This is a genomic window from Cohnella massiliensis (genome assembly GCF_900169535.1).
GTDB classification, from domain to species: domain Bacteria; phylum Bacillota; class Bacilli; order Paenibacillales; family Paenibacillaceae; genus Cohnella; species Cohnella algarum.
Genome location: NZ_LT821259.1, coordinates 2,581,261 through 2,623,581, shown reverse-complemented (window position 1 = coordinate 2,623,581; position 42,321 = coordinate 2,581,261). Strand labels below are relative to the sequence as shown.

Genomic DNA, 42,321 nt, shown 5'->3' with positions numbered 1-42,321 from the left:
AAGTCCGGTGATAAAGTCCGCGTAAGCAGGCTTTTATCACGGTTTTGTCGAATTAATATCGTAACACGACTATCGAAAGAGTGATTAGGTATGAAAGCCCGCAAGTCATCGGCTATCCAGCCTCAGATGTTCCAATTCGTGGATATGGATGAACTCGTGCCGAAAAAGCACATCCTGCGCCAACTGAACGAAGCGCTTGATTTTTCCATCGTTCATGATTGGGTGGCGCCTCTATATACGGAACGTACCGGCCGCCCGGCGGCTGACCCGGAGCGGATGGTTCGACTGATGCTGCTTTCGTATTTGTTCAACCATTCCGAACGGGAATTGTATCAACTGTTGCCCATGCATGCGGGCTATTTGTGGTTTTGCGGACTGGATTTCGAATCCGTCGTGCGCCCGGACTCATCGCGGCCGTCCCTGCCGGATCGGACGACCTTGGTGAAGACCCGGAAATTGTGGCGAACGCACGGTGTTTTTGAGAAGCTGATGAAACATGTCGTCGATCAGTGCATCGCCGCGGGACTGGTCCAACCCGATGTGCATGTCGGCGTCGACGGCACCCAGGTACGGGCCAACGCATCCATTCACAGCTTGAAAGAAATCACCCTGGCCCCGGTGGAGTCGATTGAAGACTATTTGGCTCGCATGGCCCGGCAAGATGAAGAGACCGGTGGTGTCGCCCATGATTCCGATGATGACCGACAGCCGCCCGCACCGCCCGCGCAAAAAGAGCGGCTGCTGGAAGACGAAGCGACGCATGAAGATTTTCATGGCAAAACGTTCTCGAACAAGACCCACCGCAGCGTAACGGATCCGGATGCCCGCTTGTACAAAAAGAGCAACGGTCAGGAAGCGCATTTGCGGTATTTGGTGCATGATGTGACGGATATCAAATCCGGCGTCATTCTGTCTACGCAAGCGAGCATCGCGTCCGGAACGGCTGAGCGTGAAACGAGCTTGCGGCAGCTCTTCGCGATCCGTTTTGCCCATCCGCAAATCCGGATTCGGACGCTTTCTGCCGATAAAGCCTACGGTACGACAGATTATCTGCAAGCGTTGTTCGAGCAAGGGATTGTTCCCCTGGTTTCGCTTCGCAACCTGACACTGGAAGATGTACCTGCTTGGAAACGTCAAACGAACGATCCGGAGAAACAACGCAAACGGCTGGCCAAAATCCGGGAAATCCAAATTCGAAACAAAGCCAAACGAATTCAGCTTATGGGTTCTGACCGTCTTCTGCACAATTTGCGGACGGGGTGCGAGCATGTGTTTGCCGAAAGCAAAGTCGCGCATGGCCTGGGCCGCGCACGGAGCCGTGGATTGGACTGCATGCAAGAGCAGGCGGTGCTCACGGCCATCGTTCAAAATCTGAAAAGACTGTGCCGGTTTAAGAAAAAGCGACCACAAACCGGTGTTTTGGCATGTCCAAAACCGAAATCCGTGATGATGGAGGCAGTGTCGGACCTGCTCATTTCGGCGCTGGTTGGGTTGTTTTCCTCTTTTTTTATGCCGAAGAGACGGTTACAACTGACCTAAATCACCGGACTTNGGTTCTTACCGTCATCTGCAAAAGTTGCGGACGCGGTGCGAGCATGTGTTTGCCGAAAGCAAAGTCGCGCATGGCCTGGGCCGCGCACGGAGCCGTGGATTGGACTGCATGCAAGAGCAGGCGGTGCTCACGGCCATCGTTCAAAATCTGAAAAGACTGTGCCGGTTTAAGAAAAAGCGACCACAAACCGGTGTTTTGGCATGTCCAAAACCGAAATCCGTGATGATGGAGGCAGTGTCGGACCTGCTCATTTCGGCGCTGGTTGGGTTGTTTTCCTCTTTTTTTATGCCGAAGAGACGGTTACAACTGACCTAAATCACCGGACTTCTAAATTTTAAAAAAATTAGGGTTGAGATTTCGGGGTAGTGGGTCTTTTTTTTGCCTTCTTACGGCACTTCATTTTCGTATAAATAATTACTCATCTCGCCTATGGACGCACGCTTGAGTGCCGCAAATATTCGGGATCCCCGGCAGTTCCGCCATTCCGGGGATGCCGCCGGGTTTCGTGAACATGCGTTTTTGCCGGGCATGAGCGTTCGCATGTTCAAGGGAGCGGCGAAATGTGCTAAAGTAAGGTTACTCTGAATAATGAAATGGATGGGAAGCCTTGTGAGAACGGATTTGCGTGCCGCGCTGAAGGCCCGAACCCGGGTCGGCGACGGAGCGATGGGAACCTACCTGTATCAGTTGGGGGTTCCGATCGGCGTATCGTTTGAAGAATACAATTTGCTGAACCCGGAATTGATCGCGGACGTTCACCGCCGCTATATTTCGGCCGGCGCCGAAGTGATTGAGACGAACACGTTCTCCGCCCAGCGCTCGAAGCTGGCCCGATTCGGGCTGGAAAACAAGACGGAGGAAATCAACGCGGCGGGGGTGGCGATCGCCAGGCGCGCGGCGGGCGATCAAGCGTACGTGGTGGCGTCCGTCGGCTCCGTCAAAGCCGGCCAGCGCAGCGACGCGAGCGATGCCGAGGTGCGGCGCGACTTCGAGGAGCAGCTCGGCGCGCTGATCGCAGCGGGGGCCGACGGCGTCCTGCTCGAAACGTTTACGGATTTCGCGGAAATGTCGCTCGCCGTCTCGATCGTCCGCAAGCAAAGCGATCTGCCGGTCATCTGCCAATTCGCGGTCGGAGACGCGGCCCGGACGCACGACGGCGTTCCCCTTCCCGACGCGTTCGCGCGGCTTGCGGCCGGAGGAGCCGACGTCATCGGCTTCAACTGCCGCAGCGGGCCGGTCGGCATCCTGCGCGCGCTGGAGGAGCTGCCGGGCGGGCTCGGCATGCCGCTGTCGGCGTTCCCGAACGCGGGGCTGCCGGAATACGTGGACGGCAAAGTCGTCTATCCGGCGTCGCCCGACTACTTCGCGACGAACGCGCGGCGGTTCGCCGACGCGGGCGTGCGGCTGCTCGGCGGCTGCTGCGGCACGACGCCGGAGCATATCGCCGCGATCGCGGGCGCCTTGAAAGGCTACGAGCCCGACGCCGCTCCGGCGGCGGACGGCGCGGAGCCGCGCGAGCCGGAGCGGATCGAGGTCGCCGAGCCGGAACCGGTTCCGCCCTCGCCTCCGGCCCGGGAGCCTTCGATCGTCGATCTCGTCCGCGAGCGCCATACGGTCATCGTCGAGCTCGATCCGCCCCGCGATCTGGACATTTCCCGCTTCATGGCGGGCGCCGAAGCGCTGAAGGCGGCCGGCGCCGACGCGCTGACGATGGCCGACAACTCGCTGGCGGTGACGCGCATGAGCAACATGGCGCTCGGCGCGCTGCTCAAGGAACGGGTCGGCATCCGGCCGCTCGTTCACATCGCGTGCCGGGATCGCAATTCGATCGGCACGCAGTCGCATATGATGGGCTTCGATGCGCTCGGCATCGACCATGTGCTGGCGGTAACGGGCGACCCGGCGAAGTTCGGCGATTTGCCCGGCGCGAGCTCGGTTTACGACATGACCTCATTCGAAATCATTCGCATGATCAAGCAGCTCAACGCCGGCATCGCGTTTTCGGGCAGACCGCTCAAGCAGAAGGCGAACTTTGTCATCGGGGCGGCATTCAATCCGAACGTCAAGCATCTGGACAAAGCGGTGCAGCGGCTCGAGAAAAAGGTGGAGGCGGGCGCCGACTACATTATGACGCAGCCGGTGTACGATTCCGCCCAAATCGAAAAAATCGCCGAAGCGACGAAAGGCATCGGCATTCCGATTTTTCTCGGCATTTTTCCGCTGGCCAGCGGCCGCAATGCCGAATATTTGCACAACGAGGTGCCCGGGATTCAATTGTCCGACGAAGTCCGCCGCCGGATGCGGGGGCTCGAAGGGGCCGAGGGAAGGGCCGAAGGGATCGCGATCGCCAAGGAGCTTCTCGATACGGCCATGAAGCACTTTAACGGAATCTACTTGATGACGCCGTTTCTTTTTTACGAGATGACCGCGGAGCTGACCCGGTACGTCGCCGCGAGCCGATCCGCCGAAACGCGAAAATCGCGGTAGTTTGCTCTACCCCTTGTCCGGGCCGGAATTTTCAAGTAAAATTAATCAATATGACTTCCGGGGCCGTCCCCTTCCGAAGAGGACGGCCGCTTTTCCGGAAGCGGGCGCCAAGTACCGTCACACATGCGTACAGCGTCGATTGCGCAGGCTGATTGTATCGTTATCCTGCAGTATGCGAGGGACATCATCGGGCAACAATGGAAGAATGTCCGACGTCTCGCGAGAGCGCTGCGAGGACCGACCGGAGGGAAGAGTTGCATGGCGATCAAACTGATCAATATCGGTTTTGGCAACATCGTTTCGGCGAACAGGATCATATCCATTGTCAGTCCGGAATCGGCGCCGATCAAACGGATCATCCAGGAAGCGCGGGACAGGCATATGCTGATCGACGCGACGTATGGCCGCCGCACCCGCGCGGTCATCATTACCGACAGCGATCACGTCATTTTGTCGGCCGTTCAGCCGGAAACGGTTGCGCACCGGCTATCCACCAAAGATGACGAACATGACGAATGAAACGGGGAAGTCCATGAAAAAAGGTTTGCTCATCGTACTGTCAGGCCCGTCCGGAGTCGGCAAAGGCACCGTATGCGCTTCGCTGCGCCGCCGGATGCCGGAGCTCGTCTATTCGGTTTCGGCCACGACCCGTCCGCCCAGAGAGGGAGAGAAGGACGGCGTCAACTATTTTTTCAAGACGCGGGAACAGTTTCTCGATATGCTCGCCTCCGACGCCTTGCTCGAGAGCGCGGAGTACGTCGGGAACTTTTACGGCACGCCCCGCGAATTCGTCGAGCGCACGATCGCCGAAGGCAAAGATATCATTCTTGAAATCGAAGTTCAGGGAGCTCTCAAGGTAAAGGAGAAGTTTCCCGAAGGCGTGTTCGTGTTCCTGCTGCCCCCGTCGCTCGGCGAACTGAAGCAGCGGATCGTCGGACGCGGCACCGAATCGCAAGACAAGATCGACCATCGCTTGTCCGTCGCGGTCGAGGAGATGAATCTGCTTAACAAGTACGACTACGCGGTCGTGAACGACGAGATCGATCGCGCGTGCGAGCGGATCCAAGCGATCATAACGGCCGAGCATTGCAAGCGCGAGCGGTTCCAGCATGAGCTGATCGCGGAATTGCAGGACCTGACCACGGCCAAAAACGGATCGGAGAGATGAACCATGCTTTACCCTTCTATTGACGAACTGGTAAGGAAAGTCGACAGCAAATATACGCTCGTCGTCGCGGCGTCGAAGCGGGCCCGGAGCTTGCGCGAAGGCAAGCAATCCGAGCTGATCTCGCCCAAATCGCATAAATTCGTCGGCGTCGCGCTCGAGGAAATCTATCACGAGTTTATAAACGTAGAAACGATTCAACCGGAAGAAGCCGTGCAAGCCGAATCGGAGAACGAATGAGAAAACAACCCTCGCGGTTGTTTTTTTCATCGCGGCAACAAGTTTTCGCGCATTTTTCAGATTGACGGGGGAGGGAACGCCATGTCTGGACCGCTTGCAGGCAAGACAATCGTGCTCGGGATTACGGGGGGAATCGCCGCGTACAAGGCGGCGACGGTTTGCGGCCGTCTCGTGTCGCTCGGGGCCGAAGTCCGCGTCATCATGACGGACGGCGCGCAGCGTTTCATCGCGCCGCTTACGCTGCAGACGCTGTCCCGGCATCCGGTGGCGACGGATACGTTCGACGAAAGGGACGCGTCCAAAGTGCAGCACATCGACTGGGCCGACGCCGCCGACCTGGTCGTCGTCGCTCCGGCCACCGCGAATATCATCGGCAAAATGGCGGCCGGCATCGCCGACGACATGCTCAGCACGACGCTGCTCGCGACAACGGCGCCGGTGCTGATCGCCCCGGCGATGAACGTGCACATGCTGGAGCATCCGGCCGTCGTGCGCAATCTCCAGACGTTGGCCGAGCGGGGCGTCCGGTTCGTCGAGCCGGGAACGGGACAGCTCGCTTGCGGCTACGTCGGCAAGGGCCGGCTCGCCGAGCCCGATGACATTGCGGCGGCCGCCGCGCGGCTGCTGGCGACGGACAAGCCGCTGGCGGGCAGGCGGGTACTCGTCACCGCGGGCGGAACGATCGAGAGGATCGATCCGGTCCGCTACATTACGAACGATTCGTCGGGCAAAATGGGCTTCGCGCTCGCCGAGACGGCGCTGCTGCTGGGCGCGGACGTGACGCTCGTATGCGCCCGGACGGACGGCGCGCCGCCTGCGGGGACGAAGCTCGTGTCCGTTCGCTCCGCGGAGGAAATGCTCGAAGCCGTCATGGCGCGCGCGGGCGAAATGGACGCCATCGTTATGGCAGCCGCGGTCGCCGACTACCGGCCCAAAGCCCCGCTCGAACGGAAAATGAAAAAAGGGCCGGAGACGCTGACGCTGGAGCTGGTCCGCAATCCCGATATTTTGCAGAAGGTCGGAGAGTGGAAGGCGGATCGGATTCACTCCGGCAAAACGCCGTTCGTCATCGGCTTCGCGGCGGAAACGGACGAAGTGGAAAAGCATGCGACGGACAAGCTCAGGCGCAAGCGCTGCGATTTGATCGTCGCCAACGACGTTTCGCAGGAAGGCGCGGGCTTCGGCGCCGATACGAATATCGTGAGCGTCTACGGGCCGGAGGGTCTGGTGGAATCGCTGCCGCTCCAGTCCAAACGGGCGGCGGCGGAACGCATCTGGCGGATCGCGGCCGCGCGTCCGCCGTGGCGCGAAGCGGGAGAAGCCGCAAAGGCCGGGCAACCGGCAGCCGCGGCGGCGGACAGCCGGACCGTCCCGGCAAGCAGCGGCCGCCCGGCTGCGACCGGGGAGGCGGCCGACGCATGAAGGTTGCCCGCGTCATCGTCGACGTGCCCAGCCGGGACACGGACCGGCCGTTCGATTACCGCATCCCGGAGCATCTCGCCCGGTGGATCGACATCGGCAGCCGGGTTGCGGTCCCGTTCGGCGGCAGGCTGCTTCAAGGGATCGTCGTCGCCGTTCCGGACCGGGCGGAGGTCGATCCGGGCAGGCTCAAGCCGGTCGAGGACGTCCTCGATTCGCTGCCTCCGCTGTCAGCGGAACTGGTGGAGCTCGGGGAATGGATCAGCCGCCGCTGGCTTTGCCCGCTCACGGTCGCGCTGCAGGCGATGCTGCCCGCGGCGCTGAAAGGAAAGACGGAGAAGTACATAGCGCCGATGCCGGGAACTCGCTGGACGGAAGCCGACAGGGCCGCGGCGCCCGGCCTCGTCGAAGCGCTCGAGCGGCAGGCTCCGCTCAAGCTGACTGCGCTCGCGAAGCAATTTCCGGATGCGGCGGACGCGATCAAGCGATGGCTGAAACAGGGAAAATTGGGGGAACGGCAGAAGGTGGAAGACCGGCTGTCGGTCAAAACCGTGCTCACGGTCGTTCCTCCGGACGAGCGGCGGCTTCGCGAGGCGCTCGCGCACATTCCGGGTCGCGCCGCCAAGCAGCGGGAAGTCCTCGAATATTTGCTCGCCCATCCCGAGCCGATCGCCCAGCAGAAGCTTGCGGACGCGGCGGGGACGAACGTCTCCGTCATTCGGGCGCTGGCCGACAAAGGCTATGTCGCCGTCGAAGCCGTCGAGGCGAACCGGGATCCGTGCGCGGACCGGACGTTCGCGCCGTCCTCGCCGATGACGCTGACCGAAGCGCAGGCGGCGGCCTTCGAGCCGATCGCGCGGGCGATCGACGAGGAGCGAAGCGAAGTGTTTTTGCTGCATGGCGTCACGGGAAGCGGCAAGACGGAAATTTATTTGCAGGCGATTCAGCGCTGCCTGACGTTGAACAAGGAAGCGATCGTGCTCGTGCCGGAAATCGCGCTGACCCCGCAGATGGTCGAACGCTTCAAAAGCCGGTTCGGCGATCTGGTCGCGGTGCTTCACAGCCGGCTGTCGAACGGCGAACGCTATGACGAGTGGCGGAAAATCCGGGACGGAAGCGCCCGCGTGGCCGTCGGCGCCCGCTCCGCGATTTTCGCTCCGTTCGAAAACATCGGGCTGATCGTCATCGACGAAGAGCACGAATCTTCGTACAAGCAGGAAGAAAGCCCGAAATATCATGCGAGGGACGTGGCGGCGGAAAGGGCGAGAAAGCACGGCGCCGCCGTCGTGCTCGGCTCGGCGACGCCTTCGATGGAGTCTTACGGCGCTGCCAAATATCCGGGCAGCGGGGTGGAAGCCGATCTTCGCCCCGTTTACGTTGCCTTGCCCGAGCGCGTCGCCGCCCGCCCGCTTCCGCCCGTGTCGATCGTCGACATGCGCGAGGAGCTGCGCCTGGGCAACCGGGCGATGTTCAGCAACCTTTTGAAAGAGAAGCTGGAGGACCGCCTCGACAAAGGGGAGCAAACCGTTTTGCTGCTGAACAGGCGCGGCTACTCCACGTTCGTCATGTGCCGGTCCTGCGGATATACGGCGCAATGCCCGCATTGCGACATCGCGCTGACGTACCATAGGGGATCGCGCAACCTGCGCTGCCACTACTGCGGCTACGCGGAACGGGAGCCGGAGGAGTGCCCGTCGTGCCAAAGCCGGCATATCCGCTTTTTTGGCACCGGAACGCAAAAGGTCGAGGAAGCGCTCGCCCTCGCGTTCCCCGGCGTCCGCGTCATCCGGATGGACGTCGACACGACGTCGGAAAAAGGCTCGCACGAAAAGTGGCTGACCGCGTTTCGCGAGCGCAAGGCGGACGTCCTTCTGGGCACGCAAATGGTGGCGAAAGGGCTCGATTTTCCTTACGTCACGCTCGTCGGGGTGCTTGCCGCCGATTCCGCGCTGCGCCTTCCCGATTTCCGGGCCCCCGAACGAACGTTCCAACTGCTGACCCAAGTGGCGGGGCGGGCGGGAAGGCACGAGCTTCCGGGCGAGGTGGTCATTCAAACGTACGAGCCGGAGCACGCCTCGATCGCGGCCGCCCGCCGCCACGACTACGGCGGCTTCGCGCTCGAGGAGCTTCGCCATCGGCGAATGATGGCTTATCCGCCGTACGGGAGGCTGATCGCCGTCACGTTTTCGCACGAACAGGTTCCGCTGCTCATGTCTCTCGGAGAAACGTTCGCCTCCAAAATGCGGGCGAGGGCGGAATCGGCCGGGCTTGCCGGAGCCGCGGGCTTGCCCGCGTTCGAGGTTCTCGGTCCCGTCGCGTCGCCGATTCCTCGGCTGAAAGATCGCTACCGTTTTCAATGTATGGTAAAATATCGGGGAGCGGATGCGGACGCTCATGCCTGGACGGCGGAAACGCTCCGCGAAATCGCGGACCCCGCCAAAAAACACGGCGTGCAAATCAGCGTCGACGTCGATCCGCAAATGATGTTATAGCCGTTTGCAACGCCAGTCTGCTTGAAAAGGAATGATGAAACCATGTCGATTCGATTGATCGTCAAACACCCGGACGATGTGCTGAGGGAAAGGGCTCAGGAGGTTACCAAGTTCAACGCGAATCTCCACAAGCTGCTCGACGATATGGCGGATACGATGTACGACGCGGATGGGGTCGGTCTCGCGGCTCCGCAGGTCGGCATTTTGAAGCGCGTCATCGTCGTCGACGCGGACGAAGAGCAAGGGCTGATCGAGCTCGTCAACCCCGAGATCGTCTCGGCGGAAGGCGAGCAGCTCGGACCGGAAGGCTGCCTTAGCATTCCGGGGCTGCAGGGCGACGTGCGGAGGGCGAACAAAGTCGTCATCCGCGGACAGGACCGTCACGGCAACCCGGTGCAGTACGAAGGAACCGGATTGCTGGCGCGCGCTTTCCAGCATGAGGTGGATCATTTGAACGGCGTGCTTTTTATCGATATAGCGGAATCGGTATACGAGGCGCGCAAGGCGGAACAGGACGGGGAATAAAATGAACATACTGTTTATGGGAACGCCCGATTTCGCCGTTCCTTCGCTTCGGGCGCTCCTGGAGCGAGGCCTGAACGTCGTCGCGGTCGTCACGCAGCCGGATCGGCCGAAAGGCCGCAAGCGGGAACTCTCCCCGCCGCCGGTCAAGGCGTTCGCGCAGCAGCGGGGACTCCGCGTGCTGCAGCCGGAGAAGCTGCGATCGCCCGACGCGGTCGCGGCCGTAACGGAGCTGGCCCCGGATTTGATCGTGACGGCTGCGTACGGCCAAATTTTGCCCAAGGCGGTGCTGGATTTGCCGCGCTTCGGCTGCGTCAACGTGCACGGCTCGCTGCTGCCGCGTTACCGCGGCGGAGCTCCGATCCAGCGCTCCATCATGAACGGGGAGCCGGTAACCGGCGTAACGCTCATGTACATGGCGGAGGGGCTCGACACCGGGGACATGATCGCCAAAGTCGAGGTCCCGATCGGCGACGACGATACGGCGGGCTCGATTTTCGCCAAGCTGAGCGACGCGGGGGCCGAGCTTCTGATCGAATGGCTGCCTCGCCTGCTCGACGGAACCGCCCCGCGGATCGCGCAGGACGATGCAGAAGCGACCTATGCGCCGAACTTGACCCGGGAAGACGAGCGGATCGACTGGAATCGGACCGCCCGGGACATTTTCAACCAGGTCCGCGGCCTGCATCCGATGGCCGGGGCGTTTACGTTTTTGAACGGGGAAGTGTTCAAAGTATGGGGCTGCCGGGCGCCGGGGGAAACGGATGCCCGACTGGCGGCCGAATGGGCCGAAGCCAAGCCCGGCACGGTGCTCGAAGCGGGCGCGGACGGCATTCGCGTGCGGACGGGCGACGGCAGCGTCGTCCTGACGCAGGTGCAGCCGGCAGGCAAAAAAGCGCTGCCCGCGGCGGAGTATGCGAGAGGGGCGCGCATCGCCCCCGGAACGGCGCTCGGTTAATACGGGCGCCGTTTTTTCGCATCGCAGCGAATCGGGAACCCCAAAATACATCACCCGCCCGATCCGGCGCAAACTAGGTTTGCGCGGACCGGAACGGGGCATGCGGAAGGACGACGAAATCGAGGTGCGAACATATCGTGGACGGTCAACATCGAAACACGCCGGGACAAACCGGCGCTAAAAAAGCCGGGCCTGCCGGGGGAACCAGAACCCGCCGGGATCCCGGGGGAGCGGGAGAGCACGGCAGGAGAACGCCGGCCAAAAGGAAGCCCGAGGGAGCGCGCGAAACCGCGCTCAACGTGCTGGAGCGGGTCGACCGGGAAGGGGCGTACAGCGGGCTTGAGCTCAACCGGACGCTGAACGAAGCGGGCTTGTCGAGGCAGGACGCGGCGCTGGCGACCGAAATCGCGTACGGCACGATTCAGAGGCTGAATACGATCGATTACGTCCTCTCGGACCGGGTGAAAGGCTGGCCGCGCAAAATCGAGCCCTGGGTGCGCAGCCTGCTCAGGCTCAGTTATTACCAGTTGCGCTTCCTTGACCGGGTGCCGGCGCACGCGGTCGTCGCCGAGGCGGTGAACATCGCCAAGCGGCGCGGCCACGCCGGCATCGCGGGCCTCGTCAACGGCACGCTGCGCGGGCTGCTGCGGGACGGCGTCGCGCCGTCATTGCCGGACGGGCTGGACGAGGCGGAGCGGATCGCGCTCGTCCACAGCTATCCGCTCTGGCTCGTCCGGCGCTGGCTTGCGGCCTACGGCGCCGCAAGGACGGAATCGCTGTGCGCGGCCGGCAACGAGCCGCCGCGAGCGTCGGCCCGCGTCAACCGGCTGCGGGCGGACCGAGACCGGCTGCTGGCCGAAATGGCCGAAGCCGGCATTGCCGCGATGCCGTCGAAGCTGTCGCCCGACGGCATCGTCGCGGTGCGCTCCGGCAGCCTCGCCGCGACGCCCTGGTACAAGGACGGCCTGCTCACGGTGCAGGACGAAAGCTCGATGCTCGTCGCCGCCGTCGCCGATCCGCGCCCGGGCGATCGCGTGCTCGATTGCTGCGCCGCCCCGGGCGGCAAGACGACGCAGCTTGCGGAGCGGATGGGCGACGCCGGCGAAGTGACGGCGAACGACATTCACGCGCACAAGGAGGCGCTCATCCGGGAGCAGGCGGCTCGGCTCGGCCTCGGCTCGATCCGGACGATGACCGGCGACGCGCTCGATCTGGCCGACCGCCTGCCGCCGCTGTCGATGGACGTCGTGCTGCTGGACGCGCCTTGCTCCGGTCTCGGCGTCATCCGCCGCAAGCCGGAAATCAAATGGAATAAGCGGCCCGAAGACATCGCCGCGCTGGCCGGCTTGCAGCGCCGCCTGCTGGAGCGGGCAAGCGCGCTGGTCCGGCCGGGGGGGACGCTAGTGTACAGCACGTGCACGATCGCACCGGAGGAAAACGAGGAAACGATCCGGCATTTTCTCTCGTCCTTTCCCGAATTCGCGCTCGACCCCGGCTGGCCGGAGGAGGCGGCTCGGCCGCTTCGCGAGGCGGGCGTTCTGACCGACGCGTTCGAGGGAATGCTGCAGCTTTTGCCCGATCAGTTCGGCAGCGACGGTTTTTTTATCGCCAGGCTCCGCAGGAAGGAAGCTTAGCCTCTCGCGAATGGCCGGGTTCTTTCTGAGCCGGCGGTTTTTATGGTAAAATAGACAGAATGGTGGTGACAAAGTGGAAAAACAAACGACGGTCAAAGGATTGGCCGATAAGCTCAATTACAAAACCGAGAAACCTTTTATTTACGACTATACGCTCGAACAGCTTCAAGATTGGGTCAAGGAGCAGGGCCAGCCGGCTTTCCGCGCCGGCCAAATCTTCGACTGGCTTTACGTGAAGCGGGTCGACGATTTCGAGGGCATGTCCAATTTGCCCAAAGCGCTTCGGGAAAAGCTTGCCGAGACGTTCAATTTCGTCACGCTGAAGGAAATTACGAAGCTGCAATCGAAGGACGGAACGGTCAAGTTTTTGTTCGGGCTGCACGACGATCACGCGATCGAGACGGTCATCATGCGCCACAACTACGGCAACAGCGTCTGCGTGACGACGCAGGTCGGCTGCCGGATCGGCTGCACGTTTTGCGCTTCGACGCTCGGCGGTTTGAAACGGAATTTGACGCCCGGCGAAATCGTCGCCCAGGTCGTTCAGGCGCAAAAGCTGCTCGACCCGGAAAACGAGCGGGTTTCCAGCATCGTCATTATGGGTTCGGGAGAACCGTTCGAAAACTATGACGCGACAATGACGTTTCTCCGCTTGATGACGCACCCGAAGGGGCTCAACATCGGGCAGCGCCACATTACGGTTTCGACAAGCGGCATCGTGCCGAATATGATCAAATTTGCGGACGAGAACACGCAAATCAACCTGGCGATCTCGATTCACGCGCCGAACGACGAGCTGCGCTCGAAGCTGATGCCGGTCAATCGGAGGTTCCCGTTCAGCGAGGTCATCGACGCCTGCAAATATTACATCGAGAAGACGGGCCGGAGAATTACGTTCGAGTACGCGCTGATCGGCGGCGTCAACGACCGCCCCGAGCACGCGGAGGAGCTCGGCAAGGTGCTCAAGGACATGCTGTGCCATGTCAACCTGATTCCGGTAAACTACGTGCCCGAGCGCGACTACGTGCGAACGCCGCGGGACGATATTTTCGAGTTCCACCGCATCCTGGTTCGCAACCGGATCAACGCGACGATCCGCAGGGAGCAAGGGCACGATATCGCGGCCGCTTGCGGCCAGCTGCGGGCGAAGCATATGGAGTCACAGGCGAGGTGAACGATGTGAAGACGGCTTGGCGAAGCCATGTCGGAAGAGTCCGGCATTTGAACGAAGACAGGGCTTGGACGGGGCAGCTCCGGAACGGCATTGCGGCGGCGGTAGTCGCCGACGGAATGGGGGGCCACAAGGCGGGGGACGTGGCAAGCGGCCTTGCGATCGACAGTTTGACGCAGTCGCTGACCGAGTGGAACGAGGATCTCTCTTCGGAGGCGAGCGAGGATCGCCTTCGGGCAATCGTTCGCAAGGCGAACGCGGCGGTTTTCGAAATGGCTTCCGGCAACGAAGCTTATTCCAACATGGGGACGACGGTCGTCCTCGCCATGGCGGACAAGGAAGCCGCGATGATCGGCCATATCGGCGACAGCCGGGCCTATCGGATGCGCGAGGGCGAACTCCAGCAGCTGACGGAGGATCATACGCTGGTGAACGAACTCGCCAAATCGGGCCAACTGAGCCCGGAGGAGGCGGCGAACCACCCGCGGCGCAACGTGCTGACGCGGGCGCTGGGAACCGACCGGGAAGTCGCGGTCGACGTCAGGCGGATCGATCTGCGGCAAGGCGACCGGCTGCTGCTGTGCAGCGACGGGCTCAGCTCCCTGGTGGAAGACAAGCTCATTCTGGATACGCTGAAGGAACCGGACGCGAATATGGAACAGATCGCGGACCGGTTGATTACGCTTGCTCTCCTGGCCGGAGGGGACGACAACGTGACGGTGGCCATCATCGATTGCGCCGAGGATGATGCCGCGGAAGGGGGAGCGTCATGATCGGTCATACGTTGAGCGGCAGGTACGAGCTGCTCGAGCGGGTCGGCGGCGGCGGGATGGCCCTCGTTTACAAGGCGAAGGACAATCTGCTCAACCGATTCGTTGCCGTGAAGGTGCTTCGCCAGCAGTTTATGCACGACGACGAATTCGTCCGCCGCTTCCGCAGGGAAGCGCAAGCCGCGGCGTCGTTGTCGCATCCGAACATCGTGAGCATCTATGACGTCGGGCAGGAAGAAGATACTCATTATATCATTATGGAATTCGTGGACGGCCGCAATCTGAACGAAATTATTCGCGAGCGCGCGCCGCTGCAGGCGGAGGAAGCGGTGCGGATCGCGTCGCAAATCTGCGACGCGCTCGATCACGCACACCAGAACCAGATCATCCATCGCGATATCAAGCCTCATAACATCCTTATCGGAAACAACGGACGGGTGAAGGTTACCGATTTCGGCATCGCCCGCGCGGTCACCTCCTCGACGATTACGCAAACGGGCTCCGTCGTCGGCTCGGTCCATTATTTTTCGCCCGAGCATGCCAAGGGCGTGACGACCGGCGAGAAGTCGGATATTTATTCGCTGGGGATCGTTTTGTATCAAATGCTGACGGGCCGTCTTCCGTTTTTGGGCGAAAGCCCGATCAGCGTGGCGCTCAAGCACCTGCAGGAGCCGTTCGAGCAGCCGCGCCTGGTCAATCCGCACATCCCGCAAAGCGTCGAAAACATCATCCTTCGCGCGATGCGCAAAAATCCGCAGGAGCGGTACGCTTCGGCCAAGCGGATGCTCGACGATCTGGAGACGTGCCTGTCTCCGCAGCGACTGAACGAACCACCGGTTTCGTTCGAGAGCGACGACGACGAGGAGGAAGACCGGACGAGGGCGATCCCGGCGCTGAAGCCGGATATGCGGCTGTCGGGCGAAGAGACGATCGTTCGCGGCGAACCGGAGTCCGATGAAGAAGAGGAAGAAGAGGAGCCGAAGCGCCGGTGGGTGATGCCGACGGTGCTCAGCGTCATTGCCGTCATCCTGATCGGGATTTTGATCTGGGCGATCATGACGCTGCGGGGATCGCTCAGTCCGGACGACGTCGAAGTGCCGACCGTCATCGGCCACGATATCCAGGAAGCGATGCAAATGTTGGAAAACGTCGGCCTGGTAGGGGTCGAGGTCGCCTCCGAGCCGAGCTCCGAATACGAAGAAGACGTCGTCATCAAGCAGAACAAGCAGGATATGTCCGTCAAAAAAGGCGCCACGGTCGAACTTACGGTAAGCAGCGGACCGCTCATGATCGAACTTCCGCCGCTCGTCGGAGGGACGTACGAGGATGCCGTCGTCAAGCTGGTCGGTCTCGGCATCGACGAGGGCAGGATCGAGAAAACGGAAACCCATGACAAGAGCGAGCCGGGCACGGTTATCCACCAGTCGCCGGGCGAGGGAACGGAGTTCAATCCGGAAACGGACACGATCGAGCTGACCGTCAGCCTCGGCGAAGAGTCGTTCCCGATGCCGAACCTGATCGGGATGACGCTTAGCGAAGCCAAAGCCGCCATTTTGCAAAACGATCTGGTGCTGCCGAAGGAAAACATCCTTTACGAGCCAAGCTACGCGACGGAGAACAAAGTATTCAAGCAGTTCCCGGCCGAGCAGAACGAATCGGTGACAGCCGGATCCGAAGTGCAAATCTGGATCAGCAGCGGCTATCCGGCCGAGGCCAAGGAGCGGAAGTACAACGTGACGGTGCCCCCCGCGCAGGAAGGCGCGCAAAGCGTCATCCGAATCGAGTATTCCGACGCGCGCGGCGACAATATCGAATGGGGCACGAAAAAAATTACGACGACGGAGACGTTCCCGGTCACGCTCGTGCTGTCGCCGAGCAAGGAAGGCTTGATCCGGATTTACCGGGACGATCAAATATTGGACGAAATTCCGATCCCGTACGAGGACGTCCCGGCTTCGGAGACGCCTGCGGTAGAGCCGTCCGGGGAACCGTCGGACAATCCGGACGCTTCCGGCGAACAGACGGACGCCGAGCAGGGAACGTTTAACGAAGACGGGAACGGAGACGGAATCGAAGGCGAAGGAGAAGGCGGAGAACAGGAGAATCAAGGATGAGCAGAGGAGGCCATACATGCCCGAAGGCATGATTTTCAAGGCGCTCAGCGGCTATTATTACGTCAAACGGGACGACGGCGGAGAGCCGGTGCAATGCCGGGCGCGCGGCATCTTCAAAAAACGGGGCGTGTCGCCGCTCGTCGGAGACCGGGTAAAGTTCAGCGAAACGGAAAACGGGGAAGGCATGGTGGATGAAATCCTTCCCCGCTCGACGGAGCTGATCCGGCCGCCCGTCGCCAACGTCGATCTGGCCGTGCTCGTGTTTTCGGTCGTTCGTCCCGAAATGAACTTGCTGCTGCTTGACAAATTTCTCGTCCATACCGAGCATGCCGGGCTTGACGCGCTCATCGTGCTGACGAAGCTGGACGCCGTCCAAAACGACCCCGAGCATGAACGGATCGTGCGGGAAATGGAAGAAGCGAGAACGTTGTACCGCGCCATCGGGTACGATATGCTGGCGACAAGCTCGAAGCAGGGCGAAGGGATCGAAGAGCTGCGCAAGCGGCTAGCGGGCCGCGTCAGCGTGTTCGCCGGCCAATCGGGCGTAGGCAAATCGTCCCTTCTCAATGCGCTCGTGCCCGGTCTGACCCTCGAAACGAGCGAAATCAGCGAGCGGCTCGGGCGGGGACGCCACACGACGAGGCACGTGGAGCTGGTTCCGCTTGCGGGCGGCGGCTACGTCGCGGATACGCCCGGCTTCAGCCAACTGGACTTCGCGGAGCTCGGCATCGATCAGATCGGCTCCTGTTTCCGCGAACTCCGCGAGCTGGCGTCAAGCTGCAAGTTCCGCGGGTGCACCCATATGCACGAGCCGGGCTGCGCCGTTCTCGCCGCCAAGGAAAGCGGCGAGATCGCGGCGAGCCGCTATCAAAATTATGCCGAGTTTATGAACGAATGGAAACAGATTCGACGGAGGTATTAAGAGATGGCTATTATTGCGCCCTCTATTTTGTCGGCGGATTTCGCCAAGCTGGGAGAGGAAATCCGGGAAGTCGACCAAGGCGGCGCGGATTGGATTCATATCGATATTATGGACGGCCAATTCGTGCCGAATTTGACGTTCGGCCCTCCGGTCGTAGCGGCGGTTCGCCCGTACACGAAACTTCCTTTCGACGTTCACTTGATGGTGCATACGCCCGAGCGGCTGTTCGGCGATCTCGTCAAGGCCGGGGCGGATCGGATCACCGTGCACGCGGAGGCGTGCGTTCACCTTCACCGGACCGTGCATATGATCCGGGAGCTCGGTCTCAAGGCCGGGGTGGCGCTCAATCCCCATACGCCGCTGTCGGTGCTGGACTACGTGGTTGAAGACGTGGATCTCGTTTTGATCATGACGGTGAATCCGGGTTTCGGCGGACAAGCGTTCATTCCCGCCACGTTGGCGAAAATTCGCGCCCTGCGGGACGCGCTCGACGCCCGGGGCCTTTCCGGCGTTCATATCGAGGTCGACGGCGGCATCAACGCGGAGACGGCGAAGCTTGTTGCGGAGAGCGGGGCGAACGCGCTCGTCGCCGGAAACTCGATCTTTTCGCAGGCCGACCGGGCGGCCGCGATCCGGGCGCTGAGGCCGTAAGCTTGCCTTCGCGAAAACGGCTGTGCCTCTCCTTGCGGGGAGGGTTCAGCCGTATTTTGATAATATTCTCTGTCCCGGGGACGTCTATGTCGTTTTGCTTGTTTTTACTTGAAATATAAAGAAGGTTTTATTCTTTCGTCGCGAAGCCGACCGAGAAATCTTTCTGGACATTTGCGCGCCGTTCGGACAGCGGGAACATTTCCCCTTTGATGTTTTTTCCATCTGCGCCGCAAATCGGCTCGCCCTTCCGCGGATCCGATGGAGTCGTAGTTGCTCAACTTAACCGATTAAACGCATGTGACCGCACTCAGTTGGGTAAATATGACTCATTTCAACCGGATAGACGCATGTGACCGCACTCAGTTGGGTAAATATGACTCATTTCAACCGGATAGACGCATATGACCGCACTCAGTTGGGTAAATATGACTCATCTGAACCGGCTAGACACATAGGCCGGAGTCAATTGGGTAAATATGACCCGTCTCACAGGAGGCAGAGCTGTTTTGACCTGGCTGCCGGCCGCCCGCAAGATGGGCGCGCGATCTCTTCGATCGCCGTCATAGGACAAAGAGGCACATGCATACAATGGAATCAATAGCGTGCGCACTGCGGAACGACCGCCGCCGCGGACCTATGTCTGCTTTGCCGCGAAGGGACCGGAGGAGGGTGAAGGATGAAATTTTACACCATCAAACTGCCGAAATTTTTAGGCGGATTTGTCAAGGCAATCCTGAACACGTTCCAGAAAAACTGACGCCTCACCGGGACTACTTTCGTTCCGGGGGGCGCCGGCCTTGCCGGCACCCGGCCGCAAATCGCAACCTTTCCAACGACAACAAAAAGCACCTGGAGCCCAGGTGCTTTTGTCATGTCGCCGCAATGGCGGCCGATTATACGCGAGTCACTTTGCCGGATTTGAGAGCGCGGGTGCTCACATAAACCCGTTTCGGTTTACCGTTTACCAAAATACGCACTTTTTGTACGTTAACCCCCCACGAACGGCGGGTATGATTGTTGGCGTGAGACACATTGCAGCCGGACCCCGGACCTTTGCCGGTAACAAAACACTTGCGTGCCATTTAACTCCACCTCCCTGCCAAGACCATGCAAACACTCTACCTATCATAGCACAGCCTATGAGGGGTTGCAATCGATGTTCCGCGCTTCAAACCGAAACTTTTTTGTAGTAAAATGGGGATAATCCTTAGGTAAGGATTGAAGGAGGAGTTTCCATGTCCATGCAACTGACGACAGAAACCGGAAAAATCCACGTCTCGGACCAGGTTATAGCGATTATTGCCGGGTCGGCGGCGCTGGATTGCTTTGGATTGGTGGGAATGGCCTCCCGCAAGCAGCTGAAAGACGGATTCTCGGAAATGCTCGGACGGGAAAATCTTTCGCGCGGCGTTGAGATCAGGCGCGAAGGAGAACAGCTGCATCTGGATCTGTACGTCATCGTCGCATACGGAACCAAAATTTCCGAAGTTGCGCATAACATTCAATCGCAAGTCAAATATGTGCTGGATGAAGTGGTAGGGCTCAAGGTCGATCATGTCAACATTTTTGTTCAAGGCGTACGCGTTAGCCGCTAGGACACGACCGGGAAAGAGAACAACTTTATCGATGCCGATCGTATCTTTGGAAGGAGAATTTACATTTGAGCAGACGCAGCTTGAACGGAGCGGAATGGTCGGCCATGGTGCTCGCGGGTTCGGAACGGCTCGCGGAGCATGCCGAGCGAGTGAATGAATTGAACGTGTTTCCCGTGCCGGACGGCGATACGGGAACGAATATGAGCATGACGATGAAAGCGGGAGCGGCCGAGCTCGGGGCGAGGCCGCAGGCGGAAATCGGACGGGCGGCGGAGGTTCTGTCCAAGGGACTGCTGATGGGCGCAAGGGGCAACTCCGGCGTTATTTTGTCCCAGCTGTTCCGGGGGTTCGCCCGCGCGGTCGCAGGGCACCAGGAATTGACAGTGCCGCTGTTTGCGACCGCTTTGCAGCAGGGAGTTGACACCGCTTACAAATCCGTCGTCAAGCCGGTGGAGGGAACGATTCTGACCGTCGCGAAGGAAGCGGCGCGCCACGGCACGGCGATCTCCCGCCGAACGCCGGATATCGGCGAGTTCATGAAGGAAGTCCACCGCAAGGCGGCCGAAGCGCTGTCGCGCACGCCGGATTTGCTTCCGGTGCTGAAGCAGGTCGGCGTCGTCGATTCGGGCGGTCAGGGCCTAGTCTACGTTTACGAAGGCTTCGTCGACTATTTGTTCTCGGGCGCCGTCGAAGCCCCGGGCTTCGGGGCGCAGTCGGCCGGGCGTTCCGCCGCGGAACCGCCTTCGGCTTCGGCGCCGTCTTCGGCAGCCGTTTCGGGAATCGCGCCGACGAGCCGATCCGCCCAATCCCGAATCGCGACGGAATCGATTCGATTTCCGTACGACATGGAATTTTTTATCCGGAAATCGGCTTCCCCGGGCGGCCGGGCATTTTCGGAATCCGCCTTCCGAAGAGAGCTGGAGAAGGACGGGGACTCCATCATTTTGATCGACGACGGAGACGTCATCAAGGTGCACGTTCATTCCCGCCGGCCGGGCGACGTGCTGAACGCGGCGCTTGCCTACGGCGAACTGACCCAGCTGCATATTCTGAATATGCGCGACCAGCATCGCGATTTGCTTCGGCCGGAGACGGCGATGCTTCCGGGCGTCCGCCTCCCGGTGGAGGACGAAGCGCTCGGCATGGAAGCGGCGTCCGGCATTCCGGCGGTGCAGGATCCGTTCGGAGCGGACGTCCTGCAGCCCGGACAAGCGCCCCATCCTTACGTGCACGAAATGGCGGCTTTCGGCGTCGTTGCCGTCAGCGCGGGGGAAGGGAACGCGGAACTTCTGCGCAGTCTCGGCGTCGACATCGTCATTTCCGGCGGTCAGAGCATGAATCCGAGCACCGAGGATTTGCTGCAGGCGATCCGTTCGCTTTCGGTCGAGCACGTATTCGTGCTGCCGAACAACGGCAATATTTTGATGGCGGCCGAGCAGGCGTCCGAGCTGGCGGAGCGGCCGGTTACGGTCGTGCCTACGCGATCGGTGCCGCAAGGCTTTGCGGCCATGTTCGCGTTCCGCGAAGAGGAATCCGCCGCCGTCAACAAGGAGCGCATGCTGCAAGCCATCGAGCGCGTCGGAACGGGGCAGATCACCCGGGCGGTGCGCGATACGCGGATGGACGACATCGACATTCGCAGCGGGCAGTTTATCGGAATCCAGGACAAGACGATCGTGGCGGCGGCGGACGAGCTCGGCGATACCTGCCGGCAACTGCTGGCGCGGCTGATGAAGTCCGGCGACGAAATCGTGACGATTCTGACCGGCGAAGGCTCGGAAGAGGCGGTTACGGCCGATTTGCTGGCATGGCTCGAGGAACGGTACCCGGACGCGGAAGCCGAACGGCATGAGGGCGGACAGCCGCTGTATCCGTACTGGTTCATGGTGGAGTCGGATTGACGGGCGAGTCGAATCGATTAACTGAAACGGGAGGATTGCCCATGCAAGTCGCGATCGTAACGGACAGCACGGCGGATATTCCGCGGGAAGTGCGCGAGCGTCTAGGGATCGACATGATCCCGCTGCAGGTTCATTTCGGCGACGAATCGTATCTCGACAATATCGATCTTGAGCCTGCGCAATTTTACGAAAAGCTGAAGGCGTCGAACGTATTGCCCAAAACTTCGCAGCCGTCGCCGGCCGACTTTCACGAAGTGTACAGCCGGCACGTGCAGGCCGGGCGGCCGGTCATTTCCATTCATCTGTCGTCCGCGATGAGCGGGACGTACCAGTCCGCGCTGCTGGCGAAATCGATGCTGGAGGACGAGGGCAACGTCACGGTCATCGACTCCAAGTCGGCTTCCTACGGTTACGGCATGCTGGTCGTAGAGGCGGCGGAAATGGCGAACCAGGGCGCCTCCGTCGATGAAATTACCGCGAGAATCGATAAGATTCGCAAAGAAACGAAGCTCTATTATCTGGTCGATACGCTGGAATATTTGCATAAAGGCGGCCGCATCGGCAAAGCTTCCGCGATGTTCGGATCGCTGCTCAATATCAAGCCGATTTTGACGATCGACGGCGAAGGCGTCGTCTCTTCGATCGACAAGGCCAGAGGACAAAAACGCGCCTTCGCGCGAATCGCCGAACTGCTGGAGGCGGATTTCGGATCCGCGCCTTTGCAGCTCAGCGCCGTCGTGACGCCTGGCGATACGGCGATGGCGGACGAACTGATCGAGCTGCTGCACGAACGGTTTGCGATCAGCCGGTTTTTCCGTTCGGAAATCGGTCCCGTCATCGGCACGCACGCAGGGCCCGGGACCGTCGGATTGTTCGCCCGGGCGGCCGCCTCGGACCGATAGTAGCCAGATTCGAATGGGGTAGGTTCTATGTCTTCATCTTTATTTTCCATTCCGGTGAAGCGACTTCAAGGCGTGAGCTCCCAGAAAGAAGAGGAGCTTCACGCCTTGGGCGTTTTTACGATCGGGGATCTGCTGGAGTATTATCCGTTCCGGTACGAAGATTACCGGATCCGGTCGCTTTCGGAAACGAAAGACGGCGAAAAAGCAACCGTTCAGGGAACGGTGGCGTCCATGCCGTCGCTCCAGCGCTTCGGCCGCAAATCCCGGCTTATTTGCCGGGTGGCGGTCGACGGGATGATCGTCACGGGCGTATGGTTCAACCGCGCGTTTTTGAAGGAGCAGCTGACGCTCGGCAGGGAGATCGTGCTGACGGGGAAATGGGACCAGAGGCGGCGGCAGATGACGGTGGCGGAATCGGAGTTTCCGGACCGCCAAAACGCGAAGTCCGGGACGCTGCAGCCTGTCTATTCCGTCGGCGGCAGCCTGACGCAGGCGTGGATGCGCCAGCGGATTGCCAAGGCGCTCGATCAATACGGCGCGATGATTCCGGAGCTGCTGCCGGCGGAGCTGCTCGAGCGCTACAAGCTTCCGCCGCGCCGGGAAGCGATATGGCGCATTCACCGGCCCGAGGGCACGGCGGAAGGGCAGGAAGCGCGTAGGCGCATGGTGTATGAGGAGCTGTTTTTGTTCGAGCTCAAATTGCAGGGTTACCGGGCGATGAACCGGAAGCAGCCGGACGGAATCGCGCATAAAATCGACAGCGAAGACATTCGCGCGTTCGCGGCCGGACTGCCGTTTGCGCTCACCGACGCCCAAAAAAAAGTCATCAACGAAATCACGCACGATATGCGCCAGCCTTACGCGATGAACCGGCTGCTGCAGGGCGACGTCGGATCCGGCAAAACGGTCGTGTCCGCGGCGGCGCTCTTCGCTACCGTCAAAGCGGGCTGCCAGGGAGCGCTCATGGTGCCGACCGAAATTCTCGCCGAGCAGCATGCGAGATCGCTCGGCAAGCTGTTCGAGCCGTACGGCATTCAGATCGGCCTGCTTACCGGCAGCCTGACCGAGCGGAAGCGGCGGGACATGATCGCCGGGCTTCAGATGGGGCTGACCGACATCGTCATCGGCACGCACGCGCTGATCCAGGAGGACGTTCATTTTCGCCGCCTCGGCCTCGTCGTGCTGGACGAGCAGCATCGCTTCGGCGTGCAGCAGCGGAGCATTTTACGGAAAAAGGGAATGAATCCCGACGTGCTGTCGATGACGGCGACGCCGATTCCAAGGACGCTTGCGATCACGGTGTTCGGGGACATGGACGTTTCGACCATCCGGGAACGGCCGAAAGGCCGCCTGCCGATTTTGACCTATTGGGTCAAGCATGACAAAATGGACCGCGTGCTCGGATTTATCCGGCACGAAGCGGAACTGGGGCGGCAGACGTTTTTCATTTGTCCGCTCATCGAGGAATCGGAGAAGCTCGACGTGCAAAACGCGATCGACCTGCACGCCCAGCTGCGCCAGGCGCTGCCGGAGCTTTCCGTCGGCCTGCTGCACGGGCGGATGTCGTCGGCGGAGAAGGACGAGGCGATGAGCGCGTTCGCCCGGGGCGAGACGACCGTGCTCGTGTCGACGACCGTCATCGAAGTCGGCGTCGACGTGCCGAACGCGACGCTGATGATCGTGATGGACGCGGACCGGTTCGGCTTGTCCCAGCTGCATCAGCTTCGCGGCCGCGTCGGGAGAGGCGAGCACCAGTCGTATTGCGTCCTGATCGCCGATCCGAAGTCGGAAAACGGCCAGGAGCGGATGAAGGCGATGACGGACACGGACGACGGCTTCGAAATCGCCCGGCGGGATTTGGAGCTGCGCGGGCCCGGCGAATTTTTCGGCACGAAGCAAAGCGGGATGCCGGAATTCCGGATCGCGAACCTCGTCAACGATTTCGAGGTGCTGGAGCAGGCGCGGGACGACGCGGCGGAACTTACGGCGAAGCCGGAGTTTTGGTCGTCCCCGGCTTACGAAGGTTTGCGGGATTTTTTGCGGCGGGAGTCGCAGCTTAGCGGAGAGCCGCTCGATTGAAATGGGCTTGCGAGGATGTTTGGCAAAGCGGGTCATCCCCGCCCGCCGTTCGGCATAGGATAGTCAAGAATGCCGAAAGGACGTGAAGACGGATGGCCAGCTGGCAAAAGTTCGGCATCAAGCCGGAACTCGTGGAACGCGTAAAGTTCAAAATGAAAAACCCGACGACGAAAGAGAAGATGAAGCAACTGCTCGACGGCGTAACCAAGTACGACCTCCAGGACCGGCTGAAGGTGAAGCGCCTCGTCAAATCGGCGTCCAGAATTTTAAACGAACCGCTTTCGGAACTGCAGGAGGAACAGCTCGTCAGCTTTGTGTTGAGCCAAAAAATCGACCCGCAAAACACGCTGCATCTGATCAAGCTGTGGGCGATGTTCAGGTAGAAATCCGCTCGATGCAGGACGGATCGTCGTTGGCGACGTTGCCGACCCGCTTGTCGACTTCGTAAGCTTCCATCTCCTCGTCGGGGTAGGGCGCAAGCAGCCGGTTCAGCCGCTCCGGCTCGCGGATTCGCCGGTCAAGCCAAACGCTCTCGTCCTCTTCCCGCAAAATGACCGGCATCCGGTCGTGAATGTCCGCCATCAAGCGGTTCGGGGCGGTCGTGACGACGGTGCACGTGTGCACGACTTCCCCGCTCGGGGAGGTCCACGTCTCGTACAAGCCCGCGAGGCTGAACAGTTTCTTGCTGCGCAGACTAATCCGGTAGGGCCGCTTCGCCCCGTCCGCCGCCTTCCACTCGTAAAAGCCGTCCGCCGGCAGCAGGCATCTTTTGCGCCGGTAGGCGTCGCGATAAGCGGGACGATCGGCAAGCGTCTCCGCCCGGGCGTTGATCATTTTGTAACCGATTTTGGCGTCTTCGGCCCATGGCGGGACAAGTCCCCACTTCAGCTGTCCGAGCCTGTTGCCCCGCCCGTCGCTGACGATCGCCGGCACGAGCTGTCCCGGCGCCACGTTGTAGCGGGGAGCGTAAAACGGAACGGCGACCTGTCCGGCCATGTACCGGGCGATTAATTCCTCCAGCGTGACGGTAATCGTATATCTGCCGCACATGTTTTGCGTGCCTCCTGTCGAGGTGCTGTTATGTTTAATCCTACTAGGAAAAGCGGCGCGGCGCCAGTCCGGTTGAGTCGCGGTGACGCAACTCAACCCGCCAAACGCAAACAACCGTACGCAGTTGAGTGAAAATTACCCATCTCAACTCCTCGGCAAGCACGTTACCGCTCCAATTGAGTCGTGGTGACGCAACTCATCTCACAAATGCTGCTCAAGAGTGCGCAAAGCCCTTCTCCGACGTTTTATTGCCTAACGGCCCGTCAAGAGTCGGCAGGAAATTCGTCTCCCGTGTCAAATTATGCAGGAACAGGAAGAGGCGCCGTCACGCGTCATTAGCCCCGCTCCGAGCAAATTCACGGCCCAGATTACCGGAACGGATTTGGATTGGGTCGGATCGGATCTTAGCTTCGCGTCGATGAACAGGGCGTCGACCCTGTACCGCCTCGTTTCATTTTCAAGATGCATGTTCGAAAGAGCGCAACCCCCTTTAACAGGAGCTGCCGCTCTTATCCTGCAAGGGGGGATGAAGCGTGAAAAAGCCGATCGTTTATGCGCTGGCGCTGACGCTTGTCGCGGCCAGCTGGGCGGGCAACATCGTCTATAAGGAAAATTCCAGGCTGCCGGAGGCGGGCTTTCTTCGCCATTTCATCGAGAGCGATTATGCCCCGAACCTCGCTTTCGACCTGTTCTACGTCGCCAACAAGGAAGACAAGCGCAAGCCGATTCACGCGGAGGCGGACGAATTGCCGGCGCTTCGGTTTTCGGATATGCAAGTCCATCAGCAGCTGCGGCATCAAACGATTTACAAGTTGACCGGCTACTCCGACGAAAGTTTAATGGAAAAACGGGACGACCCGGAGCCGCTCGCGCTTCGCTCGGTTCGCGTGTTTTATAACGACGGCACGATTCGAGAGGAAGAGATCGGCGAGATCGTCGTCTACCGAAACGCCTGGCCTTCGAACGCAGCGGAGCCGCCGGTACAGATGAGCTCGGCAGGGAGCGGTTCGGACCATGCCGGCTTTGCCGACGTTCGGACGACAAAGCCGGTCACGCTCGTCGGCGTTTCTTCCCGTTGGCTGGAGAAACTGGGGACCTATTTTGAATACGAAGTCAAGCTGCCTTCGGACGGGGAAGCGCCCGGGGAAGCGGGGGCGGGACTCCCTAAAATGCTGAAGCCCGATCAAACGGTTTCCCTCAAGTATCGTTTCCGAATTCCGGACGGAAGCGAAGAGGCGGCGGAAGTGTACCGTCTTCTGCTCCGCGAACGGTTTCGGGAGCCCGGCGGCGAAGATTACGTCTATACCGTGTTTGCCGATTACGCGCCTTCCTTCACGGAATCCGAAATGCGCGGCTACGTCCGGGAGCAGAGGAGGCGGTCCGAATGAAAAAAGCCTGCTCGCAACTCGCCTGGGGACTCGCGCTGGAGCTGATCGATTTTCGGTTCAACGCGTTCGACCTGTTTCCGGATGTCGTCGGCTTGATATTGATTTTGCTCGGTCTCTCCAATATGCCCTTCAGGCACCGCGGTTTCGCGATCGCGAAAGGGGCGGCCGGCATGAAGCTTGCGTTTCTCGTCTTGCAAATGTTCGGTTTGCGGATGGACTTTTCGCTGACCGGGGCTTACGAGCCGCCCGCCGCGGAAACGCTTGCTTTGGTCGGCATGGTTCTGGCCGTGGATCTCGCGATGCTGTACGGCATATGCGGCGGTATTCGCGCGGCGGCGCAAGCCGCGAACAAAAGCGGACTTGCCGCGTTCGCCCGGGACGAGCGGCGCGTCCTCTTCGCGCTTGGCACGGCTCAATCCGTTTTGCTGCCCTGTTTGCTCAATTTCGAGGACGGGATCATGGGCTGGCTCCAGCTTTCCGGCTTCGGTTATTTGGTCGCCAGCTTCTGGGTGATCCTGCTCGTCCGCCGCGCCGGGCGGGAGCTGTCCGGACCGGGCGGAGACGGCGACGGGAACGCGGAATCGGAGGGTCATGCGGAGCGACGGATCGATATTGCCGTCTGATAGTGTAAAATCTCTGTGGGTGTAGGAATTGGAAAAAGCGGATATAGAAAAAGAGCTTCTCCCTTGGTAAAGTGATGTTTGCGCACAACACACCAAGAAGGAGGAAGCTCCTGTGAGCCACTTTACCACAACAATGCCGACGATGAAAGAGATTGAGCAATGGATTTTCCGGAAAATGCAGGAGGAATTCGCTCGTGCGATGAAGCAGGTACTGGAGGCGCTGGATCAGCAGATCCTGGAGCAACGGGACCGAGAGCGTTATCGAGTAAAGGACGAGCGTGAAACAAGCGTCAACACAGTGTTCGGGAATGTGCGCTTTAAGCGGAGATTGTACTGTGACCGTAGAAGCGGCAAACACGTGTATCTGCTGGATCAGCTGTTGCAATTCGAAGGGCGCGGGAAAGTCAGTCCGCATTTGGAAGAGACAGCAATCGCATTCGCAAGCCAAGGACCGTCGTACCGGGACAGCGCAAAGAGGCTGGAGCAGCTTTTGGGCTACAATGTGCTGAGCCACCAAGCGATCAGGGAAAAACTGATGGAGCGTGCGCAACAGCCGATGCCAGCGGTGAAACGGCGCGCTGCCCGCGTGCTGTTCGTGGAAGTGGATGGGCTGTACACGAAGCTGCAGCGGAGCAAAAAGCGCGGGATGGAGAACGCAATTGCAGTCGTACACGAAGGCTGGGAGAAGAACGGCAAGCGGGTACAGCTGAAGAACAAACAGCATTACCTGCATACGAGCGGCGGCGACTTCTGGGAAGGGTTCGGGGACTTTCTGGTGGAGCGTTACGAAATCGACGAGAACACGTGGCTTGTGGTGAACGGAGACGGCGCGGCGTGGATCGGGGAATGTACATCCTACTTTCACCAATGTCTGTACATGCTGGACCGCTTTCATGTGGCGCGTGATTTGAAACGCTTTGTTGGTCATTTGCCGCAGGTGTGGGAGACCGTGAGACGGTCTTTGGCCAAACAGGATGCAGCCGCGCTTATGGCGGTCCTGGAAGGGGTGGCGGGACAAGAGGTAGCGGGAGAGGACAGGGAGGATTGGAAGCCGTATAAAAGATTTCTAAAGCGGCATGAGAAGCATTTGGACGACTACCGAAAAACACTCCAGGCGAAGGGGATCGACACAAGCGGTATGCGCCCGATGGGAAGCGCGGAATCGCAGATGCGTATATTCGCCAAGCGGACGAAGCGTGGCGGGTACAGGTGGAGTGAGCGAGGCGTCAGGGCGATGCTGAGGACGATGATGAGGATTCAAGAAGCGGGCACGGTGGTAAGAACGGTTGAAGGACAAGCGAGTAAGCAGGCAACGCCGCAGCAGTCGATAAACATGCGGCAATTGCTCAAGAACGTGACGCAACCGGTCAAGGGTTGTATCGCTGGAATGATTCGCATGCTGCAAGGACCGAAGCAAAGCAGCACAACGGGTATGGCACTCAAAGCACTTCGCGGATAACGGCAAAAAATTCTGACAAATCACTTGTGTTTGATGAAAGAACGAAGCAAAGCGCTTACAAGGAAGAGGTTCCTTCGGGGTTCGCGTTCCAGGCATCTTAAATGACTGCCCACGCTAGCTTGACACTGACTTGCCGTCTGACGTTGTTGACGAAATGTCGATTAAGCGGTATATTCGAAAAGGATAAATCGTGCGGACAATCGAATATCGCCCCCGGGAGCTTAGGGAACTATGCTGAGAGGAAAGCTGATCCGCTTTCGACCGGATAACCTGATCTGGATAATTCCAGCGTAGGAAGGTGGCTGCAATCGCGACGGTTTCGTTGCGTTTGCCTAAGTGCAGCTTGTGCGCCCTCCGAGATCGGGGGGCGTTTTTCATGCGTTCCGTTACCATTGGAAGAGTGGATTGGGGAGGATGGCCATGCAACGGCAACATCAAAGAAAAGGCTGGAAATCGAAAGGGGCGGCCGCGTTCGCGGCGCTGCTCGTGATCGCGGGCTGCGGAGCCGGCGGGAACGGGGGAAGCGGCAACGAAGGCGGGGCCGCCGCTTCTCCTTCCGCGACGGCGCAGCCGCTCAAGGAAATCAAAGTCGTGCTCGACTGGACGCCGAACACGAACCATACGGGCCTGTACGTAGCGGCGGCGCAAGGCATGTGGGAGAAGCGCGGCCTGGACGTCGAAATCGTGCAGCCGCCGGAAAGCGGCGCGGATCAGATGGTCGCGAGCGGGGCGGCCGAATTCGGCGTCGGCACGCAGGAAGGGCTGACGCTCGCCCGCGAGCAGGACATTCCGCTCGTGTCGCTGGCGGCGGTCATTCAGCACAATACGTCGGGCTTCGCTTCGCCCGCGGACAAAAACATCACCGAGCCCAAAGATTTCGAAGGCCATACGTACGGCGGCTGGGGGTCGCCGGCCGAGGAAGCGGTCATCGGCTCGATGATGAAGGAGCAAGGGGCGGACGTCGGCAAAGTCAACATCGTCAACATGGGCATGGCCGATTTCTTTACCGCGGTGCAAAAGGACATCGATTTCGCCTGGATTTTTTACGCGTGGACCGGAATCGAAGCGGAGCAGCGCGGCATTCCGATCAATATGGTGTACTTGTCCGATTTCAAAGAGCAGCTCGATTATTACACGCCGGTGCTCGAGACGAGCGAGAAGATGATCGCGGAGCAGCCGGACGTCGTGCGCGCGTTCGTGGAAGGGGCGTCCGAGGGGTACGAGTACGCGATCGAGCATCCGGCCGAAGCCGCGGACATTTTGCTCGAAGCGGTGCCGGATTTGAACGCCGAGCTGGTCAAGGAGAGCCAGGAATGGCTGGCCGGCAAATATCAGGACGACGCTCCCCGCTGGGGCGAGCAGAAGCGGGAAGTTTGGTCCGGCTATGCCGAATTTTTGCGGGAGCACGATCTGCTGAAAAAGGAACTCGACATCGACGCGATGTTTACGAACGAGTTTTTGCCCGAATAAACGATAAAACGAAACGCAACGGAAAGCGGGGAAACGACGATGGCGCAAGCGCTGCTCAGCATTCAAATTTTACCGAGAACAAAGTCCGGGGACGACAGCGTCTATCCGTACGTGGACAAAGCGATCGACATCATCAAGGCTTCCGGCGTCCCTTACCGCGTCGGTCCGCTGGAGACGACGATGGAAGGCGATCTGGACCTGCTGCTGGATATCGTCAAGCAAATGAACGCCGCCATGTTCGAGCTCGGCAGTCCGTCCGTCTTGTCCCAAATCAAGCTGTCCGTCGATCGGGATAGCAACGCCTCGATGGCGCGGCTGCTGCAAAATTATCCCGATGGGAAGTAAAGCGCACCGCCGCGTCCTTCTGCCGGCCGGGACGCTGGCCGGCATTGTGCTCGTATGGCAGGCGTGCTGCTCGCTGCTTCGCATCGATCCGTGGATGCTGCCGAGCCCGCTGGCCATCGCCGAGCGGATGGGGACGGACGCTTCGCGGCTTGCGGAGCAATCCGTTTCCACCCTGCTGCTGGCGTTCAAAGGAATCGGGCTCGGCGTCGGCTTCGGCGTGCTGTCGGCGATCCTCTTTCATCTGATTCCCGGCATGCGGACGGCGCTGTCTCCGATCATCATCATTACGCAAAACATTCCGATCATCGCGCTCGGGCCGCTTCTCATGCTGTGGTTCGGCTTCGGGCTTTTGCCCAAGCTGATTTTGCTGGTGCTCGTCTGCTACTTCCCGGTCGCCTGGTCGATGCTGGCCGGCCTCGGTCAGTCGGAGCCGCATCTGCGCGAATATTTGGCCATGATCGGCGCGAGGCGCTGGGAGGTGCTTCGAAGGCTGGAGCTTCCGGCTTCGCTGCCGTACTTCTTTTCCGGATTGAAAATTACGGCGACATACAGCATTTCTTCGGCCATCGTGGCGGAATGGCTCGGAGGCAGCGAAGGCATCGGCCACTATCTTGTCTTGAAGAAAAACGGCTACGATACGGCCGGCGTTTTTTCGGCCATCATCTGCATCATCGTGCTGTCGCTCGCGTTTTACGGGCTTGCCGCGCTGCTCGAGCGGCTTTCGATCCGCTGGCGCCCGGCCGGAACCGAAGCGAAGGGAGGGAGGACGGCATGAACGCGCAAAACCGTCCCAAGCTGGAGCTCTCCGGCATCAGCAAAAGCTACGCGCGGGGCAAGCTGAGCCATCCCGTGCTGGACCGCATTTCGCTGACCGTGCGCGCCGGCGAGTTCGTGACGCTCATCGGGCCGTCCGGCAGCGGCAAGTCCACGCTGTTCCGGCTGATCGGCGGCGTGGAGCGGCCCGACGAAGGGGAGATCCGGATCGACGGCGAGCTGTCGACCGGCCGGCGCGGGCGGATCAGCTACATGCCGCAGCAGGCGTCGCTTTTTCCGTGGTTGTCGGTATCGGCGAACATTTCCTCAGCGTTGACGACCGCCGGCGTGCCGGCGAAGGAAGCGGCCGCCCTGGCGGACCGGTGGCTCGACCGCATCGGACTCGGCGGCGTGGCGAAGCAGTATCCGCACGTGCTGTCCGGCGGGATGCAGCAGCGGGTGTCGTTTTTGCGCGCTTTGCTCATGCCTCGCGGCTTGATGTGCCTGGACGAGCCGTTCGCGGCGCTCGACGCGCTGACCAGGGCGGACATGCAGGCGTGGCTGCTCAAGCTGTGGGAGGAGGAACGCCGCTCGGTGCTGTTCGTGACCCACAGCATCGAGGAGGCGCTCACGCTGTCGGACCGCATTTACGTCCTGTCGCCGGCGCCGGCCCGTGTGCTTGCGGAGCTTGAAATCCCGTTTCCCCGTCCGCGGCGGACGGACGTCTGGACCGAACCCGCTTTCGTCGAGCTCAAGCGCCAGGTGCTCGAGTTGCTCGGAGAGACGGGCGGCGGGCAAGGTCGTTAAACGTTAACGTCGTCTCCAATCGTACTCGCCCGATCGGCGGCGCAAGCTGCCGGATCGGGCGAGCGCGCGTTTGCGGGCGTGCCGCGCCGGAGGCGGGGGATTAACGAGCTTCCTGCATTCGCGCAATTTCGGCTACGATCTCTCGCCGTTCCGTTTTTTCGAGGGCGGCGATTTCCGGCTGCGCCGGAATGTCGAACCGGAGGTGCGAATGTGCAAATTTCAGCACTAACGTTCCGATTCGATTCCGCTACCGAACGTACGACAAGTTTCAGGAAGCGAAAATCAGGCTGTTGAAATCGCTGCAAAACGCGGTCTACGCCGAGGAAACGGTCAGGCTCAAGTCCGCGATCGGAAACGCCGCGCCCGAGGATTTGCCGGCCCTCAGCGCGCTGATCGAGTCCGCGCGGGAGGCGCGGCATCGCCGGCAGCGAGAGCAGCTGCGCGGGCTGCACCGGCCGTATCGGCTTTGCGAGGCGCTCGGATTGCTTTGAATTCCGCCGCAAACCCGCGCCTGACCGCGCCGTGCGAAGCCGATCCGAAGGCGCGCCGAAAATGGCTTTGAGAAAGGGGGCGTCGGCCATGGCCGTTGACGCTCATATTCATTTGGATTCGTATCCGCCCGATCGGCGGGAGCAGCTGCTGAACCGGGCGTTTGCGTCCGGCGTGGAGGGGCTCGTTGCCGTTTCCATGGGGTTCCGATCGTTCGCCGTCGTTCGCGAGTGGGCGGCGCGGTTCCCGGGCCGCATCCTTCCCGCATACGGGCATCACCCCGAACAGCCGCCCCTTGCGGAGGAGGAGCTCGCGAGGATGCGCGACTGGATCGGGCAGCTCGGGGACGGCGCATTCGCCATCGGCGAAGTGGGGCTGCCTTACTATTTGCGGACGGAAGCGGAAACGTCGGGCCGTTCGTTCGACGAGGCTCCCTATATCGTTCAGCTCGAAGCCTTCGTCCGGCTGGCGGCGGAGCTGGACCGCCCGATCGCGCTTCATGCCGTTTACGAAGACGCCGACAAGGCGCTCGAGCTGCTGGAGCGCCACCGGGTGCGGCGCGCGCATTTCCACTGGTTCAAAGGCGGGCCGGAAACGATAAACCGCATCGTCGCGCGCCGGTACATGATCTCGATCGCGCCGGACGTGCTGTACGAGCCGGAAATCCGCGAGCTCGCGGCGCGCGTGCCGCTTGCGCAGCTCATGACCGAAACGGACGGGCCCTGGCCGTTCGAAGGACCGTTCGCGGGCAAGGAAACCGTGCCGGAAATGGTGCTGGACGTCGTCCGCGAGATCGCCTCGCTGCGCGGTTCGGACGAAGCGGAGACGGCGGCGGTTCTGCGCGCGAATGCGCGAAGATTTTACGGGATCGGGTGAAATGAACAATTTTTTGATCGAAACCTGATTGAAATTTGATCATTTGTCTATTAGAATGATAGCAACGATGGATTTCCCGGTATAAGGAGAAACTTGATGCCAAATTCCAGACAGGAACAATTGATTCGCTGTCTCGGCGAGAAATCGCCGCTGTCGGTGGAGGAGCTGTCCGTCCTGCTTTCGGTTTCGGAAGCGACGGTCCGGCGGGATCTCGTCGAGCTTGAAGACAAAGGCCTGATCGTCCGCCAGCGCGGCGGCGCTTCCTTGCCCGGATTGGGCGTCGAGCCGCTGTTCAACCAACGTCAAAAGCTCAATCGGGATTGGAAGAGGAAGATCGCCCAGCACGCCGCCGAGCAAATAGCGGAAGGCGAAGTCATCGCGCTTGATGTCGGAACGACGACGGCCGAGCTTGCCAAGGAACTGCTCAAAAAGGCCAACCTCACCATTTTCACGTACTCGCTGCAGGTGGCGAGTATTTTGTCCCGAAGCCGCCATAAGGTGTATATCGTCGGCGGGCATTTTCGCATGTCGGAAATGTCGATGGTCGGCTCCATCGCGCTGAGCACGATCAAGCAATTCAACTTCGACCGGTTTTACCTCGGGCTTGCGGGCTTGTCCAAATTCCAGGGCCCGACCGATTTCAGCCTCGAGGAAGTAGAAATCAAACGCGCCCTTATCGAGCGTTCCAAGCAGGTGATCGCGCTGGCGGATCCTTCGAAATTCGGCGTTTCCTCCTTGGTCAAGGTATGCGAATTCAACGAAATCGACGAGATCGTGACGGAGGAGAGCGGGCGCAAGGCGGCGGAAGAGCTGGAATTCGCGGGCAAAATAACGATCGTATAGCGCGTGGCGGTTATGCGGAAAGAGCGGGAGCGGCGTTCCCGTTCTTTTTTTTGCATGTCAACATTGTTGAATTTCTGCCCCTCGCCATCCGTCCAGGGGCGATTCGGAGAATCGATTCCGGCTTTCAATTTATATGTAATAAAACATTACGCGATAAAAGTGAATTTTTGTTCTAAAAACCTTACTTATTTTGAAATTATGCCCATATTTGCGCATGAAACTCTGGTTTTTTCGTTCGGTTCAAGGTGATTTTTGATTTTTTATGATCGAAACATGATTTTTTGTTGACAGTATTTGATCGAAATATTATATTTAACTTACGGAACGAGAAAAGGGTTATGTGATTTATGTGTAATGTAAGATGACATCATTTCTTCGTTTGCCGCCTGCTCCGGACCGGACCTTCCGTCCGGCAACGCCGAACGCATCATACTTGCAGAGGAGGAGTCGATATGGCCGTCACATCGACCGAAGGAGTGCCGGAACAAAAGCGAAGCAAGCCGATGCCGTTCCCCGTGATCGACACGGACGTGCACGAGCGTTTCGCTTCCGTCGAGGAATTGCTTCCTTATATGAAGGAGCCGTTCTTAAGCTACATGAAGCATTGGACCGGATGGGGAGAACTCAAATATACGCATCCGATCGGCGGCTCCAGGCTGGATTCGCTGCTGCCCAACGGCAACGTGCCGGGTTCCGACTACGATGTGCTCCGGGAGCAGCTGTTGGACGAGTACGACATTCAGTACGCGATCTTGACCGGGCTGTTTTATCCGGCGACGATGGAGGCCCAATTCGAGCTGGCCGGGGCGCTCGCCGCCGCCTATAACGAATGGGTGGTCGACAACTGGCTGGGCAAGGACGACCGGTTTCTCGGATCGATTCACGTCGCGCCGCAAATTCCGGAGCTCGCGGTCCGGGAAATCGAAAAATGGGGCGATCATCCGAAAATGGTGCAGGTGCTGCTGCCGATCGGCAACGTCGCGCTCGGGGATCCCTACTATCACGCGATCTATGAAGCCGCCCAGCGGAAAAACCTCGTCATCGGCATGCACCAGGGCAACTCGGTCACTTCCTGCTTCGGACAGCCCCGCTACTATGTCGAATGGCATACGCTTCTTTCCCAGGCGTTCATGGCCACCGCGGTCAACCTCATCCTGAACGGCGTGTTCGACAAGTACCCCGGAACGCGCGTCGCCATGATCGAAGGCGGATTTTCCTGGGTGCCGTCGCTCATGTGGCGCATGGACCACAATTACAAATCGCTCCGCGTCGAAGTGCCGTGGGTCAAACGGCTGCCGAGCGAATATATCAAGGATCACTTCCGCTTCGCCACCCAGCCGATCGAGGATCCGAACCCGCAGTTCATGCTGCGGATGGTCGAAATGATGGAGAGCGACGAGCTGCTCATGTTCTCCACCGACTACCCCCACTGGGACTTCGATTCGCCGCTGCGCAGTCTTCCGACGACTTTTTCCAACGAACTGAAACGCAAAATCTTTTACGACAACGCCAAAAATTTCTACAAGCTGCCGGACAGGCCGAACGCTGCGAGGTGACGCTGACATGAGACAAGTGGTTTGCAAGGCCGACGAAATGGCTTGCGGCGAAAAACGGGCCGTCCAGATCGGCACGCGCTCGCTCGTGCTCGTCCGGACGAACGACGGGGACTACTGCGCGCTGCTCAACGCCTGCCCTCATCAGGGGGCGAAGCTGTCGGATGGCGACCTGACCGGAACGACGCTGCCTTCCTCCGTCGGGGAGTACGTGTTCGGCCGGGAAAGCGAAGTGCTGCGGTGTCCCTGGCACCGCTGGGAATTCGACGTCAAAAGCGGCAACACGCTGTTTCCGGACAGGCGGGCTTGCGTCAAGCGGTACGAGGTGACGATCGAAGAAGGAGACGTCGTCATTCATTACTAATACGTCTCGCAGAAGGGAGCGGGGAGAGGATGGCTATGGCTGCGGAACAACTCGGGAAGGTGGCCCGGTCCGATGCGTGGGCGCTCGAATTCAAGGACGTGGGCAAAACGTATCAACGTCACACCGGCGAAAAGGTTGCGGTCGTGCGCGACGTCAACCTGAAGCTCGAGAAAGGGGGCTTCCTCTGCTTGCTCGGGCCGAGCGGCTGCGGCAAAACGACGCTGCTGAATCTCGTCGCCGGCTTCGAGGGGGCGACCGCGGGGGAAATTCTCGTGAACGGCAAAGCCGTCAAAGGGCCCGGTCCGGAGCGGGGCGTCGTGTTCCAGAACGATCTGGCGCTGTTTCCGTGGCTGACGGTCGAGGAAAACATCGCCTACGGCCTGAAAATCAAAGGCGTGCCGAAACGGGAACGCCGGGAGCAGGCGCTCGCGTGGATGAAGCAGGTCGGGCTCGAGCAACACGGGAAAAAGTATCCGAGCGAGCTTTCCGGCGGGATGAAGCAGCGGGTGCAGATCGCGCGGGTGCTCGCGAACGATCCGGACATTTTGCTGATGGATGAGCCCTTTGCCGCGCTCGACGCGCAGACGCGCACGCACCTGCAGCTGGAGCTGTCCTCGATTTGCCGGCAGTCCGGCAAGACGGTCCTGTTCATCACCCACGATATTCAGGAGGCGCTGCTGCTGGCGGACCGGATCGTCGTCATGGCGCGGGCGCCGCAGGAGAACATCAAGGCGGACTTCAAGGTCGATTTGCCTTACCCAAGGGAGCGGATGAACGAGCAGTTCGCGGATTTGTACAACCGGCTGCTCGACGAGATCGACAATCCGTTCAAGGCGCAGACGGCCCCGCAGCTTGCGATAGCGGGAAAAACGTCCGGCGAAAAGGACTGAAACGATGAACGTTCGAGCGTTATGGCGCAACAAAAGTTGGACGGCGGGCCTGATCGGCTGCCTGATCTTCGCCCTGCTGTGGCAAATCGCGGCGATGGCGTCGGGACCGGATTTTTTGCCCGCTCCCGCCCGGGTGATCGGCACGTTTATCGAAATGCTGGGCACGAGGGAGTTTCTCCTTACCGTTCTCGCGAGCTACGAGCGGGTTTTCGCCGGCTGGGCGATCGGCGGCTTGCTCGGCGTCGTTCTCGGCATCCTGATGGGCCGCTACAAGCCGCTTAGTCAATTTTTTTACTCGCCGATTCAGTTTTTCCGGGTCATTCCGTCGGTCGCGCTCGTTCCGATTCTTGTCATCTGGCTCGGCATCGGCGAAGCGATCAAAATCATCATCATCGCCTACGGCGTGCTGTTGGTCGTGGCCGTCAGCATTTCGGACGCGGTGCACCGGGTGTCCGCCTCGCGCCTTAGGGCGGCGCAGTCGATGGGAGCGGGTCCGCTCAGGCTGTTCTGGGGCGTGCTCATCCCGTCCGTCATGCCGGAAATTTTGAAGGGGGTGCGGGGCGCGCTGGCCTTCGCCTTCATGAGCATCGTCGGCATCGAGATGCTCGCGGCGCAAAACGGGATCGGCCAGCTCATCTGGAACGCGCGGGTGCTGCACGAGACGGAAACCGCCCTGTCGGGCATTCTGGCCCTCGGATTAATGGGGATAACGGCCGATTTTGCCGTTCGAACGGTGTTCCGGTTAACGGCTCGCCGGTTCATGCTGCGGGGGTGACTTGACATGATCCGATCACAGAAGACGTATATGAAATGGATTCTCGGCCTATTGCCGTTCGCGCTCGCGCTTGCCATCTGGTATGCCCTGTCGGCGTCGGGGGCGGTGCTGGAGCTGTTCCTGCCAAGCCCGGCCCAAACCTGGGACACCTTCGTCGCCCTGCTTCGCGACGGAACGCTGATCGAAAGCGTCGGCGTGAGCCTGCGAAGGCTCGTCGTCGGCTGGCTGATCGGCGTGCTTGCCGCCACGCTGGTCGGGTGGGCGCTCGGCATGTTCGATTGGGCGCGCCGCGCGGTACAGCCGCTGCTTTTTCCGCTTCGTTTTATCGAACCGGTCGCCTGGCTGAGCATGGTCATTCTCTGGTTCGGCACCGGCGAAACCTCCAAAATCCTGCTGCTCGCCTATTCTTCCTTTTTCGGTTCTTTTCTGTATATATTAACCACCGTTTCCAATATTGATGAAACCAAACTGCGAGCATCGCGCTCCCTCGGAGCCAACCGCCGGCAGCTGTTTACGAGCGTCATCGTGCCGTCCACCATACCCGGCATTCTGTCCGGAGCCCGGGTCGGCATGGGTTACAGTTTCCTGACGATCGTTACGGCCGAGATGGTCAATTCCACGTCCGGAGTCGGGTACATCATCGCCTACGGCAGCGTCTACATGCAGGCGGACCGGATTTTCGTCGGAACGATTGTGGTCGGGCTGATGGGCATCGCCGTCGATTGGCTGTTCCACCGCACGACGCGCAGGTTTGGCCGAAAGTATTTTCTGGACCACATTTAACAAGGTTTCAACAAAATATAAATCTTGAAAAGGTGGAGAGGTCAACATGAAATTCGGAAAATTCGGTCTAATCGTTTCGCTTGTCGCCGCCATGTCGCTTGTCGCCGCATGCGGAAGCAATTCGGGAAGCGGCGGGGGGGCCGCCTCCGGTTCCCCGTCCGGAGAGGCGTCCGCAAGCGCCGCGCCGGCGGAAAGCGCGAAGCTCGTCATCGCCCGGGAATCGGGCGCCTCGTCCGGGCTGCTGTTCATTGCGGACAAAAAGGGCTTTCTGACGGAGCAGGGCCTCGAATACGAAATCGCTTCTTATGCCAACGGCTCGGCCGCGGTCGATGCGCTGCAGGCGAAAGAAATCCAGGTGGCGTTCGGAGCCGCCGACACGTTCCCGATCCGCGGAGCCGACAGCGGAATCAAGGGGCTTGCCGCCATCAGCCAGCAGCCGGACGCCGTGCAGCTCGTCGCGAGCAGCGACGTTAACGGCCCGGAAGACCTGAAGGGAAAAAGCATCGGCGTCGTGCCGAACACCGTCAGCCAGTTCGTGCTCGAGAACGTGTACATGGAGCAGGCGGGACTCAAGTCCGGCACCGATTACACTTCGGTTCCGACGCAGCCGGCCCAAATGGTCGCGCTGATGGCGCGCGGGGGCATCCAGGCGTTCGCGCTGTGGGCGCCGTTCCCGGCAAAGGCGGTCGAAAGCATGGGCGACAAGGTCAAAATTCTGGAATCCGCGGGCAATCTCGGCTTCCCGAACACGACGTTCATGCTCGTTCGCGAGGATTCCCTGACCGACGACGCGTACCGCGCTTCGTACGTCAAGTTCCTCAAAGGGCTTAAGCAGGCGCAGCAATTTCTCGCCGACAACCCGGACGAGTCCGCGCAAATTATCGGCGATGCGACGCAGGTGTCGAAGGAAGACGCGCTCGCCACGCTCGAGGACATCCGCCTGGAGCCGTTCCTCGACGACTCGGCGTATACGGAAATCAAGACGTATAACGACGTGCTGCTCAAGTCCGGCACGATCGAGGCGGCGGTCGACGGCAGCACGGTTATCGACGATTCGATTATGAAAGAAGCGGGGCTGTAACGAACGGGAGGAGGCCGGTCCCGCCGCGCGCCCGGCGCCGGGACGGCCGAGTCCGCCCGAACCCGCCGGGGCGGGGGCTGGCGCTCGCCTCCCTGCGGCGATCCCGACACAGGAGGGCGAATAGATGGCGAAAGAGCACGTTTTGGACCCGTCTCCGCAGACGGTGCATTGGGGATATATCGGCGGCCCGCAGCGGCCGGCGCTGACGGTCGACCCGGGAGATTCGCTTACGCTCCGCTCGGTAAGCGGAGACCCCGCCGATCCGGTGCCGGAGGATTGGATTTCCGAGCCGCTGAAAACGATTCATGCCGAGGTCCGCGACAAAGGGCCGGGCGTTCATATTTTGACCGGTCCCGTATGGGTGAACGGCGCGGAGCCGGGCGATACGCTGGCCGTGACGATCGGGCCGATCCGGCCGACGGCGCCGTACGGCTTCAACTACATGGGGCCGACTTCGGGGCTGTTCCGGGAAGAGCCGGAGGTTGCCGAAACGGCCGTCATCGCCTATGACGAGGAGCGGCAGAACGGCTTCCTCGGCAGGATCAAGGTGCCGCTTCGTCCGTTTTTCGGCATTGTCGGCGTCGCCCCTCCCGAAAGCTGGGGACGCATTTCCAGCGTCATTCCGGGCCGTTACGGCGGCAACATGGACAACAAGGAATTGATCGAAGGCACGACGCTGTATTTGCCGGTGCTTCGCGACGGCGCCTTGTTTTACGCAGGGGACGGCCACGGAGCGCAGGGCGACGGCGAGGTCAACGTGACCGCGATCGAGACGTCGCTGGAAGGCCGGTTCGAATTCGGCCTGATCAAGGGAACGGGCCAGAGGTGGCCGTACGCGAAACGCGGGTCGCTGTTGATCAGTATGGGCTTCGACGAGGATTTGACCGCGGCGCTCAAGGACAGCGTCCGGCAGATGATGGAACTGCTCGAAGACGGGTACGGCTTTTCGGCCATGGAAGCTTATCGCGTCTGCAGCCTGGCGGCGGATTTTCGCATTACCCAGGTCGTCAACGGCGTGAAGGGCGTTCACGGCATGCTGGATACGTCCGTCATCGCGGAGGAAGGCGCATAACGAACTCGGAACGAAACGGAGGCAAACCGCATGCTGTCGCAAAAAGACAATGAAAGGATTACGCAAGTCGGAGAAGGCACGCCTGCAGGCGAGCTGTTCCGCAGGTACTGGATTCCGGCCTTTTTGTCGGAGGAGCTTCAAGCCGGCGGCGCGCCGCTTCCGGTGAAGCTGCTCGGAGAGCGGCTCGTCGCCTACCGCAACAAGGAAGGCAAGCTTGGCCTTTTGGGCGAGTTTTGCCCGCACCGGGGCACGTCGCTTACGCTCGGACGCAACGACGATTGCGGGCTGACCTGCATTTACCACGGCTGGGCGTTCGATACGGAAGGCGCCTGCACGAGCATGCCCTCGGAGCCCGATTACAGCAAATTCAAGGAAAAAATCAAAAACAAAAGCTATCCCGTCCATGAAGCGGGAGGCATCGCCTGGACGTATATGGGACCTCCCGAGCTTCGGCCGCCGGTTCCGAATTTCATCTGGACGTCGCTGCCGGAGTCGCACCGGATGGTCGCGAAAGTGTATCAGGAATGCAACTACATGCAAATTTGGGAAAACGAAATCGACTACATGCACGCCGCCTTCGCGCATTTGGCCCTGAAGGAGCAGGACATGAAGGAAGGAGCGCTCAGCACGGAGCTCGGCATCAATCCGTCCCATCCGCTGGTGACCTCCCGCAATCCGCTGCTCAGCGTGCAGCCGACGACGTACGGCTTCCGCAATATGTTCGTCGGCCAGACGGACCAGACCGAGAACGCGCAGCAGTTCATTCTCGAAGCGCCGATTTTGATGCCGTCCTTCGCCTATACGCCGCGCGTTCCGGAGGAGGACCACCTGTTCCACGCCTATGTGCCGATCGACGATACGACGACGTGGTCCTACGACGTCCACTTTACGCTCGAACGCCCGCTGAACCACGAGACGCAAAAGGAACGCCGCGGCTTGTGGGTCGATGAAAACTATAAAAAAATCTACAACAAGGACAACAACTACAAGCAGAACCGCGAGCTGATGGACGGCGACAATTTCTCCGGCATTCTCGGCATCAGCAACCAGGATCACGCGGTGACCGAAAGCATGGGCCCGATCGTCGACCGGTCCAAAGAGCATCTCGGCACGAGCGACGTCGGCG

General features: G+C 60.5%; 42 protein-coding genes, 1 pseudogene and 1 riboswitch (1 of these 44 only partly in view). Of the genes and pseudogenes, 40 read left to right on the top strand and 3 right to left on the bottom strand.

The genetic code is table 11. The features are described from left to right. Positions 1 to 90: 90 nt before the first annotated feature. The 17 genes and pseudogenes from B7E11_RS26050 to spoVM all read left to right on the top strand — a co-directional run bounded on the left by B7E11_RS26050 (position 91) and on the right by spoVM (position 18,854). On the top strand, positions 91 to 1,539 hold the full coding sequence (locus B7E11_RS26050; RefSeq protein WP_080840265.1) for a transposase: 1,449 nt from the start codon (positions 91 to 93) through the stop codon (positions 1,537 to 1,539). A gap of 13 nt (positions 1,540 to 1,552) precedes the next feature. Beyond that, positions 1,553 to 1,867: pseudogene (locus B7E11_RS26045) on the top strand (transposase); the annotation flags it as partial. 294 nt (positions 1,868 to 2,161) lie between these two features. Beyond that, the gene (locus tag B7E11_RS26040) at positions 2,162 to 4,039 is read left to right on the top strand and encodes a bifunctional homocysteine S-methyltransferase/methylenetetrahydrofolate reductase (protein ID WP_080841024.1); all 1,878 of its coding nucleotides are present in this window, start codon (positions 2,162 to 2,164) and stop codon (positions 4,037 to 4,039) included. A gap of 258 nt (positions 4,040 to 4,297) precedes the next feature. After that, positions 4,298 to 4,558, top strand: a complete 261-nt coding sequence (gene remA, locus B7E11_RS26035) for an extracellular matrix/biofilm regulator RemA (protein ID WP_027084220.1) — start codon at positions 4,298 to 4,300, stop codon at positions 4,556 to 4,558. Between the two features lie 13 nt (positions 4,559 to 4,571). Continuing rightward, entirely contained in the window at positions 4,572 to 5,207 is a 636-nt protein-coding gene (gene gmk / locus B7E11_RS26030) for a guanylate kinase (RefSeq protein ID WP_080841022.1), read from the top strand. A 3-nt stretch (positions 5,208 to 5,210) separates the two neighbouring features. Then, a complete protein-coding gene (gene rpoZ / locus B7E11_RS26025; protein ID WP_080840261.1) occupies positions 5,211 to 5,444 on the top strand; it encodes a DNA-directed RNA polymerase subunit omega in 234 nt (77 codons plus the stop codon). A gap of 81 nt (positions 5,445 to 5,525) precedes the next feature. Next, on the top strand, positions 5,526 to 6,866 hold the full coding sequence (gene coaBC, locus B7E11_RS26020; RefSeq protein WP_080840259.1) for a bifunctional phosphopantothenoylcysteine decarboxylase/phosphopantothenate--cysteine ligase CoaBC: 1,341 nt from the start codon (positions 5,526 to 5,528) through the stop codon (positions 6,864 to 6,866). Beyond that, complete coding sequence (priA, locus tag B7E11_RS26015; RefSeq protein WP_080840257.1) at positions 6,863 to 9,355, top strand: primosomal protein N'; 2,493 nt, start codon at positions 6,863 to 6,865, stop codon at positions 9,353 to 9,355. The genes coaBC and priA overlap by 4 nt, the downstream gene beginning before the upstream one ends. A 42-nt stretch (positions 9,356 to 9,397) precedes the next feature. Next, on the top strand, positions 9,398 to 9,880 hold the full coding sequence (gene def / locus B7E11_RS26010; RefSeq protein WP_080840256.1) for a peptide deformylase: 483 nt from the start codon (positions 9,398 to 9,400) through the stop codon (positions 9,878 to 9,880). Position 9,881: 1 nt separating this feature from the next. Then, positions 9,882 to 10,835 carry a methionyl-tRNA formyltransferase gene (gene fmt / locus B7E11_RS26005; protein WP_080840255.1) on the top strand — a complete coding sequence of 318 codons (954 nt, stop codon included), beginning with the start codon at positions 9,882 to 9,884 and terminating at the stop codon, positions 10,833 to 10,835. A 137-nt stretch (positions 10,836 to 10,972) separates the two neighbouring features. After that, a complete protein-coding gene (gene rsmB / locus B7E11_RS26000; protein ID WP_080840253.1) occupies positions 10,973 to 12,469 on the top strand; it encodes a 16S rRNA (cytosine(967)-C(5))-methyltransferase RsmB in 1,497 nt (498 codons plus the stop codon). 73 nt (positions 12,470 to 12,542) lie between these two features. Next, complete coding sequence (rlmN, locus tag B7E11_RS25995; RefSeq protein WP_245809827.1) at positions 12,543 to 13,643, top strand: dual-specificity RNA methyltransferase RlmN; 1,101 nt, start codon at positions 12,543 to 12,545, stop codon at positions 13,641 to 13,643. A gap of 5 nt (positions 13,644 to 13,648) precedes the next feature. Beyond that, the gene (locus B7E11_RS25990; RefSeq protein ID WP_080841018.1) at positions 13,649 to 14,413 is read left to right on the top strand and encodes a Stp1/IreP family PP2C-type Ser/Thr phosphatase; all 765 of its coding nucleotides are present in this window, start codon (positions 13,649 to 13,651) and stop codon (positions 14,411 to 14,413) included. Next, positions 14,410 to 16,524 (top strand): Stk1 family PASTA domain-containing Ser/Thr kinase, encoded by a 2,115-nt coding sequence (gene pknB / locus B7E11_RS25985; RefSeq protein ID WP_080840252.1) that lies wholly within the window; start codon positions 14,410 to 14,412, stop codon positions 16,522 to 16,524. The genes B7E11_RS25990 and pknB overlap by 4 nt, the downstream gene beginning before the upstream one ends. Before the next feature lie 16 nt (positions 16,525 to 16,540). Next, positions 16,541 to 17,446, top strand: a complete 906-nt coding sequence (rsgA, locus tag B7E11_RS25980; protein WP_080840251.1) for a ribosome small subunit-dependent GTPase A — start codon at positions 16,541 to 16,543, stop codon at positions 17,444 to 17,446. 3 nt (positions 17,447 to 17,449) lie between these two features. Continuing rightward, on the top strand, positions 17,450 to 18,097 hold the full coding sequence (gene rpe, locus B7E11_RS25975) for a ribulose-phosphate 3-epimerase (RefSeq protein ID WP_080840249.1): 648 nt from the start codon (positions 17,450 to 17,452) through the stop codon (positions 18,095 to 18,097). A 676-nt stretch (positions 18,098 to 18,773) separates the two neighbouring features. Beyond that, entirely contained in the window at positions 18,774 to 18,854 is an 81-nt protein-coding gene (spoVM, locus tag B7E11_RS25970; protein ID WP_010345573.1) for a stage V sporulation protein SpoVM, read from the top strand. Positions 18,855 to 18,990: 136 nt separating this feature from the next. On the opposite strand, the gene rpmB is transcribed toward spoVM, so the two are convergent. Then, entirely contained in the window at positions 18,991 to 19,179 is a 189-nt protein-coding gene (gene rpmB / locus B7E11_RS25965; protein ID WP_080840248.1) for a 50S ribosomal protein L28, read from the bottom strand. Between the two features lie 153 nt (positions 19,180 to 19,332). Between rpmB and B7E11_RS25960 the strand changes: the two genes are divergently transcribed. The 5 genes from B7E11_RS25960 (at position 19,333) to B7E11_RS25940 (ending at position 24,957) form a co-directional block, all read left to right on the top strand. Beyond that, the gene (locus B7E11_RS25960) at positions 19,333 to 19,692 is read left to right on the top strand and encodes an Asp23/Gls24 family envelope stress response protein (RefSeq protein ID WP_080840246.1); all 360 of its coding nucleotides are present in this window, start codon (positions 19,333 to 19,335) and stop codon (positions 19,690 to 19,692) included. Between the two features lie 65 nt (positions 19,693 to 19,757). Beyond that, complete coding sequence (locus B7E11_RS25955; protein ID WP_080840244.1) at positions 19,758 to 21,593, top strand: DAK2 domain-containing protein; 1,836 nt, start codon at positions 19,758 to 19,760, stop codon at positions 21,591 to 21,593. A gap of 41 nt (positions 21,594 to 21,634) precedes the next feature. Further along, positions 21,635 to 22,495: a DegV family protein gene (locus B7E11_RS25950; protein WP_080840243.1), complete on the top strand. Its 861-nt coding sequence runs from the start codon at positions 21,635 to 21,637 to the stop codon at positions 22,493 to 22,495. Positions 22,496 to 22,522: 27 nt separating this feature from the next. After that, the gene (gene recG, locus B7E11_RS25945; RefSeq protein ID WP_080840241.1) at positions 22,523 to 24,574 is read left to right on the top strand and encodes an ATP-dependent DNA helicase RecG; all 2,052 of its coding nucleotides are present in this window, start codon (positions 22,523 to 22,525) and stop codon (positions 24,572 to 24,574) included. A gap of 92 nt (positions 24,575 to 24,666) precedes the next feature. After that, a complete protein-coding gene (locus B7E11_RS25940) occupies positions 24,667 to 24,957 on the top strand; it encodes a stage VI sporulation protein F (protein ID WP_080840239.1) in 291 nt (96 codons plus the stop codon). Here B7E11_RS25940 and B7E11_RS25935 read toward each other — a convergent pair. Continuing rightward, the gene (locus B7E11_RS25935; protein WP_080840237.1) at positions 24,950 to 25,624 is read right to left on the bottom strand and encodes an SOS response-associated peptidase; all 675 of its coding nucleotides are present in this window, start codon (positions 25,622 to 25,624) and stop codon (positions 24,950 to 24,952) included. The genes B7E11_RS25940 and B7E11_RS25935 overlap by 8 nt on opposite strands. A 533-nt stretch (positions 25,625 to 26,157) precedes the next feature. Between B7E11_RS25935 and B7E11_RS25930 the strand changes: the two genes are divergently transcribed. From B7E11_RS25930 to B7E11_RS25900, 7 genes are all read left to right on the top strand, one after another. Next, positions 26,158 to 27,012 (top strand): hypothetical protein, encoded by an 855-nt coding sequence (locus tag B7E11_RS25930; RefSeq protein WP_080840235.1) that lies wholly within the window; start codon positions 26,158 to 26,160, stop codon positions 27,010 to 27,012. Further along, positions 27,009 to 27,635: a hypothetical protein gene (locus B7E11_RS25925; protein ID WP_080840233.1), complete on the top strand. Its 627-nt coding sequence runs from the start codon at positions 27,009 to 27,011 to the stop codon at positions 27,633 to 27,635. Before B7E11_RS25930 ends, B7E11_RS25925 begins: the two co-directional genes overlap by 4 nt. A gap of 112 nt (positions 27,636 to 27,747) precedes the next feature. Continuing rightward, positions 27,748 to 29,094 carry an ISLre2 family transposase gene (locus tag B7E11_RS25920; protein WP_080840231.1) on the top strand — a complete coding sequence of 449 codons (1,347 nt, stop codon included), beginning with the start codon at positions 27,748 to 27,750 and terminating at the stop codon, positions 29,092 to 29,094. A gap of 203 nt (positions 29,095 to 29,297) precedes the next feature. Further along, a riboswitch (TPP riboswitch) is annotated at positions 29,298 to 29,408 on the top strand. Positions 29,409 to 29,514: 106 nt separating this feature from the next. Next, positions 29,515 to 30,564, top strand: coding sequence for an ABC transporter substrate-binding protein (locus B7E11_RS25915; protein WP_425430073.1), 1,050 nt, complete (start codon positions 29,515 to 29,517; stop codon positions 30,562 to 30,564). Positions 30,565 to 30,603: 39 nt separating this feature from the next. Continuing rightward, complete coding sequence (locus B7E11_RS25910; RefSeq protein WP_080840227.1) at positions 30,604 to 30,909, top strand: thiamine-binding protein; 306 nt, start codon at positions 30,604 to 30,606, stop codon at positions 30,907 to 30,909. Next, positions 30,899 to 31,684, top strand: a complete 786-nt coding sequence (locus tag B7E11_RS25905) for an ABC transporter permease (RefSeq protein WP_080840225.1) — start codon at positions 30,899 to 30,901, stop codon at positions 31,682 to 31,684. The genes B7E11_RS25910 and B7E11_RS25905 overlap by 11 nt, the downstream gene beginning before the upstream one ends. Next, a complete protein-coding gene (locus B7E11_RS25900) occupies positions 31,681 to 32,469 on the top strand; it encodes an ABC transporter ATP-binding protein (protein WP_080840223.1) in 789 nt (262 codons plus the stop codon). Before B7E11_RS25905 ends, B7E11_RS25900 begins: the two co-directional genes overlap by 4 nt. A gap of 100 nt (positions 32,470 to 32,569) precedes the next feature. Here B7E11_RS25900 and B7E11_RS31080 read toward each other — a convergent pair whose 3' ends face one another. Beyond that, positions 32,570 to 32,695, bottom strand: coding sequence for a DUF6022 family protein (locus tag B7E11_RS31080; RefSeq protein WP_420830645.1), 126 nt, complete (start codon positions 32,693 to 32,695; stop codon positions 32,570 to 32,572). On the opposite strand from B7E11_RS31080, the gene B7E11_RS25895 reads away from it, so the two are divergent. The 11 genes from B7E11_RS25895 to B7E11_RS25845 all read left to right on the top strand — a co-directional run. Continuing rightward, positions 32,658 to 32,960: a hypothetical protein gene (locus tag B7E11_RS25895; protein WP_139787316.1), complete on the top strand. Its 303-nt coding sequence runs from the start codon at positions 32,658 to 32,660 to the stop codon at positions 32,958 to 32,960. The two genes, B7E11_RS31080 and B7E11_RS25895, sit on opposite strands and share 38 nt — an antisense overlap. A gap of 88 nt (positions 32,961 to 33,048) precedes the next feature. Further along, entirely contained in the window at positions 33,049 to 33,834 is a 786-nt protein-coding gene (locus tag B7E11_RS25890) for a TatD family hydrolase (protein ID WP_080840216.1), read from the top strand. Positions 33,835 to 33,930: 96 nt separating this feature from the next. Beyond that, positions 33,931 to 34,677 carry a DeoR/GlpR family DNA-binding transcription regulator gene (locus B7E11_RS25885; RefSeq protein WP_080840214.1) on the top strand — a complete coding sequence of 249 codons (747 nt, stop codon included), beginning with the start codon at positions 33,931 to 33,933 and terminating at the stop codon, positions 34,675 to 34,677. A gap of 452 nt (positions 34,678 to 35,129) precedes the next feature. Beyond that, on the top strand, positions 35,130 to 36,233 hold the full coding sequence (locus B7E11_RS25880; RefSeq protein WP_080840212.1) for an amidohydrolase family protein: 1,104 nt from the start codon (positions 35,130 to 35,132) through the stop codon (positions 36,231 to 36,233). A 7-nt stretch (positions 36,234 to 36,240) separates the two neighbouring features. Then, positions 36,241 to 36,594: a Rieske (2Fe-2S) protein gene (locus tag B7E11_RS25875; RefSeq protein WP_080840210.1), complete on the top strand. Its 354-nt coding sequence runs from the start codon at positions 36,241 to 36,243 to the stop codon at positions 36,592 to 36,594. 35 nt (positions 36,595 to 36,629) lie between these two features. Beyond that, entirely contained in the window at positions 36,630 to 37,484 is an 855-nt protein-coding gene (locus tag B7E11_RS25870) for an ABC transporter ATP-binding protein (protein WP_080840208.1), read from the top strand. Between the two features lie 4 nt (positions 37,485 to 37,488). After that, positions 37,489 to 38,259: an ABC transporter permease gene (locus B7E11_RS25865; RefSeq protein ID WP_080840206.1), complete on the top strand. Its 771-nt coding sequence runs from the start codon at positions 37,489 to 37,491 to the stop codon at positions 38,257 to 38,259. 6 nt (positions 38,260 to 38,265) lie between these two features. Beyond that, entirely contained in the window at positions 38,266 to 39,042 is a 777-nt protein-coding gene (locus B7E11_RS25860) for an ABC transporter permease (RefSeq protein ID WP_080840204.1), read from the top strand. Positions 39,043 to 39,088: 46 nt separating this feature from the next. After that, positions 39,089 to 40,123 (top strand): ABC transporter substrate-binding protein, encoded by a 1,035-nt coding sequence (locus tag B7E11_RS25855; RefSeq protein ID WP_080840202.1) that lies wholly within the window; start codon positions 39,089 to 39,091, stop codon positions 40,121 to 40,123. Positions 40,124 to 40,247: 124 nt separating this feature from the next. Further along, positions 40,248 to 41,195 (top strand): acetamidase/formamidase family protein, encoded by a 948-nt coding sequence (locus tag B7E11_RS25850; protein WP_080840200.1) that lies wholly within the window; start codon positions 40,248 to 40,250, stop codon positions 41,193 to 41,195. 30 nt (positions 41,196 to 41,225) lie between these two features. Continuing rightward, positions 41,226 to 42,321, top strand: the 5' portion of a protein-coding gene (locus B7E11_RS25845) for a Rieske 2Fe-2S domain-containing protein (protein ID WP_080840198.1). The gene runs 218 nt beyond the window's last position; the window shows 1,096 of its 1,314 coding nt (coding positions 1-1,096); it begins with the start codon at positions 41,226 to 41,228; its stop codon lies off the right edge, out of view.

Coding starts and splice junctions, on each gene's coding strand:
- B7E11_RS25855 (WP_080840202.1), top strand. CDS start 39,089: ATGAAATTCGGAAAATTCGGTCTAATCGTTTCGCTTGTCGCCGCCATG.
- B7E11_RS25875 (WP_080840210.1), top strand. CDS start 36,241: ATGAGACAAGTGGTTTGCAAGGCCGACGAAATGGCTTGCGGCGAAAAA.
- B7E11_RS25890 (WP_080840216.1), top strand. CDS start 33,049: ATGGCCGTTGACGCTCATATTCATTTGGATTCGTATCCGCCCGATCGG.
- B7E11_RS26050 (WP_080840265.1), top strand. CDS start 91: ATGAAAGCCCGCAAGTCATCGGCTATCCAGCCTCAGATGTTCCAATTC.
- rpoZ (WP_080840261.1), top strand. CDS start 5,211: ATGCTTTACCCTTCTATTGACGAACTGGTAAGGAAAGTCGACAGCAAA.
- B7E11_RS25950 (WP_080840243.1), top strand. CDS start 21,635: ATGCAAGTCGCGATCGTAACGGACAGCACGGCGGATATTCCGCGGGAA.
- rpe (WP_080840249.1), top strand. CDS start 17,450: ATGGCTATTATTGCGCCCTCTATTTTGTCGGCGGATTTCGCCAAGCTG.
- B7E11_RS25860 (WP_080840204.1), top strand. CDS start 38,266: ATGATCCGATCACAGAAGACGTATATGAAATGGATTCTCGGCCTATTG.
- B7E11_RS25935 (WP_080840237.1), bottom strand. CDS start 25,624: ATGTGCGGCAGATATACGATTACCGTCACGCTGGAGGAATTAATCGCC.
- gmk (WP_080841022.1), top strand. CDS start 4,572: ATGAAAAAAGGTTTGCTCATCGTACTGTCAGGCCCGTCCGGAGTCGGC.
- remA (WP_027084220.1), top strand. CDS start 4,298: ATGGCGATCAAACTGATCAATATCGGTTTTGGCAACATCGTTTCGGCG.
- B7E11_RS25925 (WP_080840233.1), top strand. CDS start 27,009: ATGAAAAAAGCCTGCTCGCAACTCGCCTGGGGACTCGCGCTGGAGCTG.
- B7E11_RS25905 (WP_080840225.1), top strand. CDS start 30,899: ATGGGAAGTAAAGCGCACCGCCGCGTCCTTCTGCCGGCCGGGACGCTG.
- B7E11_RS25940 (WP_080840239.1), top strand. CDS start 24,667: ATGGCCAGCTGGCAAAAGTTCGGCATCAAGCCGGAACTCGTGGAACGC.
- B7E11_RS25910 (WP_080840227.1), top strand. CDS start 30,604: ATGGCGCAAGCGCTGCTCAGCATTCAAATTTTACCGAGAACAAAGTCC.
- coaBC (WP_080840259.1), top strand. CDS start 5,526: ATGTCTGGACCGCTTGCAGGCAAGACAATCGTGCTCGGGATTACGGGG.
- B7E11_RS25880 (WP_080840212.1), top strand. CDS start 35,130: ATGGCCGTCACATCGACCGAAGGAGTGCCGGAACAAAAGCGAAGCAAG.
- B7E11_RS25900 (WP_080840223.1), top strand. CDS start 31,681: ATGAACGCGCAAAACCGTCCCAAGCTGGAGCTCTCCGGCATCAGCAAA.
- recG (WP_080840241.1), top strand. CDS start 22,523: ATGTCTTCATCTTTATTTTCCATTCCGGTGAAGCGACTTCAAGGCGTG.
- rsgA (WP_080840251.1), top strand. CDS start 16,541: ATGCCCGAAGGCATGATTTTCAAGGCGCTCAGCGGCTATTATTACGTC.
- B7E11_RS25885 (WP_080840214.1), top strand. CDS start 33,931: ATGCCAAATTCCAGACAGGAACAATTGATTCGCTGTCTCGGCGAGAAA.
- priA (WP_080840257.1), top strand. CDS start 6,863: ATGAAGGTTGCCCGCGTCATCGTCGACGTGCCCAGCCGGGACACGGAC.
- B7E11_RS25870 (WP_080840208.1), top strand. CDS start 36,630: ATGGCTGCGGAACAACTCGGGAAGGTGGCCCGGTCCGATGCGTGGGCG.
- fmt (WP_080840255.1), top strand. CDS start 9,882: ATGAACATACTGTTTATGGGAACGCCCGATTTCGCCGTTCCTTCGCTT.
- B7E11_RS25865 (WP_080840206.1), top strand. CDS start 37,489: ATGAACGTTCGAGCGTTATGGCGCAACAAAAGTTGGACGGCGGGCCTG.
- pknB (WP_080840252.1), top strand. CDS start 14,410: ATGATCGGTCATACGTTGAGCGGCAGGTACGAGCTGCTCGAGCGGGTC.
- B7E11_RS25895 (WP_139787316.1), top strand. CDS start 32,658: ATGTCGAACCGGAGGTGCGAATGTGCAAATTTCAGCACTAACGTTCCG.
- def (WP_080840256.1), top strand. CDS start 9,398: ATGTCGATTCGATTGATCGTCAAACACCCGGACGATGTGCTGAGGGAA.
- spoVM (WP_010345573.1), top strand. CDS start 18,774: ATGAAATTTTACACCATCAAACTGCCGAAATTTTTAGGCGGATTTGTC.
- B7E11_RS25915 (WP_425430073.1), top strand. CDS start 29,515: ATGCAACGGCAACATCAAAGAAAAGGCTGGAAATCGAAAGGGGCGGCC.
- B7E11_RS25850 (WP_080840200.1), top strand. CDS start 40,248: ATGGCGAAAGAGCACGTTTTGGACCCGTCTCCGCAGACGGTGCATTGG.
- B7E11_RS25960 (WP_080840246.1), top strand. CDS start 19,333: ATGTCCATGCAACTGACGACAGAAACCGGAAAAATCCACGTCTCGGAC.
- rpmB (WP_080840248.1), bottom strand. CDS start 19,179: ATGGCACGCAAGTGTTTTGTTACCGGCAAAGGTCCGGGGTCCGGCTGC.